Source organism: Bacteroides sp. 3_1_13 (genome assembly GCF_001185845.1).
GTDB classification, from domain to species: domain Bacteria; phylum Bacteroidota; class Bacteroidia; order Bacteroidales; family Bacteroidaceae; genus Bacteroides; species Bacteroides xylanisolvens.
The window spans coordinates 478,360-536,030 of sequence record NZ_KQ236956.1; the positions used below are offsets into that span (position 1 = coordinate 478,360).

The window sequence follows — 57,671 nt, forward strand, 5'->3', positions numbered from 1 at the left end:
TTACAGTTTCGGATATACCATAGTTGTATTCTCCATTTTCTTCTCTCTCCATGAATGGAGGGCGTGGATTTTTACCCCACTCTAGACCATCTTCTGCTATTGCTCCAATAAAAGATAGATATCCATTTTCCATGCGATATTCGTATTGATTCTGTTCATCACTAATCATATCGCTGCCAAATACGATAATATTGTTCTTTTTTCGATTTTCTTCTTTTTTCCACATTATCGCCTTTTTCTTTGAGGCATTTAATATTCCCTCTGCACTCTTAGGATACAGAGGCATATTTACGCTTCCATAGCGTTCAGCTGTCAGTCCTGCTATGGGTTTACGAGTATAGTCGCTGTAAGGGTGTTCGGTTTCCCACGGTTCTATAATTTGCACTTCTTCTTCCTCTGAAACATAACCATGCCATGCGTAATCAATGTATTTTCCCACTTCTATACCTTCGCATAAAGCAGGATCATAGAAGGATGCAGTAGGCTCGTCCTTATCTACTAAAGTCAGCATTTTACCAGGCATTGCGTCACGCAAACTTTTGATAAGTTTGGGATATGAGGTGGTATTTACTGGAGGCATTCCCGCTTTATCATATCCACTGCCTACGTCCCAAAGGTTCACACCATCTAACTGGTAATACTCTATTGCATCTTTTACTTGTTTGGTAAAGTCTGCTATCTGGGCATCATTCATATTACAGAAGCCTAAGCCTTTACCACCGCCTTCGATGCACAGACACACTTTGCGTTCGTGATCTTGAAGAGGGCGGATGTAAGTGGCTGTATTCTCTAATACATAGCGTAGATCATTATTCAATGTTAGTATGGCGCGACCGGATTCTTTATCATAACCTACCGTTGCAATACGCAAGTTGACAATATTCCCCATACTGTACGCTTCCTTTTCCCGGGTTTCAGTATTTGTTCTCACGTATATAAAAATATCAGCAAGTATAGGTTGGTAAGTAGAGGTGTTGAGATAGAATACAGAAAGGAAACGGGTATCCAATGTTGCGATATTAACGCCATCTTCAGAAATTATTTCACCTGCCTTTTGGCGTACATTGACTCTGTATCTAAGATATTGCTTCTCTGTTTCACCGTCCGCATTAGTTTGCTCTATGGCAAAGAGTAATTCGTAAGCATCATAATCTGCAGGCAGATTATGTGTAGAAAGCGTAAGTTTGATACTTGATGACTTCTCTTTTCCGGCAGGTATAGTCAGGATGCCTTCTCCCGAGATTACATTCCCTTTGGGGAACACTGCTGATTTTAACAAGGGTTTTTGTCTCCAATGTGCTGCAACCATACTTTCATTAAACGCTTCAATCTTCGCATTATCTGCCTTTATTTCAGCTTCAAACTCCATACTCATCTCGTTTTCCAATTTGACCGTTACCTTCACATCGCTTGTCGCAGGACGGCTTAACTGATAGAATATTTCATCGACAACTATTTCATCCTCACTGTCATTCGTCAGTTCAATAACTGCTTTCCCGGAGAAGGACGAATTGCTACGCAGCGTACTGCCAATACTTCCCATTGTCGTTTCATCCGGCAACTTACCTGCATCCGCCAAAATAGTATCTTCGGTGCAAGCTGACATTCCAACCGCTAGTATCAGGAGCGGGAACAGTATATATATGATAAATTTCTTTTTCATAATCGTACGTTTTTATTTCGACGGATTCATCTGTTGAATAGCCGTACGAGTGGTTTCATAATTCATATTCGCACTATAATAATCGCTGCCGATATTGTGAATGGCAAGGCCTCCAAGTGGCCCCATTGCAGCTACACAATCTGTCATCAGAGGCACTACACTTTGTTTTTCATTCTTTTCGTCTACTATTTGGTCGCCTATACGGGCAGATAATAGAACTTTCTCACGAGGTAGTATATTGCTATCCGGTAATCCGGCAATCAATAGATTTAGTTCGCTCACATTAGTGAGGTCAGCAGTATTTAACACAATGTAGTTTAGCTTTTCAAGGTCGGTAGACTCTATAAAGTCGGGATTACCTTCAAATACTAATAACTTGCCACCACCCGTTGCAGCGGATAGCTTAGAGACGATAAGCTGTGCGGCCTCCTTACGGGCTACCATTTCAGCATCTGTCCCGCTATATAGACGGACGCCTGTAAAGGCAAAACCATCCAGGTTCAATTCTGTGGCTGCGGCAACTGCTTTATCAAGCCAAGTTCCCAAAGCTGCGGCATCAGTAAAGGTAGCTGCCTGTGCAGCATAATCTACAAGATAGATTACCCGGGTACTCTTTTCACGCAATAGAAGAATGTCTTCACGGTCATTATCGCTGATATTGCCGGGATTGCATAAGGTAACAATGTCCAGTGAGTCGGGCAGTGAACGAAGGTAGCTTCCTTCATTTACAGGTTTCTCCGGAGAATTGTCAAATCGCGTATAAGCTATATAATGCTTACTTTGCTTGTAGGTATTCAATACCTGCATGTAGCTTGCCCAAAGTTCCGGATTCTGATCTTTTGGACTATTTATGTTCACATCCACCGGCTCCGGTTCGTTCCAGTCACTACATGCCGTAGGCAGAACGCACGCTAAGAGTAATAGAGTGCAGGTAAATATGTTATATATTATTGCTTTCATTTTTTCTTATTTTTCATTCGTATTAATCATACTCATTCATTTCTCATGGATTGGCATAAGGTTTCTTATCCCACCACAACCGTGTGCCTCCGTTGTCAGGGCCTCCTAACATGCCTGTCGCTAGCTTAATATTAGAAAGATTTTCGGAGTACTCGATAGGAGGGTACCATAACCGGCGTATCATGTGATCGGTATCAATGGCACCACCGCTTTTGTTCTTTATTACGGGTAACAGATGCGGATATCCCGTGCGCCGGTATTCGCTCCATGCTTCCACTCCCAAAGGGAAGTTAGCAATCCACTTTTGGGTGATGATACGTTCAAGGTTCCGCTCAAAATAATTATCCCCTTCTTCCCATGCTATGGTGATAGTACTGCGCGGACCTTCATAATCTGTATATTCATATTGGGGGTCGTCATATGCCTGTGGCATATCGGTTGTATTTGCGGTATATGTATCTGCACCCGTCACTCCATATTGTTCAAAAGAGAGAGCTATGGCTTGGTTATACAAATCTTTGGCTTCACCTCCCATATTCCATCCCCACAAAGCACCCTCGGCACGTAAGAAAGTGATCTCTGCAGCGTTCATCCACATATAGGGGCTGGTGCTCGTGATGATCGGCTTACTGTATGCTCCTATCATTTCATCTTTAGTGCGCACATCAATACCGATGCGTATTCCGGCATATCCATCCACTTCCATCCATGTTTCCTGGTCAGTAACCTTTACTGTGGTAAACATTTTCTCCCGTCTCGGGTCTTTATAACCGTTCATATATGAGATGATATCACCGCCCACACGCTGGTCATTCCAGTTGTTGAACACCATTGCTGCACGATTTTCCTCTACTTTCAAGAAAGCGTTGTCTGCATTTTGGGTAATGACGCCAGCGGTTACGGCTTCTTCGGCTATTCGCCGGGCTTCCTCTTTCATCTCCGGTACGTATGTCAAACGCATTGCCATACGTAACTTGAGCGAATTTGTGAATTTGAGCCATTTGGAGAGATCCCCCTGATAGACATCATCAAATTTGCGGAAGGCTTCTGTACTTAAATTAAGATTCTCTTTAAGCACATCACTCACTTCGTCTAACTCCTTAAACATTTGCTTGTATACCTCTTCCTGTGAATCGTATGGTACGGTCAGAGAAACCTCACCGGTTTTAGAAATGATTTTGGAATAGGGAATAGGCCCATACATGTCTGTCACCCGGTGCATGATGGTAACACGCAGTAGTTTTCCTAATGCTAATGCGACCGGATCTTCTGTTTCGTCGAGCAAGTCACGATAGAACGGGTAAGTACGTGTGATAAGATCAGAGAAAGGCGCTTCCTGCCAGTCTGTTGGCGGATTGTATGTCTCAAATTTGGCTGTCCACTCCACAGTACAGCCGATATATCCGGAGAAAGCTCCGGCGGCAAGTGCTTCGACAAATTGGTAAAGATGCTCCTCCGTAGGAATAACCAATCCCTGTAATCCTTTGAGACTGGCACCAACATTGTATCCTTCACGGCCCAACTCTTCCTTGTCCACCTGATAGTCCTTCTGGTTTATTTTGTCAAAGTTGTCTATACACGCAGTTCCGACAAGAACAAATAGTGCAAGTGAGAACAACTTTATAATAGATGTAGTATGTTTCATTATAGCTGTTTTTTATCCGTTAAAAGTTTATTTTCACGTTAAAACCGATATTGCGTGTACTCGGTAGCATAAAGTAGTCGATTCCTTGATAATAATTGCCGGTTGTGGCAACCGCTTCAGGGTCGAAGGGAGCTTTGTTATATATCATACAGAGGTTGCGTCCTACAACGGACACCTGTATGTCACATACATCATGTAACCATTTACGGGGGAGGGTATATCCTATAGCTGCTTCCTGTAGGCGTACGTTGGTGGCGCTGTAGGTATAATATTGTGGCAATCCCAGCTGGGAACCAATGGCGGTGAACCATGTCTGGGCATCCACCCTGTTACGTCCGTTTATCAATACGCCACCGTTGTCCCGGGCAATCGCCGAGCTTTCGGACACACCGTATTGATCCATGGCTGCTGCTGTGGCAGAATAAACAATACCGCCAATACGTGCGGTCAACAGAGCACTGACATTAAATCCTTTCCATGAGAATTGATTGCTCCATGCCAGATTACACTTGGGGAAGACGCTTCCCAACTTGATATCAGGTTGATTATTGACTGTTATCAATGCGCCTGCAGGGGAAATTTCCACCATTCCGTTATCATCCCGTTTTAGGTCGGCTTGAGTGTAGAGGTCACCGAGTGACCCTCCCGTTTTCAGGATGAACCGTGCCTTTCCAAGTCCGCCTACGTCCAACCGGCCTTTATTGATAGGCTCACCTGTTTCCGGGTGTATGTAATCCTTTACCAGTTCGATAATTTTGTTTTTATTGTGGCTAAGCGTAAAGTTCGTTTGCCAGCGGAAGTCTTTTTTCCATGTGTGTCCATAACCAAGAGAGAGCTCGACTCCTTGGTTACGTACATAACCTGTTTGCAAGTAAATGGTAGTATATCCCGAAGATACGGAAATTTTCGGGTCGAAGGTCTGGTTGAACGTGTTAGCCAGATACCATGACACGCCAAGGTTGAAGTCCTTGAAGAGACGCATGTCCAGTCCTAATTCCCATGAATTGGTTCGCTCTGGCTTGAGGTCGCCGATAGGATAATGCGTTTTGGGTTTCCACGTCTGTGTCGTTTCATCGTACTCAAAGGTAGGTGAAGTCAGGTTACGTGGGTAGGGCATACCGACGGAACTGAATGAACCGCGTATTTTCAGGTAATCGATTGCAGAAGGTAGTTTTACCATTTCGGAGATGATCGCCGAAAGTCCCACTGACGGATAAAAGAAACAGGTGGAAGATGAGTTTGCCAGTTGTGATGCCCAGTCATTACGTCCGGTCAAAGTAAGGTAAAGCATACTTTTCCAGCCCAGTTCCGCACTCGCGAAAATGGATTGAGTTTGTTCCTCCCATTCATCCTGACGAGCTTTCTTTTGCGTATTGTCGAGATCGAAGACATTAAACACATTAGGAATACCATTGGCACGTATCGGTCCGCGATAACTAAGTTCGTCATACTTATTATCCACGATGCTCGCTCCGACATTCACTACAAGTGAGTAGTCCCCAAAGCGTTTATTAATGTTTGCTAGTACATCGGCGTACACCTGTGATTCATCCGGCTTGGCAATGGCGTAGAATCCCTGGGTACTACCTTCGGTGAGAGTAGTATTCGAACTGGCGTACAACTTTTGCTCATATTTGGTATTGGAGTTATCTACCCGGACACGTCCCGAGACGTTCAGCCAGTCCGTGATGTCGTAGCTTAACGAGGCGGACAGCATGTAACGCTTCTTATTGTTGGTCCGTAGATTACGATATGCTATCCAATAAGGGTTTTGCATACGCAGGTCTCCTTCGCCTTGTGGCCAGTACATGGTCTTGATCTTGCGGGCCGGGTCCCAACGTTCGAATACTTTTATCAAGTTGAAATCGTCTCCACGCGGAAACAGGTAAACAGGAACTATCGGGTTTGAGTAAGCGCCTTGATTAGTCATGTTGCGATCATTCTGAATAATATAGCTCGCTCCGATGTCTAGTTTCAGTTTATCATTCAGGAATGAAGTAGTATTACGGAAAGTAAAATTAAAACGGTTGTAGCGGTTATTCGGTACAATCCCCTCCGAGTTTACTGCGGCTGCGGAAAAGAAGGTCTGGTTCTTTTCTGTACCTGTCGATAAGGTGACGGAATTGGTATAAGTCATTCCTGTGTCGAAAAAGTCACGTGGTTCGTACCCCCTGCGGGATGCATCGTTCAGTAACGGTCCCCAACTCAAATTTGTAGAAGAACCGTCCGATTTTCCTTTACTGCCTGTACCATAACGGTTCTGAAAGCGCGGCATCACAAATGGTTTAGAAAAATCAGTGTTACTGGATACAGAAACCTGCATTTTGCCTACCTTACCCCGTTTCGTGTTAATGACGATAGCTCCGTTGGCAGCGTTACTTCCGTATAGTGCGGCGGCTGCCGCTCCTGTCAAGACCGAGATGCTTTCAATATCGTCCGGGTTGATGTCGGCAATGCTTTCGGTAACTCCCTGGGAACCGTTTTCCGTACCGCCGCCGCCACCGAAATTAAACATCGGGATGCCGTCAATCACATACAGGGCATTGCTGGATTGCTCAATAGACTTCGTACCGCGCATTATCACTTTGCTGGCTCCACCTACACCGGAAGAACTGCTGTTGATATTGACACCTGCCACTTTGCCATTCAGGCTGTTGATGAAGTTAGCGTCTTTAATTTCTGTCAGTTGATCCGATTTCACCTGTTGCACATTGTAGCTCAAAGCTTTCTGCTCGCGCTTGATACCGAGGGCAGTCACGACTACTTCATTGAGTTGTTTCGTGTCGCTTACTAATTTTACTGCATAGATGTTTTTATCTGTTATTCTCACAGTTTTGGATGTATATCCCACATAGGTAAAGCTTAATATATTACCTTGGCGGACCATGATTGTGAAATTGCCATCTATGTCGGTGATAGCTCCTTCGGAGTTTCCTTCCACTTTGATATTAACTCCAATTAGAGGTTCATTATTCTCATCAACAACTTTTCCAGTCACATTCTTAGTTGGATTTACTTCTGTTTTTTTGTCAGGAACAATCATTATATATTTCCCTTTGAACTCATAAGTGAATCCACTGTCTTTGAGAATTTGTGTAAGGGCGTTCTCTACTGTTACAGCTCTAAGATCAAGATTTAATACAGGCTTGTTCTTTAATTGGGAGTCGTTGTAACCTACAGATAGGCCGGATTGTTTTTCTACTTCTTTAAGTGCTTCAATGACAGATATATTTTTCTTTTGAATGGTGATTGAGGCATCTGTTTGCGCAAAGGAGCTTGTTGTAATGAGCAACAAGCAGAAAAAAAGTAAAAAACTTCTTCCCTTTGCTGTATGGTCTACTATAAATTCATAAATTTGTAGCATTTTCTTAGTATTAGGTTATAAACTAAATTATTTCACGGTGATTAATAGAGTAGAACTCTAATATTGAGAAATTTGATTTCATATCCGGGATAGAGTTCGCCCTCTGTTCCGGATACTTTTTTGCATGGGCGTATAAGGTTAACTAAATGAGTAATATTGTTATCTGTTCTTTTCCTGTTATCAGGATATTTTTCTATTTGGGGATTAAATAGCAGCAGTCACCTTGTATTTTATAATCCATCTGACCTACTACATTTACTATTACATCCATAACTTCGGACAGCGGTGCTTTATCTTTAAAACGGAAGCTGTATTTATCTTCTTTCAGATTCTTCAGGCGATACTCAAAGGTATATGGATATTTACGTTCTAATATAGTTATAATCTCTTTTACATTCATTTCTCTGAATACCAGTTCGCCACGTTGCCAGGCTGTGATGTCATTCATATCGGGAGTGTCCAGATGGTATTGTCGGGTGTGTTTATGATAGGCCAATTGCTCGTTTGGTTTCAGAATCATTTGAGAATTCAAATCATTATATTCAACGAGTACACTTCCTGAAATCAAGGTTGCCGCTATGATCGGATTCTCGGGGTATGCAGCTACGTTAAATTCCGTTCCGAGTGCTGTTACCTGAAAATCGTTCGACTTGACGATAAACGGATGCTTCTTGTTCGGTTTCACTTTGAAATTGGCTTCACCAATCAGAAATACGCTACGGTCTTTACCAGTAAATTCCTGTGGATATAAAAGGGTGCTTTGTGAGTTCAGTTGTACTTTGGTTCCGTCAGGCAAGGTGAGAGTATGTACCTCTGCTGTCGGAATATATTGCTGCAATAAATTGGGTTCCACCTTTTTTCCTATGGTAGAAAGATAGATGGAAGAAGCTGCTACTATAAAGAATACGGCAGCGGCTATTTGCCAGATATGGATCGGGCGGATTCTCCGTTCTTCTCGTACGGAAGGAATGCCTGCATTTCTTCTTAATAGCTCGTATGATTGATGCAAGTTAGGAGCTGTTCCTGATTTGTATCCTTCTTCCCACAGAGTTTGTAATGCTTCATCCTTTTCGGAAACATGTTCTTCGTCTACCAACCATTTGTAGAATTCCTGTCGGGTAGATCCCGGATAGTCATTTCCGGTAAATAAGGCTAGTATTTTCTGAAAATAATTCTTCATTTTGAGATATTAATTAGATCTGTTACATTAATACCTCAATTAACTAAGACAGACTACTTAAGGAAAAGTGCGAAAAAAAACAAAAAAGATATTTTTTTCATTTCAAGTAGAGTTAAATAGATATGATGCTCTACTGTTCGGACTGAAATGTTCAGCTTTTCAGCGATTTCGTTATTGCTCATATTTTCGAAACGGCTCATCTCAAAAATCTTTCTGCGTTGTTCGGGAAGACGGTCGAGGGTTAATTGGATGATAAGTTTAACTTCTTTATAGTATATGGCATTGAGAGGATCTTCTGTTTGAGAAAGTTCCTCAATAAGGCTTTTTTCTATCACTTTCTCCTGATAGGCTAATTCTATCTTTTTGTGTTTGATAAAATTGAGGGTCGTGCTTTTGGTAAGAGTATAGACATAGGGTTTTAAATTGGGTACTTTTGTCCATATTTCGGGCTGGGTCCATAATTTCGTGAAAACGTCTTGAGCAATATCTTCTGCGTCTTCTTCGGATTTAAGCAACATAAAAGCGAAATATTTTACTACCGAATAATACTCTGTGAATATCATTCCGAATTGTTTTGCTAGTAATATGTTGTCTTGGCTTGTGGTCATTGAGTTAACAAATTATTGGAAATCGAATGGCAAATGTAGGCAAATAAAATTAAGACGCGAAGAAAATGGGAATTGTTTATGAAAAAAAGATAAATAAAAATAGTGACGCTATCCGCTGCGGATACCGTCACTATATGGGTGGGATGGTGACGGTATCATGATGGGATAGCGTCACTATTTTTAAGTTTGTTTTTTACCAGTTTCTTTTCACTGTACGGTAACCATAACCGATGATTACAAGGAAGCAGATGAAGGGTAGAATGAATGAAACATTGACAGCCGGCAACCAGGCTATTTGTTTCAGGTCAATGATACTTGCCTGTAGCGGTGGAAGAACAGAGCCTCCCAAGATAGCCATAATAAGGCCTGCAGCTCCAAACTTAGCATCATCTCCCATGCCTTTCAAGGCAATACCGTAGATGGTGGGGAACATTAGTGACATACAGGCGGAAACTGCTACTAGACAGTAAAGTCCGAAGATATTCTGGAGGAAGATAGTTCCTAGAGTGAAAACACCTCCGAAGATAGCGAGAATCATCAATAATTTGCCTGCATTGAGATAGCGCAGAATGAATGTACAGATGAAACGGCTGATACAGAATATCACCATTGCCACAATATTATATTGCTGTGATAACACTTCCGCACTTTTCTCGTCCATACCTTGCGACATGAATAAACGGGTTCCATACTGAATGATAAATGTCCAGCACATAATTTGCGCGCCTACATAGAAGAATTGAGCAATTACCCCTTCACGATAACGTGTTTGGGTAAAAATGCGTTTCAGTGTAGGAAAGAAATCTATTCTATGATTCTGATCTCCGTTTTTCGGCATCTTGACGAATCGTATCAGAAGCAACATCGCTACGATAACCAGTCCGATGATAAGATAAGGAGCAATCAGAACACTAAGGTCGCTTTCTTTGATCGCCTGAAATTCACTGTCGTTAAGCAATGCGCGGTCTTCAGTACACATCGGATGCAATTTCGCTTGAATGAATTGCATGGCTACATACATTCCGAGAAGTGACCCCATCGGATTGAAAGACTGTGCAAGGTTCAAACGCCGGGTAGCTGTTTCTTCCGTTCCCATAGAAAGAATATACGGGTTACAGCTTGTCTCGAGGAAGGACAATCCGCAGGTCAGGATGAAATAGGCAATCAAAAACGGATAATATTCTCCCGTCATTTTGGCGGGGAAGAATAAAAATGCTCCGAAAGCATACATTCCCAGTCCTAACAAAACACCGGCTTTGTAGGAATATTTGCGGATGAATATGGCAGCCGGGAAAGCCATTGCAAAGTACCCTCCATAGAAGGCAACCTGTACTAATGCTCCGTCGGTGGCACTCATCCGGAAAATCTTGGAGAATGCCTTTACCATCGGATTGGTAATATCATTGGCAAATCCCCATAATGCAAAACATGAGGTAATGAGAACAAAAGGTATAAGATAACTGATGCCATCTTTCGAGAGGATGGACTGTTTGGGGTGTTTCATGGTTGTTTCTGGTATTTTTTAAGTGTTATACAAATGGAACATTCTCTCCATCGGTTTCCATTTCTCTGCGGAACTCATTCCGGGAGCGGCTTGTTGGAAGATGGCCATATATTCTTCCCACTCCTGTTGGCGGGGAAGCGTGTTCAGGCGTTCCATTGCTGTGTCCCAGTCAAAATCAAGGGGAGTTTCGACAATCATGAACAGTCGTGTTCCCAAGATATAAATTTCCATTTCCAGAATACCGACTTCCCGGATTCCGGCTAGGATTTCGGGCCATGCTTCCGCCTGGCTATGTCTTTTCCGATATTCAGCGATCAGTTCCGGAGAATCGCGTAAATCGAGGGTTTGGCAATATCGTTTGACGGGAACGTCATAAGATTGAACCTGATAACCGGTTTTGGGTGTTTCCATATACTTTTATTTTTTAGGGTAATATACTTGTGGTGTAACGCTACGAGTTACAATCTCTCTCAATTCACGGAGATCGGCTATTTCTCCTTTTGCCATAGCCTGTGTCAGAATGTTTCCCATTGCAGTAGCTTCTACCGGACCTGCATAAACGGGAATACCGAGTTCGTCAGCTGTCAGTTGGTTGAGTAATTGGTTTTGTGATCCTCCGCCGATGATGTTTAGCTGACGGATCGGAGAGGGGAGACAATGGTTGAGCTGTTCCACCGCCTGCCGATATTTGAAAGCTAATGACTGGAGTACACATCGCACGGTTTCTGCTTTGTTTTTCGGCACTTGCAAAGCATGATGCCGACAATAATGAATAAGAGCGTTTTCCATATTTTCCGGATTCATGAATGTTGCGTCATCCACAGGGATAATGGTCGCAATCTGTGCTTCGGCAGCTTGCGGGATGATTATATCATAATTTTGTTCTTCGCCACATGCTTTCCATTCACTCATCAAGCGTTGCAAAATCCATAGTCCTGTTATATTCTGTAGGAAACGGATTTTGCCGTCTACGCCTCCTTCATTGGTGAATTGAGCTTTTCTTGCTTCTTCCGTCAATATGGGTTCATCCACTTCTACTCCCAGTAGCGACCAAGTGCCGGAACTAAGGAAAGCGATAGGATTTTCTACGGCAGGAACAGCGGCGACGGCACTGGCTGTGTCGTGTGAGCCGACAGCAATAACGTCTACGGTACCCAGTCCTGTTTCGCGGGCAATATCCTCTTTCAGAGTCCCCCTGATTGTTCCGGGGAGAATAATCTCACCGAACAGATGTTCGGGAAGACCTAAGGCGCGTATGGTATCCACTGACCAGTTCCGCGATTGGGCATCGAGTAGTTCGGAGGTGGAGGCAATGCAATATTCATTATTGGCTACTCCTGTCAGGAAATAGCTGAAGAGGTCGGGCATGAATAAAAGTTGCCGGGCAACTTCCAACTGCGCATCTTGATGCTGTTTCATGCTGTAAAGTTGAAACAGCGTATTGATAGCCATCACCTGAATACCGGTGTCGGCATAGTGTTGGCGTTCATCCAGTAGCTTGAATACTTCTTCCGGTATTCCTTCTGTTCTTGCGTCCCGATAACAGACTGGATTTCCTAACAGGTTTCCATGTTTGTCAATCAGTCCGAAATCCACTCCCCAGGTGTCAATACCAATACTTTTTACGGCATATCCTTTTTGTGCAGCCAGTTTCAGTCCGGTTTTCATATCTTCGAACAGTGCCGGGAAATCCCAGTAGATATGATTTCCTAGTTTGACCTGTCGATTGCAAAAGCGGTATACCTCTTCCAACTCCAGTTTGCCATGGTGAAGGAAGCCGGCGATAATCCGTCCACTTCCGCCTCCGAAGTCTGCTGCTAAATAAGTGTGTTTGATGGTATCTTTCATGGTATATTGCCCGGATATTAGTTGGTTTTCTTTCCTAATACGTAGATTTCCAGGTCTTCAATTTCTGCTGGTGTGAGTACTGAATAATCACCGCCGGATTGAACGATGATGCGGCAAGCCATTTCAAAGAAGGTAGCCCGTTCGTATACTTGATCGAAGTCTTTTCCGCATACCACTTGTCCGTGGTTGGTTAGTAAAACCGAGTTATGCTTTAACATGGCTTCTACCACAGCTTTTGCCAGTTCCGGTGAGCCGGGACGATAATACGGAATCACAGGTATTTCCGAACCTACATGACAGGGAATTTCTGCTGTTACATTGAAGTTTGTCGGTTTGTTCTTCATGCAGGAGACAGCCGTGGCATATTCCGATTGAAAGTGGAGAACGACATTGACGTCCGGACGTTCGCGGAGAATCCCTAAATGGAATGTACTTTCCATAGAAGGTTTTACACCATTGGTAGGAGTGCCGCTGGCAATATGACAGATAGATACTTTTTCTTTGCCAAGTGTGGGAACCCAGGAACCCGTACCGGAAATCAATGCTTCTTCGCCGATTCTCCAGGAAAGGTTACCGCTGCTGCAAAGCATTAACTTTGCATCTCCGTAACGGTGTGCTTGTTCGATGAACTGTTCGATATGTTCGTTGGTAATCATAATTGCAAAGATAAAAAAATTAGAATTAAGTGAGTCGAAATTGCTTTTATTTAGACATAAGAACAAAAGAACATAAGGTCTGCGCTAATAGAATTATTTATAGCTGTTTATTGAAGTTGTTTTATCTTTTGTCCTTATGTTCTTTTGTCTGAATTAATATTATTTGTAGATAGGACCGTAAGTGGTACAAGCTCTGTAATCCGCTCCTTCCTTATCCATGCCGAAGGCGTTCCAAGCTGCCGGACGGAATATTTCGTTGTCTTCTACATTGTGCATGCATACCGGGATGCGGAGCATGGAAGCAAGAGTGATTAAGTCCTGACCGATGTGTCCATAGCTGATGGCTCCATGATTGGCTCCCCAGTTATTCATTACTGAATATACATCTTTGAAAGCAGGTTTTTCACACAGACGCGGTACAAACCAGGTGGTAGGCCATGTCGGGTCTGTACGCATATTCAGTTTTTGGTGGATTTCCGGGTCTATTTCTACTGTCCATCCTTCTGCGATTTGCAGGACAGGGCCTAAGCCTTTAATCAGGTTGAGGCGCATCATGGTTACGGGCATGCCACCTTTTGACAGGAAGTTGGAAGAGAAACCGCCGCCACGGAAGTAGTCACGGTCTGCCGGATACCAGGTAGTTGCTTTCAAGCAGTTTTCTACATCAGCATCCGTCAGGTTCCATGGTTCTTTCATAACCGGATTGCCTGCCGCGTCTAATGATTGGCCGGAACCGTCGAGAGTTGTTGCGCCGGAATTGATAAGATGAATGATACCATTTGCTGCCAATCCGCTCAATTCTTTGCCGGTTACACGTTTCACGGCTTCAGGACTCCAGTAAGTACGTACGTCGGAGAATATTTGGGCACGGTTGGTCAATAAATGTCCGAACAGCATAGCTACGCCGTTGCAGGCATCGTTCTCGGTAGCTACGACAAATGCTTCACGAATACCGTTCCAGTCAAAAGAAGTATTGAGCAGAGCTTCCGGATAGTCACCGTTAGGATAGAAGTCTGTCCATTGGCGTTGTCCCTGGAAACCGGCTGCAATGGCATTGTGCCCCAAGGCTTCTTCCTTGAATCCCATTTCTTTTAATTTGGGATTTCCGGTCATCAAGTCGCGCATGATAATCGTCATCTTTACAATGAATTCCCAATCAGCATCTTTCTGTTCACGGGTTTTACGTTTTTCAGGACGGTTCTTGAAGTCTTCACCTTCGTTTGTCTTGCAATTTTTTTCAGTCCAGGCCATGGCTTTGGCGTATTCTTCGTGGTCATAGATGCCTTCGTCCATTCGACGGATGATTTCTGTGAGGTCTATTGACTCATTACGCATTCCCAAATACTCTTGGAAGAAATCAGGATTAACGATGGAACCGGCGATACCCATAGATACACTACCCATTGACAGGTAAGATTTGCCTCTCATCGTAGCTACTGCCTGTGCGGCACGTGCAAAGCGAAGAATCTTTTCTGATACATCTTCAGGGATTGTGTTGTCGTCCAAATCTTGAACGTCGTGTCCGTAGATACCGAATGCGGGAAGGCCTTTTTGTGCGTGTCCGGCAAGTACGGCAGCAAGGTATACAGCTCCCGGACGTTCTGTGCCGTTGAATCCCCAGACAGCTTTCGGATAATGCGGGTTCATATCCATCGTTTCAGCACCGTAGCACCAGCAAGAAGTGACGGTAATGGTAGAGCCGACCCCTTCTCTTTCAAACTTTTCCGCACAAGCGGCACTTTCGGCTACGCGTCCGATCGTGCTATCGGCTATAACACATTCCACCGGACTGCCATCACCGTTTTTCAGGTTGCTGCTGATTAACTCGGCTACTGCTTTTGCCAAATTCATTGTTTTCTCTTCAAGGCTTTCGCGAACGCCACCCTGGCGACCATCGATTGTGGGACGAATCCCGATTTTCGGATACTTTTTCATGGTTTCTATCTATTAAAGGATTAATTAATATCTGTGCTGAACTGTGCTGATGTCTTCGCAAAAAAAATTAAAGCGACTTTCGAAGTCTTACTTCCGTCGGCAAGAACTTCTGCACCGGTACATTATTGAGAACAAAATTGGCCGCTTCATTTCCCATCATTTCCCAATCAATACTCAATGAGGTTATTCCTTCGTCAATCACTTCATAGGAAGGAATATCATTGTAAGCCAACAGGCCAAAATCTTTTCCGCATTTCAGCCCTTCCAATCTTCCTTGTTTCACCACCTTTACTACGTCTTGTTGTTTGATAGCGATATAGGCAACTCCCTTACGTACAATCAGGTTCTCAATATCCTCCTGTATTTCACAGAGAAATCCCTGTTCCTGGCAGAAACGGGTAAAATACACCTTACTGCTTTGGGGGTGTTTCAGGCTTTTTGGAAACAGAAAAACGAGCTGGCGATAGTTCTTCAACCTTTCCTTGAGCTGATTCAATGCCTGATAGAAAGATTCATCAAAATCCTGGCAGATATATGAATACTTTTCTTTTTCAAATTTACCGAAATCGAGAAGTAATAATCTTGAAGGATTAATTTTATTGAGAACAGTGCTGAATTTCTCGTTATCGAAATTCATCACGATGTATTTGTTGTATTTCCCGATGGATTCCCGGAGGATCGTATTGAACAACCGTTCGTTGTATTGATGAAACAATAAGTCTACCTTATAGTTAATAGGCAGATGTCTGACGAAACTATTGTATAAGGCTTCTTTGAAAGGAGTATATTGGTCGAGCAGCAATAAGACATTGGTCACCTGGCTCGTCACATAATAACCCTTGCCGGGAGTGGAGTCAATCAAGCCTCGTTCGCGTAAATCAAGGAAAGCCTTGAAAACTGTATCACGTGATACTCCGTATTGAGCGCTTAACTGATTGATGGAAGGCAAAGAATCTCCTTCAAGAAATTCTTTCCTGGAAATCGCCTGGCTAAGTGCGTCCGCTAGTTGCGTAACCTTGCTTGCCTGTTGTCCGAATGTTGCCTTTTTATCAGTTCGTTTCATATTCGAAAAATAAGTAATACTGTGCTGAACTATGCTGATGCAAAGAAAGGCATTTTATTCTGAACGGAATAAATAATTTGATATGTTTTATAGCATAAAGCAATAAATCCCCTCCGGCGGACCGGAGAGGATTTATTGCTTTTTCCTAATTTCTTGTTCGGAATCTGCTGAAAATTATTCAGCAGCAGCTTCTGTTGCAGGAGCTTCTTCAGCCGGAGCTGCGGCAGCTTCTTCTGCAGGTGCTTCAGCAGCAGCTTTTTCAGCAGCTTCAGCAGCTTTCTTTTCAGCGAGTGCTTTTGCTTTCACTTCGTTGATTTTCTTTTCTGCTTCCAGACGTGCTTTAGCTTCAGCTTTCTTAGCTTCGTCTTGTTTAGCTTTCAAAGTAGCCAAACCTGACTGTTTGTTGTTTTTCCAAGCTTCGAATTTAGCTTCTGCTTCTGCTTCTCCGAATGCGCCTTTTGCTACACCGCCCAGAAGATGTTTCTTCATGTAAACTCCTTCACGAGAAAGGATGTTACGTACAGTGTCACTTGGTTGTGCACCTTTCAGTACCCATGCCAATGCAGCGTCGAAATTCAAATCTACTGTAGCAGGATTGGTGTTAGGGTTGTAAGTACCAATCTTCTCAATAAATTTACCATCACGTGGTGCTCTGCTGTCTGCAATTACAATTGAATAGAACGCGTAACTTTTACGTCCGTGTCTCTGCAATCTGATTCTAGTTGCCATTTTAAATAATTGTTTTTAATGATTGATTTGAATTATGCTATTATCTCGTAATAGCGGGCACAAAGATACGGCTTTTCTTTTGATTGACAAACATTTCGTATCTTTTTTACGAATACCGTTTTGGATAGCGGAACAAAATCGCGAGCAGGGCGCATGCTCCCATTGTAAACGGATAATAGAGATTGCCGATGATACTGATGGGGGAGATGCTGGCAAGTCCCGCTGCAATCAGCATCTGCGCTCCGTATGGAATAATCCCTTGTATCAGGCAGGAGAAAGTATCGAGGATACTGGCTGTTTTTCTTCGGTCGAGATGGAATTTCACGGCAATATCTTTGGCAATCGGTCCTGTTGTGATAATGGCAATCGTGTTGTTGGCAGTACATAAGTTGGCGATACTTACCAGGGCTGCGATGCTTAATTCGGCTCCTCTTTTACCATTGACGTGGCGGGTGAGTTTCTGGATAATGAAATCGATACCACCGTTATAACGGATTGTTTCGAGCATCCCTCCGGCCAGCAGAGTGATAATAATCAGTTCTCCCATTCCTGTAATTCCTGTTCCCATGGCACCAAACCAGTCGAAGATCCCGAAGCTGCCGGTCGCAATGCCAATGATGCCACTTGTCAATATACCTATTATGAGTACGAGCATCACGTTCATTCCGGCAATGGCTGTTCCTAATACTATTATATAAGGTATAACTTTGATCCATTCAATGGTCTGTGTTTGGGTGGGAGCTGTAATGGATAGTCCCTGAAATATGTAAATTCCCAACACAATGATGGCTGCCGGGACGACAATCATAGAATTTACACGGAATTTATCGCGCATTACACATTCCTGGGTTTTTGTCGAAGCGATGGTGGTGTCGGAGATAAAAGATAAGTTGTCTCCGAAAAAAGAACCGCCTACTACGACGGCTACCATAAAGGGGAGAGCTATTTCAGTTTTTTCTGCCAGTCCTACGGCAACGGGAGTAAGGGCGACAATAGTTCCCACACTGGTTCCGATGGATAAAGAGATGAAACAGGCGGCAATAAAGATACCTGCCAGCAATAAATTGTCAGGAAGAATATGCAGCGTCAGATTGACGGTGGCATCAATTGCACCCATTTGCTTTGCGCTTTGGGCAAAAGCTCCGGCAAGGATGAATATCCATATCATCAGGAGGATATTCTTATTGGCAGCTCCTACCGAGAATTGATAGATACGCTGGTCCAGTTTCAAGCCGCGTGTAATGGCGATGGCATAACAGGAAGAGACGAGGAAAGCCACTGTGATAGGTACTTTATAAAAGTCGTTGACGAGGATGGAAGTTACCAGATAGAGGCAAAGGAATACGAGTAACGGGCTTAATGCCCACCAGTTTCCGGGACGGTCTTTATGTATTTTTTCTTCAGTCATAAATGAACGTTGGGTATTTGTTTTATTCTAAAATCAAAATAGCGATGCAAAAGTAGTGTTTTTCACAGGAAGTGGCAAAAAGGAAGTCGAAAGAAGGCATTATTTCATTGATCTTTCTATAGATGAGGGAGACACTCCATAGAAAAAAAGTATAACCTGTTCCTACTATTGATAAGTAGGGCAGGTTCTTTTTATTATTTCTTATTGATTTAAGCGCAAGGGATGTGTGAACCAGAAACGGCTGCCGACTTCTATTTCGGATTCGGCACCGATAGTGCCGCCAAGATGTTCGATGATACTTCTGCAAATAGATAGACCTAAGCCCGTGCCTTTTGAAAAAGAGTTGAGTTTTACAAATCGGTCGAACACCTGATCTACTTTATCGGGTGCAATCCCCATACCTGTGTCTGTGACAGCGAATTCTATCTCATTACTTTCTGCTTTATGGCGATATTCCAACATAATCTGCCCTTCATTTGTAAATTTGAGAGCATTATTTATGAAATTGGTAATAACCTGCATTAAACGTTTTTTGTCTGTGTAAATATAATATTCAGGTAAATCCGGAGCCAGCAAAACGGGTACGGGTTTATCTTCTTTTATATCATAATTGCGCATTATATCTTCGCAGAAGCTCTTGATATCCAGGTGATCCATGGTGAAGTCGAGTGTTCCGGCTTCTATTTTCGATAAATCGAGAATATCGGAAATCAACTGCAAAAGAAGTTCTGTGTTTTCCTGCATAATGTCAACATAATCCTGACGTTCTTTTTTGTCGTCCGATTCAACCAACAGACTTGCAAAACCAACAATCGCATTTAGCGGAGTGCGGATTTCGTGACTCATGTTAGCGAGAAAGGCTGATTTTAAGCGGTCCAGATTTTCTGCTTTTTCTTTGGCTACTCTTAGTTCTTCTTCAATCGTTTTTTGATGGTTGATATCGACACTGGTTATAACATGTGCTATTTGTCCGTCAATCCAGGCAAATGCTGCGCTGAATACCCGGAACCAACATTTGTCAAACGGGCGTTGGTAGTCCCAGGAGTAGACTTTGGTAGGTTGCCCGTTTTCGTCAATCAAATGTTTTTTAGGACAAAATTCACATTCTCCGGTTTTATCTTTATAAAGAGCCTGCCAGCATTTTTTTCCTTCAAAATGTTCGATGCCTCCATAAGGAGCGGCCATAGATTCATTGACATATAGCATATCATGAGAATCAAAAGAGTTCACATAAATGTCAACTCCCATATTATTCATGATGCTGCTTAATGTCTTGCTTGCCCGCACTTCTCTTTCTTTATATTCCCGCACTGCTATTTCCTTGGAGAGGGAGCCTAAAATGAGATGAATCACTTGAAGTTCTTCATCGGTGAAGGATATTGCATGTTCTCTGTCTCCAAATCCGATGAATCCGATAATTTTCCCTTCGGAGTCTTGGATTTGCCGGATTAGTAATGAGTCGACTTTATAAAAATCCACGATGTCTACATCATTCCAAGAAGTATTTTGGTTTCTGCAAGCATAAAAAGGTTTGTTCTTTCCATTTATGCGCGCAGCATGTTGATTGGTCATTTCGCTGATTTCAAAACGTTGTCGCAGGATGTTGTCGCTATTTCCGACAGTTTCCTTTAGGTAAAAGTAGCGAAATCCATCAGTTTGGTAAATGAATCCTCTTTTAAAACCATAGTATTCGCAAATATCCGTAAGTGATTCTGTGATTTTGTTTTCAATAGATTCACAGCCATTCAATCTTTCTAGAAAATGAAGTAAAAATGCATTATAATTTTCTTTTTCTCTGGTCATATTGTTTTAGGCATCTTGTTTGGTTATTTAAACTCGAAAGGAGTATGCTGTTTATCTCTTTCAAATCTTCAAGCTGCTAATATACGGACTTTTTTAAAAATGATGAACGCTGTTTCGGATTTTTGTAATGTTCCGTTTTTCTTTTTCTTGGTGCGAAAAGATAATGTAATATATGATATTTCCGTTGGATTTTAGTTAACTAACAACAGTATTTTGAGAAATAAAGAGGTGGGATTGTACGGATTTATTAAATAAAACGTTGTTTGGGGAAGTTAGTCAGTCTTAGAATTTTTCGAACTTGTAAGTAATTGATTACTAATGCATAATAAATGGTGTGTTTTTCCTTTAAAACCAATGGGTCGCTCCTTTAAAAGAAACGACCCGTTGCACACCGAGAAACACACCGTTCCTTTTAAACGAACGTGCTTTTTCATCTTCGGATACGTGAATTTAAATAATAATGTTTATATTTATTGTTTTATATCTGCGCAGCCGGCATTATTTTAATGCTTCGGTAACCTGCGGCATCATTGTCCAAATAGTATTTTCATTTTGAGCGGTGAAGAAGTTACCATCTATCTCTGATTTCTCATCGGTAGCTGTTCCGTTTTGAATAGCTGACTTGGCTAATGGGTGAACTGCTACTTTTTTCCCTTTGGTTATACCGGTAAAGTCAAACATCATTGCACTGGCACAATGTCCGATCATCATTTTCCCTTTATCCCCGAACGTTTTAATGACTTGCATCAAATCTACATTATAAGGCTTATCGGCATTCTGCTGAAATACAGGCACTGCATCGCCACAAGAGAAAACGAGTGCGTCAAACTCATCTTCGTGTCCCTTCAAATTAGCAATCACATCATCCACTGTTAGGTTGATTCCTGAATTTGTTTTAATCTCCTTCGTATCCGATACGGCAAATACTTTATATGAAATGCCATTCTCGAAAAATGCTTCCAAATATTGGAATAATCCACAACCATTTACCGGATTCACTGCTAAAACTGCAACTTTCTTTGCCATAATCATAATTATTTAAATGAAACAATAGTTATTATTAGTAAGTTTATTACTTTTGTGATGCAAATGTATCTTTCTTGTTTGAGAAATGCAATAACATACTTGAAAATAAGGAAGTTACATAGAGGTAACTATTGCTGAAACTCAATAAAATACAAAACGTTAAAGAATGAAAAACTTTCATCCGACGGGGAATTGTCCGATAAGAGATGTGCTTAGCCGCTTGGGAGATAAGTGGTCGATGTTGGTGCTTATTACGCTGAACGCAAATGGAACTATGCGTTTTAGTGATATCCATAAAACGATAGAAGACGTCTCTCAAAGAATGTTGACTGTTACATTGCGTACTTTGGAATCAGATGGATTGGTTGAACGGAAAGTATATGCTGAAGTACCTCCTCGTGTGGAGTATTGCCTGACAGATACAGGTGGTACCTTGATTCCTCATATTGAAGGACTGGTGGGATGGGCTTTGGAGAATATGAATATTATTTTGGACCATAGGAAAATGAGTCGGTAACATTTTTATTTTATGACAAAATAGAAAATATGGAGATAAAACTAGTAACTTCAGATAAAAAAGAATTCCTTGATTTATTACTCTTGGCTGATGAACAAGAAAGTATGATTGACCGATATTTGGAACGCGGTGATATGTTTGTTCTTTATGATGATGGGTTGAAAGCTCTTTGTGTGGTGACACGTGAGGGAGAAGGTGTTTATGAAATCAAGAATATTGCTACTGTTCCTTTCTTCCAACGACAGGGGTACGGAAAACGTTTAATAGAGTTTTTATTTGAATATTATCAGGGGAAGTGCTCTGAAATGTTGGTGGGCACAGGAGATGTACCTTCTTCCAGATCATTCTATGAACATTGTGGTTTTGCGATTTCTCACCGGATAAAGAATTTCTTTACTGACAACTACGATCATCCGATGTATGAGGATGGTGTGCAGTTGGTGGATATGATATATTTGAAGAAAACATTTTAGTGTGTAACGATGGAAATAGATATCAATTGTTTGGTGAAAGAATATGGAAATATGATTTCCATGATTGCTCACCGGATGATTCAGAATAAAGAAATCGCCCGCGAAGCAGCACAGGAAGTGTGGTATGAACTTTGCAAAAGTATCAGTAGTTTTAAAGGCGATTCGGAGATTTCTACATGGATATACACTATCGCTCGTCGCACTATTGGCAGATATGCAGCATGTGAAAAGCAGGTGAAAATGTCGGAAATCGAATATTTTCGTTCGTTGCCGGAATTTGAATATTCCGGTGGGGAAGAAGCGAAGCGGGAATGGATAAAAGAAAGGTGCGACTGGTGTATCACCGCTTTAAATCATTGTCTGAATAATGATGCTCGTCTGATTTTTATCTTTAGAGAAAATGTCGGGTTGCCTTATCGGCAGATTGGCGAAATCATGGAACTGAAAGAAAGTAATGTGCGGCAAATCTATAATCGTTCCATTCAGAAAATCACAGCTTTTATGAATGATACTTGCCCGTTATATAATCCCGATGGTGCTTGTAAATGTCGCATTTGCAAACCGGTATATTCTATTGATATGGATAAAGAATATACAATGGTGCAACGAATGATGAGGCTTGCCGATTTATATAGGAAGTTTGAAAAAGAACTACCGAGGAAAAATTATTGGGAGAAATTCTTGCAGTAAGTTGTCACAAAGCTCATTTGCTTTTCCACTAACTATATGTATAATTAAAAAACATATAGTTATGAGTAAAATTGACTTTTTAAAGGAGCAGATTATAGAAGCTCGCACATTTGTGAATCGTTTGATGTCTGAATTGCCGGAAGATTTGTGGTATGTTATTCCTGAAGGAACAGATTCTAACTTTATTTGGCAAGTGGGACATCTGCTTGTTTCACAGAATTTTCATACACTGACAGCTGTTACCGGAGTGAACGAAAAGGTGGGGCGATTAGTGCCTATCCAAAAATATAATAGAATATTCAATGGTATGGGAACATTGCATCGTTCCATAGAAAAGGACTTGATTCCAGTTGCTGAATTGAGAGAACAAACGGAAATTGTTCATCAAATCTGTATCGAGAATCTGGAAACTCTGAATGATGATGTTTTGGCAGAGTGCTTGCAGCCTCTCCCGTTTAAACATCCTGTTGCGGAAACTAAATATGAAGCATTGTCGTGGAGCTTTAAACATGAAATGTGGCACAGTGCAGAAATGGAAGCAATCAAAAGAGAGTTGGGGTATCCAATCGTTTGGATGAAATAATGATTATGTCCATTTCTATTACTGTGTGAATAAATAGACTTATTAATGACCTGCATATTGTATGCAAACGTGTTTCTCAATTTTTACAATTAAGGACTACGCTCTTAATAAACGTACTTTCTGTTTATAATAAACTTTTTGATAGTTTATTATAAACGGTATCAGATTTTATTAAAAACTATTTTGATCGTTTTTAGAGATTCGATAGAATGAATTAAGTAAAAATATAAACAAAATAGGGCAATGATCGTTAGATTATTGCCCTATGATATATCTGTACTAATACTGAAATGTATCAGTTTAAAGGCTTTTTATGTCTCTATTTTTCTTATATTTTTCATTCCTCTTATTGCTTTTGTTTCCTCAAAGATACAAAATAAAAAGCCATTTGTCAAGTGTTTCAGAAGAAAGCCTCTTGTTTATTGAGTAACTCTGGATTTATTCATAAATCATATACGGTTACAGCTATTTCTTTATCAATTAATTCTTCTTTGATAATTTGTTCGATAAGCTCCCATTTCCCGCCAGCCAATCCACAACCAATTCGTGGCATATGTATACTTGCCTTCTGTTCCATTGCAAACAAGGCTACTTTTTTTAAACATTGTCGGACTGCTTCATAGCGGATAGGAGGTAATCCATTTGTATTTTTGTAGATACCCTGCTGTCCTATCATATTGGCGACATATATATCATCTGCCACGTGGACGAACTGTACATCTCCTAAGGAGAATTCTTCTTGGGATTTATACCATTGGCGGTAAGCTTCTTCGGTAACTTTCCATTTTTTGGAAAGTGCCAATACGAATCCTTTTCCCCATCCTCCAATATCATTGCAGATGTGAGTGATGATTTTATTACCCGGTGAGATAGGAGATGTAGCATCTCCTTTAATATATATTATATCCATAGTTTTCTAATTGACAGCTTGAGAAATAGAATCTTATTCATTAAACCAGTCTATTTTCTTTGAAAAATACATCACTATTGCCAGAATGATAAACAGCCCTAAGCTACCTGCCAATAATGCGAAAGTCTCCAGTTGGATAAGCACAAAGATGTAAATATAGAGTATAGTCAACAAACCGGACATGATTAATGACGGTTTCTTTTTCTTGGTGATTCCGAACATATATCCGCCTACCAGTATAATAGTCAGTGCAGAAGATAATAAATAGGCCGGGTTGAAGCCGACGTGTTCGGAGAAGGAGAGGAGTAGGCTGTAGAATAGACAGAGAGCCAGTCCTACCAATAAATACTGCAAGGCATGAATGCGGGTCTTGTTCATGATTTCAGTGAAGAAGATAACTCCGAAAGTCAGTAGGATAATCAGAATGGCATACTTTGCGGAACGCATAGACTGTTGGTACTGTTCCACCGGAATTTTGAAGTTCACACCGAAACTGGAACTCTCAATATCCTTGATATTTGAGGTGTTGAAGTCAACCATCACTTGTGAGTAATTCCGGTTCAAGTTTAAAACTTGCCATTGTGCGGAAAATTCCTTCTCCGTAATATTCCGGTTGTTAGGCAGATAGTTTCCGGTAAAGCTCGGTGTATTCCAGTTGGCTTTCAGATCTACACGGGTTGTTTTACCCAATGGAATAAAGTTGAGTGACTGTGAACCTTTCAGTTTGATTTTTATTTCGTATGGCAGTTTTTTGTTCTGCTTCAACTCCGACAAATTAGCGATCGCATGAACTCCGGTGTTAGCTATTCCTCTGTTGTCCATACCCGGTTCGAATATATAAACAGAATCTCCCAAGGTGATGCTGATTTGTTCGCTGATACCCCGCATATCGGTCAGGTTCAAGCAAATAGCTGCCCTGTCAAACTGCAACTGGTCCATGTCTATTCTGCTCTTTTTCAATTCTTCCGAACTGAATGAACCTTTCAATGTCAGTTCCGATTGATATACATTGACCTCATAGATACTTCTTTTCAGGATTTCAGTCTTCAGTTGTCCATTGACCATAAGCTCGTCAGGAAAAAGTATCAGGTCTTTGATGGAAACCTTCTTCTCACCGTTGTTTTCAGTGACAACCGGATACTGGAGATTCAGGTAAGGGCCAGTGATGGTCTGTGCAAGACTCCATTTTTCGCTTACCTCGTCGATAGCTTCTTCCTGGGTTCGTCCCCGTTCGGAAATAAGATTCTCAATCATAAACATGGGGATCATCAGGAGAAGGATTAATAATCCGATGATGACAACCTTGATTGTTTTGGAGAAACGGTGGAGGCATCCCATAGGTTGCTGCGCCTGTTGCTCATTTAAATTTTCATTGAAAGCGTCCATAAGCCAGTAGTGTTTTGATGAATTATTTATTTTGATTTTAGAAATTTCTCTAAGGCTTCAATATGCGATTTGAAAGCTTCTCTGCCTTGCGGGGTTGCCTGAAAAACAGTCCGTGGCTTTCGTCCGACAAAACTTTTGTTGCATACGATATATCCCAGTTCTTCTAGGGCACGGGTATGGCTGGCAAGATTGCCGTCGGTCAGAGAGAGCTGCTCTTTCAGAAAATTGAAATCAGCTTCCTCATTTACCATCAGAATAGCCATGATGCCCAGTCGGACCTTGCTTTCGAATGCTTTATTAATATATTGGAATGCTTCTATCATTTATGATCTCTTTCTTTCGTAGTGTAAATAGAACAATATACCATAGAGGATATGGAAACCGCCGAAACCGATGGTCCAAAACAATAATGAATGACCTTCCCAAAAACAGTCTACGACGCCCAAACAGATGAAAGCATAACCTAACCATATGATGCTGGAATAAGTAAACTTGGAAACGTTGACCAGTGCCAGCCCATAAAATAGAAGCATGACCGAAGCCAGGATGTCATAATACTCGTGCATAAGGATGGAAATACATAAAACACCTCCGGTCAGCATCGGAAGAGAGAAATTCCACAATGCCCGGTAAGTGAGGCGGCTGAAAAATTTTTGCCCTGTCTTCTTGGATTTGTAATAGGACAGGATGCAGGCAGTGACCGCAGCAGCTACCAATACAAGCGAGGCTATTATAGCCATCAATTCAAGGGCAACAATTAAATGAGTGCCCGGTGTAATAACTTGTGTGGCGATATATGCGCCAACTAATGCGTAAATGCCCGCCATGATTGCAGCGAGACCACTTAGAGAGATAAACTTTGAGGACTTTTCCATCAACTCTTTTATCTCATTTACCGATTCTAATGCTTTATCTTTATTCATATAAAAAGTACTTTGTGCTGCAAAGTAAAATAAAAGATTTCAGATGAACAAACTTTTTGCTTGAATATTTTGATAATAAAGAGTTCAATGGTATGATGAGGCTTTGATATGGTATTATACAAAAAAGAATTGCTGTCCCGTTCAACTTCTTGTTGAGTAGGGGATAGCAATTCTATGGTGTTAACGATATGTCTTTTAACTTCGTATAAGTTACTGTATCAAAAAAATAATTTACAAGGTTACGCCTGTTTTAAAGATAGCAATTTCGCGATAGCCTTTCTTTTCGTTGTTTACGAATTCACCGCTTGCTACTTTGATAATATAATCAATGAAACGTTCGCAAGTCTTTTCCATCGGTTCGTTTTCTACAATTACACCAGCGTTGAAGTCAATCCATCCCGGTTTGTTTTTAGCCAGCGTTGAGTTGGTGGAAATCTTCATGGTTGGAACAAAAGTACCGAAAGGAGTACCACGTCCGGTGGTGAAAAGTACCATGTGGCATCCGCTTGCAGCAAGGGTGGTGGCTGCAACCAGGTCATTGCCCGGAGCAGAAAGCAGATTAAGACCTTTTTTCTGTAAACGTTCACCGTAAGGCATCACGCCGGATACATAGCTCTTTCCGCACTTTTGGGTGCATCCCAGTGCTTTTTCTTCCAGGGTAGAGATACCACCGGCTTTGTTTCCCGGAGAAGGATTTTCACCGACAGGCTCTCCGTGTGACAGGAAGTATTCTTTGAAGTCATTAATCAGATGGACGGTCTGTTCAAACAGTTCCTCGTTTTTGCAACGGTTCATTAGGATGGTTTCTGCACCGAACATTTCCGGTACTTCGGTCAATACGCTTGTACCTCCCTGTGCAATCAGGAAATCGGAGAACATACCCAATAGCGGGTTTGCTGTAATGCCGGAGAAACCATCGGAACCACCGCATTTCAATCCCACACGCAGTTCGGACAAAGGAACATCGGTGCGTTCGTCTTTAGAAGCCTTTGCATACAAATCACGCAGGATTTCCATTCCTTCTTCATACTCGTCACCTACCTTTTGAGTAACCATGAACTTCACGCGGTCTTCATCAAACTCGCCCAGAAACTCACGGAACACGTCCGGCTGGTTATTTTCGCATCCCAAGCCTACTACCAATACAGCGCCTGCATTGGGGTGAAGCACCATGTCACGAAGAATCTTTTTCGTATTTTCGTGGTCGTCACCAAGTTGTGAGCAACCGTAGTTGTGTGGGAAAGCGACAATGGCATCCACTCCCTTACCTTCGGTTTCGCGACGCAGTCCTTCAGCCAGTTGACCGATGATACCGTTTACGCAACCTACTGTCGGGATAATCCATATTTCGTTTCTTACCCCTACATCACCGTTTTTGCGACGATAACCTTTGAAAGTAAGATCTTTATGAGGAATATCCAAAGAAACCTGAATCGGGTTGTAAGTGTAATCCAGCAATCCGGCGAGGTTGGTTTTGATGTTCGTTTCATTCATCCAGTCACCCTGTTTCTTAGCCATTCGTGCATGTCCGATAGGATAACCGTACTTGATTACATTTTCGCCTTCAGCAAAATTCTTCAATGCGAATTTATGTCCGGCAGGAATGTCTTCGTTCAGTGTAATTTCAATGCCATCTACAGAAAGATGCTCTCCTGCCGGGAGGTTAACAATGGCAACGGCAACGTTGTCGGCAGGATTAATTCTTAAATACTTTGTTTCCATGTAATGTACTTGTAAAGTTGTACTTTGTTGTTATTTGCTATGGTAATAGTCTATTGTTTCTACCGTTAACAAGTCGATGGGCATATAGTTGATGCAGGTCACTTCTTTCTTGAAAATAAGGTGATCGCAAAGAGCTTTGATGCCATTGGCGCCTTGCAGTTCCGGTTGCTGGGCAATGAGGAAAGAGATGCTTCCTTCTTTCAGGCAGGTGACATTCCGTTCCAGAAGGTCATAGCCTATCAGATTGAAATCTTTCTTTCCGCGACTTTGCAGGTATTCGCCGACGATATAGGCTTTAGAGTTGAATGTGATTCCGTTCTTCACTGTCGGATAGGTACGGAAGAATTCATCCAGCATCTCATTGTCTTCGTCGTTGCGTTCGGCATGCAAGTCGAGCTCCAGTATAGTACAAGACGGATGATGTTCTTTCATGTACTGCCTGAAACCGATTTCTCTGTTCTCTTGCTGGTTAGAGCCCACAATTCCTTCATGTATCTTGCGGAAAATAACGATTTCCTTTTCATCCCGTGCCAGTAACATCATCATTCTGGCAGCGAAGTATCCGCTTTGGCGTGAGTTCTGACCGAAGAAGGCGAGGGGAGGAACGTCTTTGATATTGGAGTCTATATATATATAAGGTATATCCAATGCCTGCAACTGATCGGTGAAACCTTTCGTATACTGCGGAGCGGTAGGAGCTACCATCACTCCGTCCGGCTGTAAAGCCAGAATGGCTTCGCTGGCATTCTCGAATGAATGGTAGTCGTACGGATCGTAATAGTTGATTTTCACCGAAGTATTGAAATCCGAATAGGTGGCAATAGCTTCGTGAATACCGGTTTCTACCGCTGTCCAGTATTCGCCTTCCAGATGCTCCGGCAGCAGACAGATAAACGTATACTTCTTATTAGAAGCCAAAGCGCTGGCGTACATGTTGGGCTGGTAGTCAAGCTGCTTCAGAATTTCTTCTACGCGTTTCTTGCTGGCTTCCGACACTCCGCTACGTCCATGAATAACGCGGTCTACTGTTCCCACTGATACATCTGCCAGACGGGCGATGTCTTTGATTCTGATCCTTTCGGGCAATTTATTCATACGATAACCTTTATTTATATAGGTTTTTGTGCTCGCACACAATAATAATCTTAATATTTTCGATACAAATATATAACAATTTTTGTAATTACGAAAATTGTTGTATCTTTGTGCCCGCACACGAAAGGTATGTGGTGTTAGTCTTTTTATAGATTAATAGTCATGTTATCAGTGTGTTAACCCCTAAAATAGGGCTGGAATGATAAATTGAAAGTTCATAATATTAATAACTTAGAATTTAAAACATAAGATTATGGGAAAGAAAGTCGTTACATTAGGCGAAATCATGCTTAGATTATCAACTCCGGGTAATACTCGTTTTGTTCAATCTGACTCTTTTGATGTAGTATATGGTGGTGGAGAAGCTAACGTTGCAGTGAGCTGTGCCAACTACGGACATGACGCCTATTTCGTAACTAAATTACCGAAACACGAAATTGGACAGTCTGCTGTTAACGCATTGCGTAAATATGGCGTAAAGACAGACTTTATTGCCCGTGGTGGCGACCGTGTAGGTATCTACTACTTGGAAACAGGTGCTTCTATGCGTCCTAGCAAAGTTATTTATGACCGTGCTCATTCTGCAATTGCTGAAGCTGACGCTGCTGATTTCGACTTTGATGCTATCATGGAAGGTGCTGACTGGTTCCACTGGTCTGGTATCACTCCGGCTATTTCTGACAAGGCTGCCGAGTTGACTCGTCTGGCTTGTGAAGCTGCAAAACGTCACGGCGTAACTGTTTCTGTTGACTTGAACTTCCGTAAGAAACTGTGGACGAAAGAAAAAGCACAGTCTATCATGAAACCGTTGATGCAGTTTGTAGACGTATGTATCGGTAACGAAGAAGATGCAGAACTTTGCTTGGGCTTCAAACCGGATGCTGACGTTGAGGCTGGCCACACAGATGCTGAAGGCTACAAGGGTATCTTCCAGCAAATGATGAAAGAATTCGGATTCAAATATGTAGTTTCTACTTTGCGCGAATCTTTCTCTGCTACTCACAACGGTTGGAAAGCTATGATCTACAACGGAGAAGAATTCTATACTTCAAAACGTTATGATATCGATCCGATTATCGACCGTGTAGGTGGTGGTGACTCTTTCTCCGGCGGTATCATCCACGGTTTGATGACTAAACCTAATCAGGGTGCTGCTCTTGAATTCGCTGTTGCTGCATCTGCATTGAAACATACTATCAATGGTGACTTCAACCTTGTTTCTATAGAAGAAGTAGAAGCATTGGCTGGTGGTGACGCAAGCGGTCGCGTACAGAGGTAAATAAGTTGAGAGTTTGAAAAATCAATTCATTTAAAATAAGAAATTAAGATGGCAAAATTCGATAAAATAGCCGTATTGAATAAGATCGGCTCTACAGGAATGGTTCCTGTATTCTATCACAAAGATGCAGAAGTTGCAAAGAAAGTAGTAAAGGCTTGTTATGACGGTGGTGTTCGTGCTTTTGAATTTACAAACCGTGGTGACTTCGCACAGGAAGTATTTGCTGAAATCGTTAAGTTCGCAGCAAAAGAATGTCCTGAAATGGCAATCGGTATCGGTTCTATCGTTGATCCGGCTACTGCTGCTATGTACTTGCAGCTGGGTGCTAACTTCGTAGTAGGTCCGTTGTTCAATCCTGAAATTGCTAAGGTATGTAATCGTCGTTCGGTAGCTTATACTCCGGGATGCGGTTCCGTATCAGAAGTAGGTTTTGCGCAGGAAGTAGGTTGCGATCTTTGCAAAGTATTCCCGGGTGATGTTTACGGAACTAACTTCGTGAAAGGCTTGATGGCTCCGATGCCATGGTCTAAGCTGATGGTAACAGGTGGGGTAGAACCTACTAAAGAAAACCTGACTGCATGGATCAAAGCTGGTGTATTCTGCGTAGGTATGGGCTCTAAGTTGTTCCCGAAAGATAAAGTGGCAGCAGAAGACTGGGCTTATGTAACTGCAAAATGTGAAGAAGCGCTCGGTTATATTGCCGAAGCTCGTAAATAAGATTAGAGAGCGAAAGCTGTCTATAATAAAAAGAGGTTGATGCGACAGCCTCTTTAAAATATGCCTCGAGGGTTAGTTAGTTTAGTTAGTATATGAGGCATATTTTCATTTTGTTTAAAGGTGTTTAAAGGGGATAAGCCATCGGGATGATTCATTCATTTCGGTGGCTTGTTTTTTCTGGAGGGGAGCCGTTACTATTGCTGAAAGTGGAATGGGGATGAACTAATCTCCCGATAAGATGTTTTTAAGGTAGTAGATATAATAACAATATATAATATGGAACCTCATCATCACCACGAACATAATCATCAGTTGACATCGTTCAATAAGGCTTTTATCATAGGTATTACTTTGAATATTGCTTTTGTTATCGTAGAATTCGGAGTAGGGTTTTATTATAATTCTCTGGGATTGCTTTCTGATGCCGGGCATAACTTGGGTGATGTAGCCAGTCTGGTGCTTGCCATGTTGGCTTTCCGGTTGCAGAAAGTTCATCCCAATAGCCGTTACACGTATGGATATAAGAAAAGTACGATTCTTGTCTCTTTATTAAATGCAGTTATATTATTGGTTGCCGTGGGCATTATTATTGCCGAGAGTGTAGATAAATTCTTCCACCCGGTTTCCGTAGATGGTTCTGCCATCGCATGGACAGCCGGGGTGGGAGTGGTCATCAACGCACTGACTGCCTGGCTCTTTATGAAAGATAAAGATAAGGATCTGAATGTGAAAGGAGCTTACCTGCATATGGCAGCAGATGCATTGGTGTCTGTCGGTGTAGTTGTTTCTGGCATTATTATCACCTATACAGGATGGAGCATTATTGACCCGATTATCGGACTTGGCATTGCTGTTATCATTATTGTCTCTACTTGGGGATTGCTTCACGATAGTCTCCGGTTGTCGTTGGATGGAGTACCGGTGGGGATAGACGCTCAAAAGATGCAGCAACTTATCATGAAACAACCCGGTGTGGAGAATTGCCATCACCTGCATATTTGGGCGTTAAGCACAACGGAAACCGCTTTGACTGCCCATATTGTCATTGATAATATCACACAGTTGGAAGAAGTGAAACATCATATAAAAGAAGCACTCGAAGAGGCAGGCATCCATCATGCCACTTTGGAGTTTGAAGACGAAAGGACTACTTGCTGCAAGGAATGTTGTGAGGATTAAATAAAATCCGTACCTTCGCGCCCTTAAACTAACTAACCTTTATTTTTTATGTTTACTGACTTATTGCATTCCTCTTATTTTTCCCTTTTCCTGATTGTCGCATTGGGATTTATGCTGGGAAGAATTAAAATTAAGGGGTTATCTCTCGATGTGTCGGCAGTTATTTTCATTGCCCTTCTTTTCGGGCATTTTGGTGTTATCATTCCTAAAGAATTAGGAAACTTCGGCTTGGTGCTCTTCATTTTTACCATCGGTATTCAGGCAGGGCCCGGATTCTTCGATTCTTTCCGTAGCAAAGGAAAGACGCTTATTCTCATCACTATGCTTATTATTTGTTCCGCCTGTCTTACTGCAGTCGGACTGAAATATGCATTTGATATCGATACACCGAGTGTTGTCGGTCTGATTGCCGGAGCGCTGACTAGTACGCCGGGTTTGGCTGTTGCCATCGACAGTACCAATTCTCCTCTGGCATCCATTGCTTACGGTATCGCATATCCGTTTGGAGTGATCGGCGTGATTCTGTTTGTCAAGCTGTTGCCTAAAATCATGCGGGTGGATTTAGATAAAGAAGCCCGTCGCCTGGAGATAGAACGTCGCGGACAATTCCCGGAATTGACTACTTGTATTTATCGCGTCACTAATGCGAATGTGTTCGATCGCAGCTTGGTGCAAATTAATGCGCGTGGTATGACAGGTGCTGTCATTTCACGTCTGAAACACAATGATGAAATATCCATTCCTACCGCCCATACGGTGTTGCATGAAGGAGACTACATACAAGCCGTAGGCAGCGAAGAGTCACTGGATCAACTGGCTGTGTTGGTAGGCAATAGAGAAGAAGGTGAACTGCCTTTGGATAAAACACAGGAAATAGAATCTTTGTTGTTGACTAAAAAAGACATGATAAACAAACAGCTGGGTGATTTGAACTTACAGAAAAACTTTGGTTGTACAGTGACTCGTGTTCGTCGAAGCGGTATTGATTTATCTCCGTCTCCCGATCTAGCCTTGAAGTTTGGTGATAAACTGATGGTAGTCGGTGAGAAAGAGGGACTTAAAGGAGTAGCCCGCCTGTTGGGAAATAATGCGAAGAAACTATCTGATACGGACTTTTTCCCCATTGCAATGGGTATTGTATTGGGCGTGTTATTCGGCAAAATAAATATCTCTTTCTCTGATAGCCTGTCATTCTCACCGGGACTGACCGGGGGAGTTTTGATGGTAGCTCTTGTGTTGAGTGCGATAGGTAAGACAGGACCCATTATCTGGTCTATGTCCGGACCTGCCAATCAGTTGTTGCGCCAGTTAGGTCTGCTTCTTTTCCTTGCCGAAGTGGGAACTTCTGCCGGTAAGAATCTGGTAGCTACCTTCCAGGAAAGCGGATTATTGATGTTCGGAGTAGGAGCCGCCATCACATTGGTGCCAATGCTTGTTGCAGCCATTGTCGGACATTTCGTATTTAAAATCAGTCTGCTCGATTTGCTGGGAACTATTACGGGAGGGATGACAAGTACTCCGGGACTCGCTGCCGCCGACTCGATGGTGGATAGCAATATTCCGAGCGTAGCTTACGCAACTGTTTATCCGATTGCCATGGTATTCTTAATTCTGTTTATTCAAGTAATAGCCTCGGCTGTATATTAACAGAATTTCATATAATAATTGATTGTTAAATAAATAGTTCGTATCTTTGCCGCCTCAAAGAAAAAATGAGGTGAAACGATTGTTATTGAATATTACACGCTACTTCTTGCCGATACTGTTTGTATCGTATCTGGTAAGCTTTACATTCTTTGCCCACGTGCATGTGGTCAATGGCGTGACAATCGTCCATTCACACCCGTTTAAGAAAGGGGCGGCACATAAACATTCTACAGTCGAACTACAGTTGATTCATTTTCTGTCTCACTTAACGGCAGACGGTGCGGCTGTTGTTTTTGCTCTTTCCCTTTTTATTCCTTTCTTATTGTGCTTGTTGCTCGGACGTTCGCAACACTCTCACTATCACTGTCCGTATCATGGGGTAGTGGGACTTAGAGCACCCCCGGTTATTCGTTTTTCTGTTCTTTGAATGATGATACCGTACCTTGCATGAGGTAGGGCATTATCTGTCTATCCATGTGAATACTTATCGAAAATGAATAACAAACGAAAAATGAAGAAATACATCTTTTCGCTTGTCTGCCTGTGCTGCACATTGCTGCCTGCCCTTGAAGGACAAGCTCATGAATATCCTAATCATCCCGAATTACGTAAGTCAGATGCCAACATCGTTGGCCATATTCTTGATAAAAATACAAAAGAGCATTTACCCTATATTACAGTTGCCTTGAAAGGTACGACCATCGGAACTGTGACCGATGCTACCGGGCATTATTTTTTGAAGAATCTTCCCGAAGGTAATTTTGTGCTGGAGGTCAGTTCGGTGGGATATAAAACCGTCAGACGGAATGTGACGCTGAAGAAAGGGCGTACATTGGAAGAAGATTTCGAGATAGAAGAAGATGCGGTTGCTTTGGATGGCGTAGTCGTATCTGCCAATCGTAATGAAACCACCCGCCGTCTGGCTCCGACACTGGTGAATGTAGTAGATTTGAAAATCTTTGAGAATACCAATTCTACGACTTTGGCGCAAGGCTTGAGCTTTCAGCCGGGTGTTCGTGTAGAGTCCAATTGTCAGAATTGCGGTTTCCAGCAAGTGCGTATCAATGGACTGGATGGCCCTTATACGCAAATCCTGCTCGATTCCCGTCCCATTTTTAGTGCGCTTTCCGGTGTGTATGGTATCGAACAGATTCCTGCCAGCATGATAGAACGTGTGGAAGTGATGCGTGGAGGCGGCTCGGCACTGTTCGGCTCATCTGCCATTGCCGGTACAATCAATATCATCACCAAAGAACCGATGCGCAACTCTGGTATGTTATCTCATACGATTACGGGAATTGGCGATGGCGACGCTTTCGACAACAGTACGGCATTGAATGCGTCTCTCGTGACGGACGACCAGCGTGCAGGTCTGTATATCTTCGGTCAGAACCGCCACCGTTCTGCGTATGACCATGACGGCGACGGATATTCCGAAATACCCAAATTACACGGTCAGACAATTGGTTTCCGTTCGTTCCTGAAAACAACGACTTATTCGAAACTTACTTTTGAATATCACCACATGGAAGAATTCCGTAGAGGAGGAGACTTGTTGAACCGCCCGCCTCACGAAGCGAATGTGGCGGAACAGACCGAACACTCAATCAATGGAGGAGGACTGAAGTTCGATTATTTCTCACCTAACGAGAAACATCGTTTCAATGTGTTTGCATCCGCACAGCATATCAATCGCGACAGCTATTATGGTCCAGGTGACAGAGACCCTTTGGATGCTTACGGAAACACCACTGACTTGAACTGGATGGCAGGCTCACAGTATGTCTACAGCTTCGGCAAATGCATCTTCATGCCTTCCGACCTGACTGCCGGAATAGAGTTCAATCAGGACAAACTGGAAGATAACATGTGGGGATACAACCGCACGGTAGACCAGAAAGTGAATATCGGTAGTGCTTTCCTTCAGAACGAATGGAAAAATGATCATTGGGGATTCCTGATTGGCGGCCGTTTGGATAAGCATAATCTGATTGACCATGTGATATTCAGTCCGCGTGCCAACTTGCGTTATAATCCGACAGAAAACATCAATCTTCGTTTTAGTTACTCATCCGGCTTCCGTGCTCCGCAGGCTTTCGACGAAGATTTGCATGTGGAAAATGTAGGCGGTAATGTAGCGATGGTTGAACTGGCGGATAATCTGAAAGAAGAAAGATCACAGAGCTTGAGTGCTTCGGCAGATATTTATCATCGTTTTGGTGCGTTTCAGGTTAACTTCCTGGTAGAAGGATTCTATACAAAGTTGTCGGATGTTTTTGCCCTTACCGACGGAGAGGTAGTGGATGGAATTCTGACACGTACCCGTCACAATGCATCAGGAGCGCAAGTTCTGGGATTGACACTGGAAGGAAAGATGGCTTACCTGAATAAAATCCAAGTTCAGGCGGGAGTCACTCTGCAACAGAGCCATTACAGCAAACCGCACATCTGGAACAAAGAAGCTCCGGCGGTGAAGAAAATGATGCGTACGCCAAATACTTACGGCTATTTTACAGCAACCTACACCCCGATAAAACCGTTATCTATCGCTCTTTCCGGTACCTATACCGGTTCGATGCTGGTTCCCCACGAGCCGGTTCCGGGATTCCTTGAAAATCCGATAACGGTGAATACCAAAGACTTTTTCGATATCGGTTTGAAAGCTGCTTATGACTTCAAACTTTACAAGTCGATGAACCTCCAGTTGAATGCCGGCATACAGAATATTTTCAATGCCTATCAGGACGACTTCGATAAAGGAGCTGACCGTGACTCCGGCTATATCTATGGTCCGTCACTTCCGAGAAGCTTCTTTGCCGGGGTGAAGATCAGTTATTAAGATTCGGTTAAGATTTAAAATCGTTATAAATAGGGATTGTTTTGCATGGAGACAATCCTTATCTTTGCAAAAAAACAAACTAAACCCTGACTTTACTGCACAGAATAGATGTGCAAGATTACCGGATGAAACAATTGTACCTACATATAATGAAGTGGTTTTTGCCTGTACTGTTTATTTCGTACATGGCAGGAATCACTTTATTTACTCACTCCCATGTAGTAAACGGGGTAACGATTGTCCATTCGCATCCATTTAAAAAAGGCAGTGAACATAGCCATACGACGGTTGAATTCCAACTCATTCACCTGTTGAATCATGTATTGGTGACAGACAGCGGATTAATACCTACATTCGCGGTCGCTGCTTTATCTCTATTATGTATCCTGTTTATCCGCCCGCAAGTTGAGCCATATCACCGTTCTTGTCCGGGCGTCATATCTCTTAGAGCACCTCCTGTCGCTTAGTCTATCTTTTCGGGAACAGTATTCATCAGTTAGGAACAACGATTAATGATCGCTGCTTCCCTTTCCCTTATTATTATTTTTGATTTTAAACATTAAAAGACTAACGACAATGAAGAAATATCTTTTAGTCCTGGCCGGCCTGTATTGTGTCCTGTCATACGCATTGGCTGAACATCCGGACTACCCTGAACTGAAAAAATCCGATGCGAACATCATAGGCCATGTACTGGATAAGAAAACGAAAGAGCACCTTCCTTACATCACCATTGCACTGAAAGGAACAACGATAGGAACCGTGACCGACGCTACCGGACATTATTTTTTGAAGAATTTGCCGGAAGGTAACTTTATACTGGAGGTTAGCTCGGTCGGCTACAAGACCGTGACCCGCAACGTGACTCTGAAAAAAGGAAAGACACTGGAAGAGGATTTTGAAATAGAAGAGGACGCGATTGCTTTGGATGGGGTAGTGGTTTCCGCCAACCGCAGTGAAACGACGCGCCGTTTGGCTCCTACTTTGGTAAATGTCGTCGATCTGAAGCTATTTGAAACGACTAACTCTTCCACTTTATCGCAAGGGCTGAACTTTCAGCCCGGTGTACGTGTAGAGACAAACTGCCAGAATTGTGGTTTCCAGCAAGTCCGCATCAATGGACTGGACGGACCGTATACGCAGATTTTGATAGATTCCCGTCCCGTATTCAGTGCCCTTTCCGGAGTGTATGGCCTGGAACAGATTCCCGCCAGCATGATTGAACGCGTAGAAGTGATGCGTGGGGGAGGTTCCGCCTTGTTCGGCTCTTCGGCCATTGCAGGAACCATCAATATAATCACCAAAGAGCCTTTGCGCAATTCCGGCCAGCTGTCGCACACCCTTACTGCTTTAGGAGGCGGCTCCTCATTCGATAACAATACCTCCCTGAATGCTTCATTAGTGACGGACGATCATCGTGCCGGACTGTATATCTTTGGTCAGAACCGTCACCGGTCCGGATATGATTATGACGGAGACGGATTCACCGAACTACCTAAATTGAAGAATCAGACAGTGGGCTTCCGCTCTTATCTGAAAACAAGCACTTACTCCAAACTAACCTTCGAATATCACCACATGCAGGAATTCCGTCGGGGAGGGGATATGTTGGACCGTCCTCCTCACGAAGCCCATATTGCAGAGCAGTTGCAACATTCGATTGATGGTGGAAGTTTGAAGTTCGATTATTTCTCGCCAGATGAAAAGAACCGTCTAAGTATCTTTGCGTCAGCCGCCAATACAGATCGGGACAGTTATTACGGACCGGGTAACGATCCTCTGAAAGCCTATGGAAAAACAACGGATTTAACCGCTATGGGCGGCGCGCAGTATGTACATACGTTTGATAAGTGTTTTTTTATGCCTTCTGACCTCACGGCAGGACTTGAATATAACCGTGATCGTCTGAAAGATAATATGTGGGGATATGACCGCCACACGGATCAGACGGTAAATATTTACAGTGCTTTTCTGCAGAACGAGTGGAAGAACGACCGTTGGGGCATTCTGATCGGTGGTCGTCTGGATAAGCATAACATGGTAGATAATGTCATCTTTAGCCCCCGTGCCAACTTGCGTTTCAACCCGACACAGAATATAAACCTGCGTTTGAGCTATTCATCCGGATTCCGTGCTCCGCAGGCTTTTGATGAAGATATGCATATTGAAAATGTGGGCGGAACAGTGGCAATGATTGAGCGTGCGAAGAACTTGAAAGAAGAGAAATCCCAAAGTTTCAGTGCGTCCGCAGATATGTATCACCGTTTCGGAGTATTCCAGACGAATTTCTTGATCGAGGGCTTTTATACAAGACTGACAGATGTCTTCGTGTTGGGCGAACCTTATGACCGTGGCGATGGGATATTGGTAAAAACACGCAGTAACGGTCCCGGCGCGAAAGTGATGGGGCTAACGCTGGAGGGCAAAGTGGCTTATCTTTCCATCCTGCAAATACAAGCGGGACTCACTTTGCAACGCAGCCGATACGATGAACCTCATAAATGGCATGACGACGCACCGGCAGAAAAGAAGATTTTCCGTACTCCCGATACATATGGTTACTTCACAGCTACTTATACTCCCATCAAACCTTTATCCATTGCCCTGTCAGGAACTTATACCGGGAGAATGTTAGTGCAACGCATGGATATCACCGCCGAGAACGCCGAACTGGGCGCAATGCCCGAACGAAAGGCGGAAGCCATCCGTACACCCCGTTTCTTCGATTTGGGAGTGAAACTGGCTTATGACTTCAAGCTATACAAAACAGTCGATTTGCAACTAAACGGCGGAATTCAGAACCTCTTTGAGTCTTATCAGAAGGACTTTGATAGAGGAGCTAATCGGGATTCCGGCTATATTTACGGGCCTTCTCTGCCGAGAAGTTTCTTTGCCGGAGTGAAGATTAGCTATTAGGTTGTTTCTATACGATTTTGCAGACTTGTCGAATTTTACAGGCTGTAACTAGTCGGTTTTTCGTCAAGATTCATTAACTTTGTTGGGAAAACAAATGCTAAGTAATGGATATACCGGCTTTACACACACTAACAAACGGCATTATTATCGGAATATGTCTGTCTATATCTTTCGGTCTTGTCTGCTTCAAGCAGATGGCGCACGCCGTTAATCCCAAATACAGGCGTGCATGCCATTTCTTCATCGCTGCTTCTTTCATTATCGCTGTCGGTCATTTGGCGGAGTTGCTGGTTGACGGGTTCGGCGTATACCGGTCGTTGGACTTATTCTCAATATTGGTGTTGGTGCTTGCTTCTTCGCAGGCGTTGATGTTCACGTTTATGTTGATATTGCTGTTCGACAGCAGATACGTCACTTTTGCCAATGTGATGAAGCATGCGGTGCCTTCGCTCGTTTTCATTCTGCTGTATGTGGTGAGTTGCTGCATTGAAGCGGACGTCTGTGTATATTCTTTGGCAGAATGGCGTGCGTGTGTCGTTCACAATCTCCCGTTGGCAGTGCGGACCTTGTTCGGTGTCACCTATACCGTACAACTGTTCGTTTACATCCGCCTCTTTTTCCGTAAAAAACGCCACTACATCACGCATTTAAAAGAATTGACCGGAGAGTGTATCTCCAAACTGGAACTCCGGTGGACGATGCGCGCTTTCCTTTATGCGTTGAGTATCGGCATTGGCGCATGGGTTTTACTTGTCTGTCCGGGACCGATACCCGAGTTTAGTTTCAGTTTCCTTATCGTGGTTTTCTATCCTGCTTTTGCATGGCTGTACACTAACTATCATTACACTTACGAGATGCTACGCCGTTTTATCGTCGAACAGGATGGGAAACTGACCCAACCACCGCTCGAAGCCGATATGGGCGACCTCATCTGTTACCTGCAATCCGGCGATAGCAACCACTTGTTTGAAGAGCTCGAAGCCTATCTGCAGAAAGAACAACCGTACCTCGACTACAACTTCAAGCGTGACGACCTGATTAAAGCTCTTGGCACAAACGAGCGTAATCTCTCCGCCGCTGTGGGGCGTGCCACAGGACTGACCTTGCAAAATTATCTTCTCCGCCTGCGCATCCGTCATGCCATGGACTTGCTCCTGCTTCCGGACTACGCGAACCACACAATCGAAGACATTGCCGGAGCGTCGGGCTTCAAGGCAATGCGCACCTTCAACCGCAATTTCCGCGAATTGGTAAAAATGACTCCTACTGAGTTCCGCCAACAAAAGTCTGTACTTTAAAGGAGAAGGCGATACTCTTTTATCATCAAATGCTGTTGTTTCCATCAATGCATAGGTAGAAGTTTCTCCGAACAATGGAATTTCCGGCAATCCTGCAAGATTTGCAGGATTTTGGCTATACAATGCAGGATTTTGGCTATACCTTTTCGTTGTTGCATATTACTTTTGTCCGAAAAGAGAACACGATTTATTCACCCTTTTAGAAAGACAAAAGAAGTATGAAACAACTAAGAATCTTTTTCCTCTGCCTTATGGCAGCAACGTTGGCAACCGCCTGTGGCGACGACAACAATGACGACAACTCTGTGCCCGTAGAGAGCATCACCCTCAATCATGAGACTCTGACCCTGAAATCGGGAGCGACCGAAACGCTGGTTCCCACCATTGTCCCCGACCGGGTGACTGCCGAATCCGTAGTATGGAGCAGTGACAAAACTTCCGTAGCCACCGTAAGTAAAGACGGACTGGTGACCGCCGTAGCTGAAGGAACAGCCACCATCACCGCCACCGCACGCGAAAAGTCCGCCACCTGCCTTGTGACGGTCAGCAGCAACAAGACGCTTGTCACTACCGCAGCCGAACTGAAAACCGCTATTGAAACGGCAGACGGCACTGCGGATGCACCAACACAAATCATCCTCGGTAAAGATATTGAGATTGCTGCGGATGCAGAGCATTTTGCCTTTTCAATAGACGGCAAACACATTGCTATCGACGGCGGAAATAATCCTATCAGCGGCGATAATTATTATATTTCCCGTACCGCTAGCGACAAAAGCCTTTTTGAGCTTATAAACGGCGCGTCATTGAAGCTGACCAACCTCAACATTTATGGAAATGCTGATGCCCATTTAGCTGAAGTCGCCTGCATATTTGTTAGGGCGTCTTGCAAACTAACGCTGGGTAACGGTTTCGAATTATATTCCGGCAATGGGGATGATAATGACCAGCTAATTGGTATCTCTGTCGGTGATAATGCCACGCTCATTATGGAAGGCGATGCTGAAATCTCCAAAAGCATAAAGGGGCAGGAAGTGCTTGTTGCCCCTACAGGAATACTGCAACTGAAAGGCGGAAAAATAAAAGCAAGGGAGGAGGGAACGTATGGGAGTGAACGGAGCCTCTGTCTGCAAGCTGCGATTAATGGCAATCAAGTGACCATCCCCACCGTTACGGTTGAAAACGAACTTCCGGCGGATTCTGATTTTAAATTAGATCTATATGATTACGTGTTGAGTCGTTCCACTGTCCGGCCAGGAGCCGAAACCGTTGTTAAGGGAACCGACAGCTACACCTTGACTGACAGTGATCTTATGAAGTTCCATCTGATGACTAATACTACTGGGGGCATGACATATTATGACAGTCTTTTCGAACTTTATCTGGACGGTAATGCTATCAAGATGCGTGCGAAATGACAAGCAGCACAGAACGTAACCAATAAATAGATATTCACTTTCCTTAAAACAATCATTATCATGGCAACAAACGAAAAAATCACGCTCAATGTTGACCTTTACGACAACATCATGACCGAGCAAAAAGGCGACTACACCGGACGCGCACGCATCACAGGCAGTCTGCACAACAAAGAAATCGCAGCACGCATCATCAAGGAGCGTACCGAGTACCGGCAGGAGACCATCGAGAACATCCTCGACCTTGCCGACCAGAAGAAGGTGGAAGCCATCGCCGAAGGGAAGAGCGTGGTAGACGGTGTGGGACAGTACATCGTCACCGTACGCGGTTCGTTCCTCGGGGAGAACGCCCAGTTTGACGCCACGAAGCACTCGCTCGGTGTGTCCTACACACCGGGACAACTGCTGCGCGACCAGCTCAAAGCCGTAAAAGTAATCTGCAACGGGCTGGCACAGACGGGGCCGGTCATCAACTCCATCACCGACTCCGTGACGAAGAGTATCAGCCAGGTCATCACTTCCGGCGGTCCTGCCGTTATCAGCGGAAGCAACATTAAAATCCTCGGTGACGACCCTTCGGTAGGCATCTATCTCACCAAAGACGAAGAGGGAGCCGTCCCGTTGAAAGTGTCCGTCATCGTTCACAACGCACCGTCACAACTCACCATCATGCTACCTGCCATAGAAGCCGGAAAGCTCTATGCGCTAAGCATCACGACACAATATAGCGGAAGCAACAAGGCATTGAAAACGCCACGCTCTTACCGTTTCCCGATTCTGCTGGGTGACGAAAACGCGGGTGGCGGCGGTGGCGGCGGCGAAGCGCCCGACCCTGAAATCCCCGGAGGAGGTGAAGCCCCCGACCCGGCTGCATAAAGAAGCAGGTCACGAATGAGGACGGACAGTCCGGCTGCAGACAGCGCATCCGCCCTCATGGCAAACAAAAAAGGCGGCAGCCTTTCATAATTTACCCTTTTAAAGAAAACAGAAAGACGCATGAAACAACTAAGAATCTTTTTCCTCTGCCTTGTGGCAGCAACGTTGGTAACCGCCTGCGGCGGCGACGACAAAGACAACTCTACACCGGTAGAGAAAATCACCCTTGACAAGGACAAACTGACGTTTGTGGCTCAATGGAAGATGCGGCCATCCCATTTTCCCGAAGGTGGATTCACGGTGGTGAAAGGAGACGGATACACCTTAACCCAACTCGATCTTGAGAAAATCACCTCATTGGAAATGGACGTCACCGGTAGTTCTGTAACCTCTGAAAACTGCGAACTGGTACTGGATACAGCCGAAAATGCCATCAAGCTGCGTATCAAAGCAACAGCCTATTGAATACGTAAAACCGGAACGGCGGAAAGGGATGTGTGCCGCAGTAGGCTGGGGAGACGTGCCGCAGCAGGCTAGGGAAGCATGCCACAGCAGGCAAGGGGAGCATGCCACAACAAGTTAGGGAAACGCACCACAGCAAGCTGTGGCAATACACCCTAATTTCCCGGCTACGACAGCACAGAACACGCAAAAAGGCAGCAGTTACTCACAGACGAGAGCAACTGCTGCCTTTTTCATGTGTCACATCATATCCTTGTCTACTTCAAGCAAGTGGCGTACGCTGTTAATCTGTTTCGATTTCCCAGTCTCCAATCGTTCTCGTGGTACTGTCGAAGTTGATGCCGACCTTCACCACTTTCCGGTGGTCTGCCTCATAAGGAATCGCATACCCTTTGCTGTTAATTTGCGCCAAAGCCTCTTCTGCGGTGCCGTTCATTTTAAATTCAAGTACATAAATAGCATCCTGCATTTTGATAACCACGTCCGCCCGTCCGACAGCGCTTTTGACTTCGGTATCCACATATTGTCCCATCAAGCGGAACAGAAGATAGAATATAGTTTGATAATGTTTTTCCTCTTTATTGTTCAAGTCGTTCGGAATAGAGGCGAAGAAAGACCGGGTGCGTTCAAGGCAAGATTCGAGGTTGCCCTTCATTAAATCACGCACAAAGGACACTACATAAAAGTTGCTTTCGCGCGTAGGTTGGTAAAGATAAGAAGGGATGAGCGACTCGATAAAGCCGATTCTTACTTCCTCGTTCGGGTAGCCTAATGTATAGGTACGAAAGAAAGCATCGTACGACTTGATTGTGAGATAACCGCTTTGGTAGAGCACCGGAATAGGGTCGGTGAGACAATCCGTAGCCTTGTCGAAGTCTTCCGGCTTGGCGTCCATACGGTCGAGCAGCCGGATATCAAAGTTCATTTGTTGCAGGAGTTCTATCAGAAAGGTAGGGGTACCGGTAGAAAACCAGTAGTTCTCATAACTCTTTTGAGCAAAAGCATTAATCAGGCTGAAAGGATTGTACACATCCACACAGGATTTACTGAAATGATATCCGTCATATTGCTTCTTCAAGTGGGCACACGCCTCTTCATACGTTTCATCGTTGGCTTGTGCCATCTGTTCGACATCAATTTTCATCTGTGTCAGCAGTTCCTGTTCGGTGATACCGCAGATAGTGCTGTAATTATCGCTCATGCTGACGTTCTGAAGATTGTTAAGTTCGCTGAATATGCTCATCTGGCTGAATTTGCTGATGCCCGTCAGGAAGAGGAAGCGAAGATATTTACCTGACTTTTTTAAGGGGCTGAAGAAGTCGCGCATGATACCACGAATCTCATGCTGCAACTCATGGTTATTGTTACTGTCCAGCATCGGGGCGTCATATTCGTCCACTAATACGACAACCTGCTGCCCGGTTTGCTCATAAGCGCGGCGGATGATACCTTCCAGACGTAAACTAAATGTGTCTTCGCCTTCCTGACGTCCGTAGACGTTTTCCCAAAGTAACAGCTGAACATTGATAGATGCGCGAAGTGACTCTGCTTCCATATATTTACTGCCGCTAAAGTCGATATGTAGCACCGGATACACTGTCCAGTCTTTCTCTAACTGCTCCATGTCCAGTCCGTTGAAAAGTTCTTTCTTTCCCAGAAAATAGGCTTCGAGCGTAGAGACAAGCAGACTTTTCCCGAAACGACGGGGACGACTCAGGAAATAAATCTTATTTGTATTGACGAGTTGATAAATCAGTGCAGTCTTATCAACATATATGTAATCATTATTGCGCAAATCTTCAAAATCCTGTATCCCGATAGGATAGCGCCTGAATGTTCCTTCTTCCATATCAAATTTTTATTAAAATGTGAACGATGAATGCAAAGTTAAGAAAAAGAAGCGGAATAGCTTTCTTTGTTGCCGAAGATTTTCACGTGTCACACCATATCCTTGTCTACCCCGAATTTCTCATCCGTCTGACACTCCCCGGCAGGTTCCACATGCACCAAAATATCATAAACATTATCTATTGAGCTTTCGATACTTTTCTCCACCGCCCCGGCAATCTCATGCGCTTGTGTAATCGTTATCTGCGGATTCACCTCTATATCGAGCGTAATTATATACCGGTTTCCTATCATTCTCGACCTGACCCGGTGCGGATTACTTGCTCCCGGCACTTTCTCGACAGCTTCGAATATCTTATTATACACATTGACATCCTTCACGCCATCCATAAGCTCCACATTCGAGTCGAGAAAAATACCGATGGACGACTTGATGATAAAGAGGCTGATTATCAATCCCGTTATCGAATCGAGTATCGGCAATTTGAATATAAAAGTAAAAATCAACCCTAATAAAACTCCGGCCGAAATGACAACATCATTACGCATATTTATCGCATTCGCCGTCAGCATGGAGCTGTCAATTTTCTTTCCCTGTTTGTACTGGTACGAAGCCAGCATCAGTTTGCCGACAATAGAGAATATAGTCACATAGATAGCGATAGCCGATGGTATCTCTTTCACTTCATCTGAAAAGATGCTTTGAATGGAAGATATCAGCATTTGCATACCGGCATAAAATATCACCAGTGACAGAATCTTTGTCGCGATGCCTTCCGCTTTCTCATAACCGAATACATATTTCTTTGAAGGAGGACGGTTGATGAGGCGTGCCGTAAAAATCATAACGATAGAGATAACGACGTCGGTTGCCGAGTCGATACCGTCGCCCACTACCGCCAAACTACCGGCCCATAAACCGATGATGATTTTTGATGCGGACAGGATTGCATTGCCAATGGTGCTAATCCATGAGGTTTTGATTAAGATATTCTCTCTTGACATTGAAGTGACTCTTTATAATTAATTGTTTGATTGCGATTGGCTAGCAAAGATAAACATTTATAGGAGTCTGTGACGTCAAGTCGCAAAAAAACTTTTTCCGGGTTTTTAGTAGTTTCTATGTTTTAGTTGTATTATATATAGATGGTCAATTAAAGACAGGACAAATCATTTATTAAATAGTTAACCGCATGTTCAAAAAACTAAGTAGTTCTTTACTCATTGTATCAGCTTGTGTTTTTTCTTCTTGTACGCCTACCGTCAAGCAAGAGATTGCAATCCTACCTACCCCTGTTAGTCTGACCGAGCAGTCGGGCTCGTTTGTTTTAAAAGACGGAATGAAGATTGGAGTTTCCGATCAGTCGTTGTTTCCGGCAGTCGGGTATTTGCAGGAGATTCTCCGCAATGTCATATCGTCTTCTGTGGAAGTCACTACTGATAAGAATCAGGTAGATATGTATTTTCAGTTGAAAGATACCGGTGGCAAGTCCGGTTCTTATAAACTTCAGTCTACGCCGGAATATATCCGGGTAGAGGCTAATGACTATTCGGGTATCATTTCTGCGATTACTACTATTCGCCAGCTGCTTCCTGCAGCGATAGAAGTGCAGGGAGAGAAACAAACTTATTCAATCCCTGTTGTGCAAATAGAAGATGCACCCCGTTTTGAATGGCGTGGGTTTATGCTGGATGCTTCCCGTCACTTCTGGAATAAGAATGAGGTGAAGCATGTATTGGATCTGATGTCTTTGTATAAACTCAATAAATTCCACTGGCATTTGTCTGACGATCAGGGTTGGCGTATAGAGATTGAGAAATACCCGCTGCTTACCGAAAAAGGAGCTTGGCGTGAGTTTAATAAGCACGACCGTACCTGCATGGCACGTGCGAAAGAGGAAGATAATACCGATTTCCTGATTCCGGAAGATAAGATACGCATTGTGGAAGGAGATACGCTGTATGGAGGTTATTACACTCATGATGATATCAAAGAAATAGTAGCCTATGCTACGCAAAGAGGAATTGATGTCATTCCCGAGATTGATATGCCGGGACATTTTCTCGCGGCTATCAGTCAATATCCGGAGTTGGCATGCGACGGACTAATCGGATGGGGAGAAATCTTCTCTTCTCCTATCTGTCCGGGTAAAGATACAACGCTGGAGTTTTGTAGGAATGTGTTCAAAGAAATTTTCGAGCTTTTCCCTTATGAATATGTGCACATGGGTGGTGATGAAGTGGAGAAAGCCAACTGGAAGAAATGTCCTCTCTGTCAGAAACGTATTCGTACGGAAAAACTGGGTTCAGTAGAAGAGCTTCAGGCATGGTTTGTACGTGACATGGAGAAATTCTTCCTTGCCAACGGAAAGAAACTTATTGGTTGGGATGAAGTGGTAACCGACGGATTATCTTCCGATGCTGCTATTACATGGTGGAGAAGTTGGGCGAAAGACGCGTTGCCTACGGCGACCGCACAAAAGCAGAAAGTGATTGCTTGTCCGAATGAACATTTCTATTTTGATTATGCGCAGGATCAGAATTCAGTAAAGAAAATACTGGCGTATGATCCGTGTGCGGATGAACGGTTATCACCGGAAGAGAAGAAATACATCTGGGGTGTACAGGCTAATCTCTGGGCTGAATGGATTCCGACTATGAAACGCATTGAATATCTGATTGTTCCCCGCATGATTGCATTGAGCGAAATAGCTTGGGCAGAGCCGGCTGCTAAACCAAGTCTCGAAGAGTTTTATCGTCAGCTTGTTCCGCAGTTTAAACGGATGGATGTGATGAGGGTAAATTATCGTGTGCCCGATTTGCAGGGATTCTATAAAGTGAATGCATTTATTGATGAAACAGCAGTTGACTTGACTTGCCCGTTGCCCGGCACTGAAATACGCTATACGACAGATGGAAGTATGCCTACCAAGGAATCAGCTCTTTATGACGGTGCTTTGGAAGTGGAGGAGACTACCGATTTTGCTTTCCGTACTTTCCGTCCGGATGGTTCTCCATCGGATGTGGTGCGTACCAAGTATGTAAAGGCTCCTTATGCGGAGGCGGTGACTGCTCCGGCTGCTTTGCAGTCCGGCTTGAAAGCAGTATGGCACGATTTTCGTGGTAATCTTTGTGCGGATATTGAAGCAGCTCCTGTCAAAGGGGAGTATGTGGTGGAATCGGTATCTATCCCCGAAGAGGTGAAAGGAAATATCGGTCTGGTGTTGACCGGCTATCTGGAAGTTCCTGCCGATGGTATCTATACATTTGCCCTTCTTTCGGACGACGGTAGCACATTGATGCTCGACGGTGAATTGTTGGGAGATAATGATGGAGCACATTCGCCGGTGGAGATTATTGTGCAGAAGGCATTGAAAGCCGGGCTTCATCCGATAGAGGTGCGTTACTTCGATTGTAACGGAGGCGTATTGCAGATGGAACTGGTGAATGAAAAAGGTGAAAAAGAAGTATTGCCAAGTACGTGGCTGAAACATGAATAACTATTCTGTTGTTTTAATCATTACTTATTCGTTATAGTCTGAATAGCAAATTTCATTATTTTTAGGTATTGCTCGTCTTGCCGGTGAGCGGTACCTTTGCAGAAAATAATTGAAAACTTATGCGAATCAGTGAGAGACGAGTCGAGATTAATCATATATCAAAGGTGCACATGCACCGGATTGACTGGGATGAAGAGAGCTTATAGAAATATAAGCTCTCTTTTTTTTTGAACGATTTCGAATATTGTTCTTTTTTGAAAACAAGCGATAAGTTAAATGATTGTCGAACTTAATATAGATTGAACGTACGTTATGAGTACATTGAAAAAACTTCAGAACTACATGGGTAAACGGAAAGTGCTTTTGCCTGCGGCAATGCTACTGTCTGCCCTAAGTGCCCTGGCGGGCATGTTGCCTTATATTCTTATTTGGCTGATTGTGAGAGAACTGCTTGAATACGGAGAGATAACCTCTTCCGGTAATGTGGTGACGTATGCCTGGTGGGCGGCAGGCATGGCCGTGGCGAGTATCGTCCTTTATTTTGCCGCCTTGATGTCTTCGCATCTTGCAGCTTTTCGGGTTGAATCGAATTTGCGCAAAGAAGCCATGCGCCAGATAGTGCGTATGCCTCTCGGTTTCTTTGACATTAATACGAGCGGACGTATCCGTAAGATTATAGATGACAATGCAGGGGTTACCCATAGTTTTCTGGCACATCAGTTGCCCGACCTTGCGGCTACTTTTCTAGTGCCGTTGGTAGCTGTCATACTGATTTTTATGTTCGACTGGATACTCGGTCTGGCATGTATCGTTCCTGTAATTATTGCCATGCTGGTTATGGGATTTATGATGAATGCGGAGGGACGGCAGTTTATGAAAAGCTACATGACTTCTCTGGAGGAAATGAATACCGAAGCTGTAGAGTATGTGAGAGGAATTCCCGTAGTGAAGGTTTTCCAGCAGACCATTTACTCTTTCAAGAACTTTCATCGCTGTATCATGAATTATAATAAAATGGTATTCGGCTATACACGAATGTGGGAGAAGCCGATGTCGCTCTATACCGTTATTATCAATGGCTTTGTGTTTTTCCTTGCTCCGTTGGCTATTTTGCTGATCGGTTATTCTGGTAATTATGCATCGGTATTACTTAATTTCTTCCTATTTGTTCTCATTACTCCCGTATTCTCCCAAAGTATCATGAAAAGTATGTATCTCAATCAGGCTTTGGGGCAGGCGAGTGAGGCCATCGGACGTCTTGAAAATCTGGTTGCTTATGAGCACCTGACTGTTGTAGCGCATCCACAACCGGTAAAGGAATTCAGTATTCAGTTCGAAAAGGTTTCCTTCAGCTATCCGGGAGCTAATCAAAAGGCGGTGGATGATATCAGTTTCACCATTACGCAAGGAAGGACAGTAGCTCTTGTCGGAGCTTCAGGCGGAGGGAAAACGACAATTGCCCGTCTTGTTCCCCGTTTCTGGGAGGCAACAGAAGGGAAGGTTTTAATAGGTGGCATCAATGTAAGAGAAATCGCCCCTGAAGAACTGATGAAACATATTTCTTTTGTGTTTCAGAATACAAAGCTATTTAAGACTTCTTTGCTTGAAAATATCAAATATGGTAATCCCAACGCGACAATGGAGGAAGTGGAACGGGCAGTAGATATGGCACAATGCCGGGAAATTATCAATAAACTTCCGCTCGGACTAAATACAAAGATCGGTACAGAAGGAACGTATCTCTCCGGCGGGGAACAACAACGAATCGTGCTCGCACGTGCGATACTGAAAAATGCCCCCATCATCGTACTGGACGAAGCGACTGCTTTTGCCGATCCCGAAAATGAGCATCTGATTCAGCAAGCCCTGAAAGAACTGACAAAAGGAAAAACCGTATTGATGATTGCCCACCGTCTTTCAAGCATCACGGATGCCGATAATATTCTTGTGATTGACAAGGGTAAGATTGCGGAACAAGGCACACATGCCAAACTGCTTGAAAAACAAGGTATCTATTATAATATGTGGAATGAATACCAGCAATCCGTTCGCTGGACAATAGGAAAGGAGGTTTCTAATGATTGAAGTAATAAAAAGACGTTTTGCCCTTTCAACTAAAGGAGCAAAAGATTTCTGTAAAGGTGTGTTTTTCACTACACTGCTAGATATTGTATTGATGTTGCCGGCGGTATTTGTTTTTCTCTTTCTTGAGGAATATCTTCGTCCGGTGTTTCAGCCTTCGGTTTCGGTGACGCATGGTATTCTCTACTATAGCATACTCGGTATTATCTTTATGATAGTCATGTATATATTTGCGGTATTGCAATATCGTAGCACCTATACCACCGTTTATGATGAGAGCGCGAACCGGCGTATCTCATTGGCGGAAAAACTTCGCAAGTTGCCTCTGGCTTTCTTCGGCGAAAAGAATCTTTCCGACCTTACCGCCACGATTATGGATGACTGCACTGATCTCGAACATACTTTCTCGCATGCGGTTCCCCAGTTGTTTGCTTCCATTATCAGCATTCTGCTTATTACCGTCGGTATGGCATTTTATAACTGGCAGTTGACGATTGCTTTGTTCTGGGTAGTGCCGCTTGCCGCCGCAATTCTTCTTTTCTCGAAGAAGGAAATACAGAAAAGCAATGAAAGTAATTATCTGAACAAGCGAATGGTGACTGAACATATTCAAGAAGGACTTGATACTATTCAGGAGATAAAATCTTATAATCAGGAGAGGGACTATCTGGAGAAATTGGATGCAAGCATCGATACCTATGAAAAGGTACTGACCCGTAATGAACTGGTGCTCGGCATATTGGTAAACGGTTCCCAAAGTGTATTGAAACTCGGCTTGGCAAGCGTCATTATCGTCGGTGCCAATCTCTTGGCTTCGGGGACAATCGATTTGTTTACCTATCTTATATTTATGGTGATCGGCTCGCGTGTATATGCTCCGATCAGCGAGGTGATGAATAATATTGCCGCTTTGTTCTATCTGGATGTGCGTATCAGCAGAATGAATGAGATGGAAGCATTGCCGGTACAGCATGGAACTACCGATTTTACTCCTAAAGGCTATGACATCGAGTTTCAGCAGGTAGACTTTGCTTATGAGCAGGGAAAACAAATATTGAAGAACTTGTCCTTTACTGCCCGACAAGGCGAAAAAACAGCTTTGGTGGGTCCTTCGGGCAGTGGCAAGAGTACGGCAGCCAGGTTGGCAGCACGTTTTTGGGATATTCAGTCGGGAAAGATTACCCTCGGCGGACAGGATATCAGCCGGATTGATCCTGAAACGTTACTGACGAACTATTCCGTTGTTTTTCAGGAAGTAGTTCTTTTTAATGCTTCCATCATGGATAATATCCGTATTGGCAAACGGGATGCTACGGATGAGGAAGTCCGGAGAGTTGCCCGCCTAGCACAATGTGATGAGTTTGTCACTAAAATGCCGCAGGGATATCAGACGATTATCGGTGAGAACGGGGAAACATTGTCAGGTGGTGAGCGGCAGCGTATTTCCATCGCCCGCGCTTTGTTGAAGGATGCTCCAATTGTTTTGCTGGATGAGGCTACTGCTTCGCTCGATGTGGAAAATGAAACCAAGATACAGGCAGGCATATCGGAATTGGTACGTAACAAAACAGTACTGATTATTGCGCACCGTATGCGAACCGTTGCCAATGCCGACAAAATTGTAGTATTGGAGAATGGAAGTGTTGCTGAAATGGGAACACCGGAGGAATTGAAAAAGAAAAATGGTATATTTGCCCGGATGGTGAACAGACAGGTTACAAATATGAATGGATAAATAGCAGTGATACTATGCAGTTTTTGAAGGGAGATATACAAGAGCGAATCTTGAAGGTAGCCGAAGAAGTGTTTCTGGAAAAGGGATACAAGGATGCCTCTATGCGTGAAATAGCTTCGAGGGCAGGGGTGACGGTGAGTAATATCTATCATTATTTCACCAATAAAGATGAGATATTCCGTACGATTCTGAAACCGGTATTGAATGATCTGTATGCTATGATTTATAATCATGATGCCGATCAGATGACAATCGATGTCTTTATGGATTCGGATTACCAGAAAACATCTGTACGGGAATATATCAGATTAGTCTCTGAACATCGTGACCGTTTACGGCTGCTGCTTTTTCAGGCACAAGGTTCTGTTTTGGAGAACTTCCGTTCCGAATATACGGATTTGATGACGCGTACGATTTCTGTCTTTTTTCAAGGAATGAAACAGAAATATCCGCATATCAATATAGCAATAACCAATTTTTTCATTCACTTGAATACGGTATGGTTGTTTGCCTTACTCGAAGAGTTGGTGTTGCATCCTGTGAAGAAGGAGGAGATGGAGAAATTTATAGCGGAGTATATCGTTTTCGAAACGGCTGGTTGGAAAGAGCTCATGAATGCATGAGCTCTCTTACTTTATTCTCTTACTGATATAAAAAAACGTCCGGCTTTCACAAGCCGGACGTCCTTGCCTCTTTTAGAATATGTCATCTATTCATATTCCAAAATGAATACATTATATGGTTTTTTCTAACTTAACAACCAAATAAAAGAAATGCGGGTGAATCACTTCGGCCGATTTCTATGTATTTTTAATGTGGCTACGTAATATAATTATGACTAATTAATTTAATTCTGATACTGCAAAGATAGGGGCTTTCCGCTTTTCCCGCAATCCCCTAAAATGGGTATTCTTCTATCGGTTACTAGCTATATATAGTGGTTTAGGAATTTGCATAACTATGCATCCCCCCAAGAACATAATTTACTCCGAAATAGGTCATTAAGACAGTCAGGAAAGCAAGAATCATATAGATATGGAAGAATAGTGGTTTGCGGAAAATGCGCAGGCTTTGTGAATGGAATGCTACTCCATATACCAGGAAAGTGATCAGCGCCCATACTTCTTTCGGGTCCCACGCCCAGTATCTTCCCCAGGAAACGTTTGCCCAAACTGCTCCCAGAAAGATGCCTGCCCCTAAAAAGAACGTAGCAGGGTAGAGTAGCAAACGGCTGACTAGCGTCAACTGTTCTATCCGGTTGTCTTGTACAGCGTCGTTTCCGGAGACATTGTTTTCCGATTCTTTTTTTCGGAGGCATAATGCCAGTATTCCGTTTAGCATGATGAATGCCAATAGGGCATAAGACATCATAATCAATGAAACATGAATACTTAGCCACGGAGAGACGAGCACCGGCATTAATGGGGTGATCTGGGGATTCATCTGTCCCAGATAAGAGACTAACAACGCAAAGCCGGAGAGCAAGAATCCGAATGGAAGTATAAATGAGAATCTTCGATGGAGCAGACAGGCTATCAAGAGGATGCAGAGTGCCATGAACTGCATTGTCTCATAACCGTTGCTAAGAGGAACACGTCCGCCAATATACCAGCGCAGGCAATATCCTGCTAAATGGAATATGAAAGCAAGATAGAGTGCAACAGAAAAGATCGTTCCTGCTGTGCGGGAAATCGTTTTGGCTTTGGGCGAGGGTGTATTTCTTTGCAGGCTGTTATGAAGTAGAAGCATGAAAGACAACACTCCCAATGACAGATTTATCATAAAAAGAATCTTGCTGAACGGAATCCGGTTGTAGAGTAATTCGGCTTTCACTTCCAGTTCGGAGAGAGGTTGCACGCTACCATCAGTGGGTAATGGCTGGATGAATGTTCCTTTTTCCACCATCAGGATCAGTCCCACTTTTTCATCCGTTTCCTGGATGGCTTTGGCGAGTTTGCTACTTTTTCCCTGTTCTTGTTGCCAGGTTTTCTGAAGACGGTAGACTGGACCGTCAAATAAATCGGTCAAGCGTGCGTAAGAAGATTCCAAACCGAGTAAATGATGCAGTTCGGGACTTTTGATGTATATCATAGGTTCATTCTTCCATGAATCCGGGTAAAGAATCCAACCGCTTATAACTTGCTCGGGAGTCAATCCTTTATAGTAGATTTTTCCTGTCAGTTTTTTGACGAAGTCTCTTGCCAGTGTATTGAATGGTACTACCCGGTCATGGTAAATAACCTGTTGTTGTGCCAAGCTGTCTGCTTGTATTTTGTTTAATACACGAAGAGGTGTTTGCTGTGCCTGCATTGTTCCTGTCAGGTAGAAAAGGAATAAGATAAATAATCCTCCTTTTTTCAATAGGGGATGATTTAGTAACTTACGAAACTCTCCCTGACGGCAAAATAGTAGTAAAATCATAGAGATGCCCAGTAGAATGTAGCCGCTATAGGTCACTCTTGTACCCCATGGATCATAATTTACTGTCAGCCAACTTCCTTGACCGTCTTCGTCAAATGAGGACTGATAAAATCGGAAGCCTTGTGTAGTAAAGATACGGTTCATTGAGATACATTCGTTGTGCACGGAATCTTTCTGACCGGGAAGTGAATAGCTGATATGACTGACATAATCGGCGGGAGCTTTTGTCCCCGGATAATACTCTACCCGGAAACTATCTAGCTTCATCGTGAATGGCAGATGAATGTTCTTGTCGCCCTGTGGCGAATGAAAGCTGCTTTTTACTGTATCCGGACGTAAATGCATATATCCTTGTTCGCCATAGATAAATGTAATCATGGCCCCCACCAAGATAACGAGGAGGGAGCCATGAAACAGCAAAACGGGAAGTCGCCGCCATAAGGAACGTCGGATGAGGGCAACAACCCCTATTGCAGCAATAACTCCCCACAAACAACAAAACCAGATTGTGTGATATATATTTCTTTCTACAAACTCTGTCCCGTATGCTTGCTCTATGAAAGTGGCTGCGGCAAGTAATCCTATCAGACAGATGTATAAAATGATAAGTAATCTTTTCAACGGCATATCTTTTTAATGATATTAATAGGGAGCGTATTCCTTATTTTCACAGGTTTTTACTCCCATACATTCCATCTCGATCAACCATCCCGGGCGGCATACCGGCGCATGTACAAATACCTTAGGGGTACAAGGAAAACGTTTGTCGTACATTTCTTTGACGATGGTATAATCTGCTATGTCACGCAGATACACGATCATTTGTCCCATATCATCAAATGTACATTCTGCTTCTTTCAGTAAAGCCTCTACATTTTCCCACATCCGCTCTGTCTGTTTACGGATCTCTCCCGGATATACCACCTCGCCTTTATTATTAATACTTGCTGTTCCGGAGATGAATACTTGGCGCCGGTCTCCATAATCTACATACGTGCCACGTTCAAAACTGACACCATACTCATAGGTGGGATTCAAATGTGTTGGCGCATAAAGGAAATGAATTTGTTCGGGTTTGATTCCGCCAACGGCATACGTGTCCATTTGTACAAGTACTTTGGGGTCAGCATGGCGTCCGCCGATACCTGTGCTGGAGATATAGTGTGTCTTTTCCGTCAGGTTCTGGGTAACGAATACTTCGTTACGTGCCTTTACTACTCCGGCATAATTCACATCCACATTCTGTACGAAAAACCAGGTACGAATACAGTTGGCGGCTAGTTTGCAACCTTGTTCAATGAGCTGCATAACATAGTCGTTTAATAGTAGCCGGGTTTGGTATTCGGAGTTGGCTGCCCGATTGAAAGAGCTGCCACCCCAAAGGTGACGGTAGGGTCCATGCTTGACTTCGAAAAGACCATTATGCAGCATTTGTGTCTGTACTTTCGTCTGAAGGTAAATCCATACTGCTACTTTGGTTCCATTCAATGGTGGCTGTTCTACGATAGAAAGTGCGCAATCCGAGCTTTCAGCAGTAAGTGCCAACAAGGTATCTGCCTGATTGGAAGCGTCGCTCAAAAAGTATCGTTTGAAAATGGCGACGGTCCCTTGCAGTTCTTTTTCCCGTAATTGGTAGTATGTATCTATAATGGCGTTTAATTGTTCTTCATAAGTGGATTCCGGCTGGATTGCGTGAATCATTAAATGATACTCGGAAACACCGTCTGCCACTTCGTATTTAAATATTTCTGCTAAAGTCTTTT

The 57,671-nt window shown here is 43.3% G+C and carries 46 protein-coding genes (2 of these 46 only partly in view); 20 read left to right on the top strand and 26 right to left on the bottom strand.

From position 1 onward, the window contains the following. From HMPREF9009_RS14385 to HMPREF9009_RS14460, 16 genes are all read right to left on the bottom strand, one after another. Positions 1-1,663, bottom strand: the 5' portion of a protein-coding gene (locus HMPREF9009_RS14385) for a glycoside hydrolase family 18 protein (protein WP_053095309.1). It extends 59 nt beyond the left edge of the window; only the first 1,663 of its 1,722 coding nucleotides appear in the window; it begins with the start codon at positions 1,661-1,663; its stop codon lies off the left edge, out of view. Between the two features lie 12 nt (positions 1,664-1,675). Further along, positions 1,676-2,623, bottom strand: coding sequence for a glycoside hydrolase family 18 (locus tag HMPREF9009_RS14390; protein WP_049702539.1), 948 nt, complete (start codon positions 2,621-2,623; stop codon positions 1,676-1,678). 43 nt (positions 2,624-2,666) lie between these two features. After that, on the bottom strand, positions 2,667-4,268 hold the full coding sequence (locus tag HMPREF9009_RS14395; protein WP_049702540.1) for a RagB/SusD family nutrient uptake outer membrane protein: 1,602 nt from the start codon (positions 4,266-4,268) through the stop codon (positions 2,667-2,669). A gap of 19 nt (positions 4,269-4,287) precedes the next feature. Continuing rightward, positions 4,288-7,632, bottom strand: coding sequence for a TonB-dependent receptor (locus HMPREF9009_RS14400; RefSeq protein WP_049702541.1), 3,345 nt, complete (start codon positions 7,630-7,632; stop codon positions 4,288-4,290). A gap of 193 nt (positions 7,633-7,825) precedes the next feature. Next, positions 7,826-8,812, bottom strand: a complete 987-nt coding sequence (locus HMPREF9009_RS14405) for a FecR family protein (RefSeq protein WP_049702542.1) — start codon at positions 8,810-8,812, stop codon at positions 7,826-7,828. 53 nt (positions 8,813-8,865) lie between these two features. Continuing rightward, entirely contained in the window at positions 8,866-9,420 is a 555-nt protein-coding gene (locus tag HMPREF9009_RS14410) for an RNA polymerase sigma-70 factor (RefSeq protein ID WP_049702543.1), read from the bottom strand. Positions 9,421-9,613: 193 nt separating this feature from the next. After that, a complete protein-coding gene (fucP, locus tag HMPREF9009_RS14415) occupies positions 9,614-10,924 on the bottom strand; it encodes an L-fucose:H+ symporter permease (RefSeq protein WP_049702544.1) in 1,311 nt (436 codons plus the stop codon). Between the two features lie 18 nt (positions 10,925-10,942). Further along, positions 10,943-11,335, bottom strand: a complete 393-nt coding sequence (locus HMPREF9009_RS14420; RefSeq protein WP_004313194.1) for an L-rhamnose mutarotase — start codon at positions 11,333-11,335, stop codon at positions 10,943-10,945. Positions 11,336-11,341: 6 nt separating this feature from the next. Next, complete coding sequence (locus HMPREF9009_RS14425; protein WP_049702545.1) at positions 11,342-12,772, bottom strand: rhamnulokinase; 1,431 nt, start codon at positions 12,770-12,772, stop codon at positions 11,342-11,344. Positions 12,773-12,789: 17 nt separating this feature from the next. Beyond that, positions 12,790-13,428 carry a class II aldolase/adducin family protein gene (locus HMPREF9009_RS14430; protein ID WP_049702546.1) on the bottom strand — a complete coding sequence of 213 codons (639 nt, stop codon included), beginning with the start codon at positions 13,426-13,428 and terminating at the stop codon, positions 12,790-12,792. A 159-nt stretch (positions 13,429-13,587) separates the two neighbouring features. Then, on the bottom strand, positions 13,588-15,363 hold the full coding sequence (gene fucI / locus HMPREF9009_RS14435) for an L-fucose isomerase (protein WP_049702547.1): 1,776 nt from the start codon (positions 15,361-15,363) through the stop codon (positions 13,588-13,590). Positions 15,364-15,430: 67 nt separating this feature from the next. Further along, positions 15,431-16,426 carry a GntR family transcriptional regulator gene (locus HMPREF9009_RS14440; protein WP_008022939.1) on the bottom strand — a complete coding sequence of 332 codons (996 nt, stop codon included), beginning with the start codon at positions 16,424-16,426 and terminating at the stop codon, positions 15,431-15,433. A gap of 174 nt (positions 16,427-16,600) precedes the next feature. Beyond that, positions 16,601-17,155, bottom strand: a complete 555-nt coding sequence (locus HMPREF9009_RS14445; protein WP_004300172.1) for a 30S ribosomal protein S16 — start codon at positions 17,153-17,155, stop codon at positions 16,601-16,603. Between the two features lie 106 nt (positions 17,156-17,261). Next, on the bottom strand, positions 17,262-18,563 hold the full coding sequence (locus HMPREF9009_RS14450) for a Na+/H+ antiporter NhaC family protein (protein WP_004313189.1): 1,302 nt from the start codon (positions 18,561-18,563) through the stop codon (positions 17,262-17,264). Between the two features lie 201 nt (positions 18,564-18,764). Then, positions 18,765-20,366 (bottom strand): sensor histidine kinase, encoded by a 1,602-nt coding sequence (locus tag HMPREF9009_RS14455; protein WP_049702548.1) that lies wholly within the window; start codon positions 20,364-20,366, stop codon positions 18,765-18,767. A gap of 498 nt (positions 20,367-20,864) precedes the next feature. Beyond that, entirely contained in the window at positions 20,865-21,392 is a 528-nt protein-coding gene (locus HMPREF9009_RS14460; protein WP_004313187.1) for a DJ-1/PfpI family protein, read from the bottom strand. A gap of 166 nt (positions 21,393-21,558) precedes the next feature. On the opposite strand from HMPREF9009_RS14460, the gene HMPREF9009_RS14465 reads away from it, so the two are divergent. The 4 genes from HMPREF9009_RS14465 (at position 21,559) to HMPREF9009_RS14480 (ending at position 23,655) form a co-directional block, all read left to right on the top strand. Further along, positions 21,559-21,909, top strand: coding sequence for a winged helix-turn-helix transcriptional regulator (locus HMPREF9009_RS14465; RefSeq protein ID WP_004313186.1), 351 nt, complete (start codon positions 21,559-21,561; stop codon positions 21,907-21,909). Between the two features lie 29 nt (positions 21,910-21,938). Next, positions 21,939-22,382 (top strand): GNAT family N-acetyltransferase, encoded by a 444-nt coding sequence (locus tag HMPREF9009_RS14470; protein ID WP_008022934.1) that lies wholly within the window; start codon positions 21,939-21,941, stop codon positions 22,380-22,382. Positions 22,383-22,391: 9 nt separating this feature from the next. Then, entirely contained in the window at positions 22,392-23,072 is a 681-nt protein-coding gene (locus HMPREF9009_RS14475; RefSeq protein ID WP_049702549.1) for an RNA polymerase sigma factor, read from the top strand. Positions 23,073-23,133: 61 nt separating this feature from the next. After that, entirely contained in the window at positions 23,134-23,655 is a 522-nt protein-coding gene (locus HMPREF9009_RS14480) for a DinB family protein (protein ID WP_049702550.1), read from the top strand. Positions 23,656-24,097: 442 nt separating this feature from the next. Here the strand turns inward: HMPREF9009_RS14480 and HMPREF9009_RS14485 are convergent, their stop codons facing one another. The 6 genes from HMPREF9009_RS14485 to HMPREF9009_RS14510 all read right to left on the bottom strand — a co-directional run bounded on the left by HMPREF9009_RS14485 (position 24,098) and on the right by HMPREF9009_RS14510 (position 29,691). Next, a complete protein-coding gene (locus HMPREF9009_RS14485; RefSeq protein ID WP_049702551.1) occupies positions 24,098-24,565 on the bottom strand; it encodes a macro domain-containing protein in 468 nt (155 codons plus the stop codon). Between the two features lie 33 nt (positions 24,566-24,598). Further along, positions 24,599-25,951, bottom strand: coding sequence for a cell envelope integrity protein CreD (creD, locus tag HMPREF9009_RS14490; protein WP_008022930.1), 1,353 nt, complete (start codon positions 25,949-25,951; stop codon positions 24,599-24,601). Positions 25,952-25,977: 26 nt separating this feature from the next. Then, a complete protein-coding gene (locus HMPREF9009_RS14495) occupies positions 25,978-26,274 on the bottom strand; it encodes a winged helix-turn-helix domain-containing protein (protein WP_004313179.1) in 297 nt (98 codons plus the stop codon). Next, entirely contained in the window at positions 26,275-26,874 is a 600-nt protein-coding gene (locus HMPREF9009_RS14500; protein WP_004313178.1) for a hypothetical protein, read from the bottom strand. It lies immediately after the preceding gene. Positions 26,875-27,105: 231 nt separating this feature from the next. Beyond that, positions 27,106-28,596: a UxaA family hydrolase gene (locus tag HMPREF9009_RS14505; RefSeq protein ID WP_004303833.1), complete on the bottom strand. Its 1,491-nt coding sequence runs from the start codon at positions 28,594-28,596 to the stop codon at positions 27,106-27,108. A gap of 30 nt (positions 28,597-28,626) precedes the next feature. After that, on the bottom strand, positions 28,627-29,691 hold the full coding sequence (locus HMPREF9009_RS14510; protein ID WP_004303832.1) for a LacI family DNA-binding transcriptional regulator: 1,065 nt from the start codon (positions 29,689-29,691) through the stop codon (positions 28,627-28,629). 253 nt (positions 29,692-29,944) lie between these two features. On the opposite strand from HMPREF9009_RS14510, the gene HMPREF9009_RS14515 reads away from it, so the two are divergent. From HMPREF9009_RS14515 to HMPREF9009_RS14560, 12 genes are all read left to right on the top strand, one after another. Then, complete coding sequence (locus tag HMPREF9009_RS14515) at positions 29,945-30,970, top strand: sugar kinase (RefSeq protein ID WP_004313177.1); 1,026 nt, start codon at positions 29,945-29,947, stop codon at positions 30,968-30,970. A gap of 48 nt (positions 30,971-31,018) precedes the next feature. Beyond that, a complete protein-coding gene (locus HMPREF9009_RS14520; protein WP_004300153.1) occupies positions 31,019-31,687 on the top strand; it encodes a bifunctional 4-hydroxy-2-oxoglutarate aldolase/2-dehydro-3-deoxy-phosphogluconate aldolase in 669 nt (222 codons plus the stop codon). A 276-nt stretch (positions 31,688-31,963) separates the two neighbouring features. Then, complete coding sequence (locus HMPREF9009_RS14525; RefSeq protein ID WP_049702552.1) at positions 31,964-32,866, top strand: cation diffusion facilitator family transporter; 903 nt, start codon at positions 31,964-31,966, stop codon at positions 32,864-32,866. Between the two features lie 48 nt (positions 32,867-32,914). Further along, complete coding sequence (locus tag HMPREF9009_RS14530; protein WP_009040471.1) at positions 32,915-34,513, top strand: aspartate:alanine exchanger family transporter; 1,599 nt, start codon at positions 32,915-32,917, stop codon at positions 34,511-34,513. 46 nt (positions 34,514-34,559) lie between these two features. After that, positions 34,560-34,940, top strand: a complete 381-nt coding sequence (locus tag HMPREF9009_RS24840; protein ID WP_053095310.1) for a hypothetical protein — start codon at positions 34,560-34,562, stop codon at positions 34,938-34,940. Between the two features lie 84 nt (positions 34,941-35,024). Then, a complete protein-coding gene (locus HMPREF9009_RS14535) occupies positions 35,025-37,352 on the top strand; it encodes a TonB-dependent receptor (protein WP_049702553.1) in 2,328 nt (775 codons plus the stop codon). 125 nt (positions 37,353-37,477) lie between these two features. Continuing rightward, on the top strand, positions 37,478-37,819 hold the full coding sequence (locus tag HMPREF9009_RS24845) for a hypothetical protein (RefSeq protein WP_008770610.1): 342 nt from the start codon (positions 37,478-37,480) through the stop codon (positions 37,817-37,819). A gap of 109 nt (positions 37,820-37,928) precedes the next feature. Beyond that, positions 37,929-40,268, top strand: coding sequence for a TonB-dependent receptor (locus HMPREF9009_RS14540; RefSeq protein WP_049702554.1), 2,340 nt, complete (start codon positions 37,929-37,931; stop codon positions 40,266-40,268). A gap of 104 nt (positions 40,269-40,372) precedes the next feature. Next, the gene (locus HMPREF9009_RS14545; RefSeq protein ID WP_049702555.1) at positions 40,373-41,566 is read left to right on the top strand and encodes an AraC family transcriptional regulator; all 1,194 of its coding nucleotides are present in this window, start codon (positions 40,373-40,375) and stop codon (positions 41,564-41,566) included. 218 nt (positions 41,567-41,784) lie between these two features. Further along, a complete protein-coding gene (locus tag HMPREF9009_RS14550; RefSeq protein ID WP_049702556.1) occupies positions 41,785-42,984 on the top strand; it encodes an Ig-like domain-containing protein in 1,200 nt (399 codons plus the stop codon). 60 nt (positions 42,985-43,044) lie between these two features. Beyond that, positions 43,045-43,860, top strand: coding sequence for a DNA-binding domain-containing protein (locus HMPREF9009_RS14555; RefSeq protein ID WP_004312541.1), 816 nt, complete (start codon positions 43,045-43,047; stop codon positions 43,858-43,860). 120 nt (positions 43,861-43,980) lie between these two features. Then, on the top strand, positions 43,981-44,325 hold the full coding sequence (locus tag HMPREF9009_RS14560; RefSeq protein WP_004312540.1) for a hypothetical protein: 345 nt from the start codon (positions 43,981-43,983) through the stop codon (positions 44,323-44,325). Positions 44,326-44,605: 280 nt separating this feature from the next. Here the strand turns inward: HMPREF9009_RS14560 and HMPREF9009_RS14565 are convergent, their stop codons facing one another. Together HMPREF9009_RS14565 and HMPREF9009_RS14570 are read right to left on the bottom strand one after the other, a co-directional pair. Beyond that, complete coding sequence (locus HMPREF9009_RS14565; protein ID WP_049702557.1) at positions 44,606-46,171, bottom strand: ATP-binding protein; 1,566 nt, start codon at positions 46,169-46,171, stop codon at positions 44,606-44,608. An 89-nt stretch (positions 46,172-46,260) separates the two neighbouring features. After that, on the bottom strand, positions 46,261-47,175 hold the full coding sequence (locus HMPREF9009_RS14570) for a cation diffusion facilitator family transporter (RefSeq protein ID WP_008022898.1): 915 nt from the start codon (positions 47,173-47,175) through the stop codon (positions 46,261-46,263). Between the two features lie 188 nt (positions 47,176-47,363). Here HMPREF9009_RS14570 and HMPREF9009_RS14575 point away from each other — a divergent pair, with 188 nt between their 5' ends. The 4 genes from HMPREF9009_RS14575 (at position 47,364) to HMPREF9009_RS14590 (ending at position 54,110) form a co-directional block, all read left to right on the top strand. Continuing rightward, positions 47,364-49,670, top strand: coding sequence for a family 20 glycosylhydrolase (locus HMPREF9009_RS14575; protein WP_049702558.1), 2,307 nt, complete (start codon positions 47,364-47,366; stop codon positions 49,668-49,670). 312 nt (positions 49,671-49,982) lie between these two features. After that, positions 49,983-51,755 (top strand): ABC transporter ATP-binding protein, encoded by a 1,773-nt coding sequence (locus HMPREF9009_RS14580; RefSeq protein ID WP_008019731.1) that lies wholly within the window; start codon positions 49,983-49,985, stop codon positions 51,753-51,755. Then, on the top strand, positions 51,748-53,487 hold the full coding sequence (locus tag HMPREF9009_RS14585; protein ID WP_009040477.1) for an ABC transporter ATP-binding protein: 1,740 nt from the start codon (positions 51,748-51,750) through the stop codon (positions 53,485-53,487). The genes HMPREF9009_RS14580 and HMPREF9009_RS14585 overlap by 8 nt, the downstream gene beginning before the upstream one ends. A gap of 14 nt (positions 53,488-53,501) precedes the next feature. Then, entirely contained in the window at positions 53,502-54,110 is a 609-nt protein-coding gene (locus HMPREF9009_RS14590) for a TetR/AcrR family transcriptional regulator (RefSeq protein WP_004312534.1), read from the top strand. 319 nt (positions 54,111-54,429) lie between these two features. Here the strand turns inward: HMPREF9009_RS14590 and ccsA are convergent, their stop codons facing one another. Then, positions 54,430-56,535 (bottom strand): cytochrome c biogenesis protein CcsA, encoded by a 2,106-nt coding sequence (ccsA, locus tag HMPREF9009_RS14595; protein ID WP_004312533.1) that lies wholly within the window; start codon positions 56,533-56,535, stop codon positions 54,430-54,432. A gap of 15 nt (positions 56,536-56,550) precedes the next feature. Next, positions 56,551-57,671 carry the 3' portion of a Rid family hydrolase gene (locus HMPREF9009_RS14600; protein ID WP_049702559.1) on the bottom strand. It continues 34 nt past the right edge of the window, so 1,121 of the gene's 1,155 nt are visible here — the last part of the coding sequence; the start codon falls outside the window, past its right edge — the gene reads right to left on this strand; its stop codon occupies positions 56,551-56,553.

Bases quoted from the DNA above. Each gene is read 5' to 3' on its own strand.
- HMPREF9009_RS14515 (WP_004313177.1), top strand. From the start codon at position 29,945: ATGGGAAAGAAAGTCGTTACATTAGGCGAAATCATGCTTAGATTATCA.
- HMPREF9009_RS14540 (WP_049702554.1), top strand. From the start codon at position 37,929: ATGAAGAAATATCTTTTAGTCCTGGCCGGCCTGTATTGTGTCCTGTCA.
- creD (WP_008022930.1), bottom strand. From the start codon at position 25,951: ATGGACGCTTTCAATGAAAATTTAAATGAGCAACAGGCGCAGCAACCT.
- HMPREF9009_RS14560 (WP_004312540.1), top strand. From the start codon at position 43,981: ATGAAACAACTAAGAATCTTTTTCCTCTGCCTTGTGGCAGCAACGTTG.
- HMPREF9009_RS14535 (WP_049702553.1), top strand. From the start codon at position 35,025: ATGAAGAAATACATCTTTTCGCTTGTCTGCCTGTGCTGCACATTGCTG.
- HMPREF9009_RS14465 (WP_004313186.1), top strand. From the start codon at position 21,559: ATGAAAAACTTTCATCCGACGGGGAATTGTCCGATAAGAGATGTGCTT.
- HMPREF9009_RS14450 (WP_004313189.1), bottom strand. From the start codon at position 18,563: ATGACTGAAGAAAAAATACATAAAGACCGTCCCGGAAACTGGTGGGCA.
- HMPREF9009_RS14460 (WP_004313187.1), bottom strand. From the start codon at position 21,392: ATGGCAAAGAAAGTTGCAGTTTTAGCAGTGAATCCGGTAAATGGTTGT.
- HMPREF9009_RS14530 (WP_009040471.1), top strand. From the start codon at position 32,915: ATGTTTACTGACTTATTGCATTCCTCTTATTTTTCCCTTTTCCTGATT.
- HMPREF9009_RS14545 (WP_049702555.1), top strand. From the start codon at position 40,373: ATGGATATACCGGCTTTACACACACTAACAAACGGCATTATTATCGGA.
- HMPREF9009_RS24845 (WP_008770610.1), top strand. From the start codon at position 37,478: ATGAAACAATTGTACCTACATATAATGAAGTGGTTTTTGCCTGTACTG.
- ccsA (WP_004312533.1), bottom strand. From the start codon at position 56,535: ATGCCGTTGAAAAGATTACTTATCATTTTATACATCTGTCTGATAGGA.
- HMPREF9009_RS14580 (WP_008019731.1), top strand. From the start codon at position 49,983: ATGAGTACATTGAAAAAACTTCAGAACTACATGGGTAAACGGAAAGTG.
- HMPREF9009_RS14570 (WP_008022898.1), bottom strand. From the start codon at position 47,175: ATGTCAAGAGAGAATATCTTAATCAAAACCTCATGGATTAGCACCATT.
- HMPREF9009_RS14495 (WP_004313179.1), bottom strand. From the start codon at position 26,274: ATGATAGAAGCATTCCAATATATTAATAAAGCATTCGAAAGCAAGGTC.
- HMPREF9009_RS14425 (WP_049702545.1), bottom strand. From the start codon at position 12,772: ATGAAAGATACCATCAAACACACTTATTTAGCAGCAGACTTCGGAGGC.
- HMPREF9009_RS14525 (WP_049702552.1), top strand. From the start codon at position 31,964: ATGGAACCTCATCATCACCACGAACATAATCATCAGTTGACATCGTTC.
- fucI (WP_049702547.1), bottom strand. From the start codon at position 15,363: ATGAAAAAGTATCCGAAAATCGGGATTCGTCCCACAATCGATGGTCGC.
- HMPREF9009_RS14420 (WP_004313194.1), bottom strand. From the start codon at position 11,335: ATGGAAACACCCAAAACCGGTTATCAGGTTCAATCTTATGACGTTCCC.
- HMPREF9009_RS14480 (WP_049702550.1), top strand. From the start codon at position 23,134: ATGAGTAAAATTGACTTTTTAAAGGAGCAGATTATAGAAGCTCGCACA.
- HMPREF9009_RS14395 (WP_049702540.1), bottom strand. From the start codon at position 4,268: ATGAAACATACTACATCTATTATAAAGTTGTTCTCACTTGCACTATTT.
- HMPREF9009_RS14585 (WP_009040477.1), top strand. From the start codon at position 51,748: ATGATTGAAGTAATAAAAAGACGTTTTGCCCTTTCAACTAAAGGAGCA.
- HMPREF9009_RS14440 (WP_008022939.1), bottom strand. From the start codon at position 16,426: ATGAAACGAACTGATAAAAAGGCAACATTCGGACAACAGGCAAGCAAG.
- HMPREF9009_RS14590 (WP_004312534.1), top strand. From the start codon at position 53,502: ATGCAGTTTTTGAAGGGAGATATACAAGAGCGAATCTTGAAGGTAGCC.
- HMPREF9009_RS14400 (WP_049702541.1), bottom strand. From the start codon at position 7,632: ATGCTACAAATTTATGAATTTATAGTAGACCATACAGCAAAGGGAAGA.
- HMPREF9009_RS14470 (WP_008022934.1), top strand. From the start codon at position 21,939: ATGGAGATAAAACTAGTAACTTCAGATAAAAAAGAATTCCTTGATTTA.
- HMPREF9009_RS14575 (WP_049702558.1), top strand. From the start codon at position 47,364: ATGTTCAAAAAACTAAGTAGTTCTTTACTCATTGTATCAGCTTGTGTT.
- HMPREF9009_RS14390 (WP_049702539.1), bottom strand. From the start codon at position 2,623: ATGAAAGCAATAATATATAACATATTTACCTGCACTCTATTACTCTTA.
- HMPREF9009_RS14410 (WP_049702543.1), bottom strand. From the start codon at position 9,420: ATGACCACAAGCCAAGACAACATATTACTAGCAAAACAATTCGGAATG.
- HMPREF9009_RS14475 (WP_049702549.1), top strand. From the start codon at position 22,392: ATGGAAATAGATATCAATTGTTTGGTGAAAGAATATGGAAATATGATT.
- fucP (WP_049702544.1), bottom strand. From the start codon at position 10,924: ATGAAACACCCCAAACAGTCCATCCTCTCGAAAGATGGCATCAGTTAT.
- HMPREF9009_RS14565 (WP_049702557.1), bottom strand. From the start codon at position 46,171: ATGGAAGAAGGAACATTCAGGCGCTATCCTATCGGGATACAGGATTTT.
- HMPREF9009_RS14505 (WP_004303833.1), bottom strand. From the start codon at position 28,596: ATGGAAACAAAGTATTTAAGAATTAATCCTGCCGACAACGTTGCCGTT.
- HMPREF9009_RS14485 (WP_049702551.1), bottom strand. From the start codon at position 24,565: ATGGATATAATATATATTAAAGGAGATGCTACATCTCCTATCTCACCG.
- HMPREF9009_RS14455 (WP_049702548.1), bottom strand. From the start codon at position 20,366: ATGACCAGAGAAAAAGAAAATTATAATGCATTTTTACTTCATTTTCTA.
- HMPREF9009_RS14550 (WP_049702556.1), top strand. From the start codon at position 41,785: ATGAAACAACTAAGAATCTTTTTCCTCTGCCTTATGGCAGCAACGTTG.
- HMPREF9009_RS14520 (WP_004300153.1), top strand. From the start codon at position 31,019: ATGGCAAAATTCGATAAAATAGCCGTATTGAATAAGATCGGCTCTACA.
- HMPREF9009_RS14445 (WP_004300172.1), bottom strand. From the start codon at position 17,155: ATGGCAACTAGAATCAGATTGCAGAGACACGGACGTAAAAGTTACGCG.
- HMPREF9009_RS14500 (WP_004313178.1), bottom strand. From the start codon at position 26,874: ATGAATAAAGATAAAGCATTAGAATCGGTAAATGAGATAAAAGAGTTG.
- HMPREF9009_RS14405 (WP_049702542.1), bottom strand. From the start codon at position 8,812: ATGAAGAATTATTTTCAGAAAATACTAGCCTTATTTACCGGAAATGAC.
- HMPREF9009_RS14555 (WP_004312541.1), top strand. From the start codon at position 43,045: ATGGCAACAAACGAAAAAATCACGCTCAATGTTGACCTTTACGACAAC.
- HMPREF9009_RS14510 (WP_004303832.1), bottom strand. From the start codon at position 29,691: ATGAATAAATTGCCCGAAAGGATCAGAATCAAAGACATCGCCCGTCTG.
- HMPREF9009_RS14430 (WP_049702546.1), bottom strand. From the start codon at position 13,428: ATGATTACCAACGAACATATCGAACAGTTCATCGAACAAGCACACCGT.